This window comes from Allobosea sp. MMO-172 (genome assembly GCF_037147855.1).
Classification (GTDB): Bacteria; Pseudomonadota; Alphaproteobacteria; order Rhizobiales; family Beijerinckiaceae; genus Allobosea.
The window spans coordinates 277292-333820 of the sequence record NZ_JBBCUM010000005.1 but is presented as its reverse complement, the minus strand read 5'-3'; the positions used below and the strand labels follow the sequence as shown (position 1 = coordinate 333820).

Sequence of the window (56529 nt, the reverse complement as noted above, 5' to 3'; positions counted from 1 at the left end):
GCATGGCCGCCGCGATCAACGATTTCGTCGGCGGCGACTCGGCCGAGCCGACCGACCCCTCGACCGTGGTCCTGCAGATTCCGGCCCGTTTCAAGGGCAACATGATCCGCCTGCTCACCGATATCGAGCAGCTGCGCGTCGAGCCCGACCAGCTCGCCCGCATCGTCATCGACGAGCGCTCCGGCATCATCGTCATGGGCAAGGATGTCCGCGTCTCCACGGTCGCCGTGGCGCAGGGCAACCTCACCGTCACGATCAGCGAGCAGCCGCAGGTCTCCCAGCCCGAGCCCTTCGGGCGCGGCCAGACCGTCGTGACGCCCCGGACCAACGTCAAGGTCGATACAGGCGGCGGCAACAAGCTCGCGCTCGTCAAGGAGAGCGTGACGCTGGCCGAGCTCGTCGACGGGCTCAATGCGCTCGGCATCGGCCCGCGTGACCTGATCTCCATTCTCCAGGCCATCAAGTCGGCAGGCGCCCTGCAGGCCGAAATCGAGGTGATGTGATGACTGCTGCCCTCGCGCTTCCCGCCGCGAACCTCGCGCTCGGCGTCGCCGGCAAGGTCGCCAGCGGCATCGCCAATGCGCTCGACCCGGCCAAGGCCAAGGCGAAGAAGCAGGCCGACGAGTTCGAGACCATGTTCCTCGAGCAGATGACCGAGAAGCTCTTCGCCGGCGAAACCGGCGAGGGCCCTCTCGGCGAGAACGGCACCGGCGGCGGCATCTGGCGCTCGCAGCTGACCCAGCAATACGCCCAGCAGATCCAGAAGGCCGGCGGCATCGGCCTGTCCAACCAGATCATGCGCGACCTGATCAACCTGCAGGAGCAGGCCGCGGGCGGAGTCCAGAATGCTGGCCGTTAAGCCGATCCTCGACGAGCGCCCGCGCATCGCCGATGCGCTCAGCGCCCGCGCTCTGGTCGAGGCCGTGCTGGAGGCGCTCGGCGCCCTCTCCCATCTCGTCGGCGAGGAAACCGAGCTCGTTCGTGCCGGCCGCCTGCCGGAGGCGATGACCCGCGAGCCGCGCAAGACCGAGCTGGCCGGCATCTACATGCGCGGCGTCGAGCAGGTGAAACTGAACGCCGTGGCGCTCGCCCGCTTCGTGCCGGATCAGGTCAAGCGGCTCAAGGACGCCCATCTCGCCTTCCAGAGCCTGATCGAGACCAACCAGATCGTGCTGGCGACGGCCCGCGCCGTCTCGGAATCGATCGTGCGGGACCTTGCGGCCGATGCCAACAAGCCGATGCGCGCCAATGGCTACGGCCCGGCCGCGACGGTCGGTGCCGGCGTCTTCGCCCGTCCGAATTCCGGGCCGCTGGTGGTGTCGCGCCGGCTGTGAGGCTTGCGGCAGGCCGCTCCCGCGCCAAGGCAGGAGCGCCAGCCCCTTGGTTTAAAAAGGGTTTACGCCGCCGCTGCGCCAGAAACCCTAAAGATTTACCTAATTTCTTGACGCCGGATTCAATCTTTTCTGCCAATCTGCGCAGTGTCGGGTAGCCACGTCCTGCTCCCGGCACCGGACGATGGCGCCGCGACGGCGCCGTGAACGACTCCAGAAGGAGTGGTCATGGATTTTGGCAACGCCCCCAAGCTCGCGGCCGTGATCGGCCCGCCACCTGTCAGCCGTTCTGACGTGACGGCCCATGCCGGCAGCGTCGCGGTCGATCTCCCCCCCGAAAAGACCGTGCAATCGGCATCGGCCGGCGCCGCCGTCAATGTCGAGGTCCGCGCCGACGCGCGCGACGCCCAGAGCCGCGCCGATGGCGAGCGCCGCGCCCGCGACAACGCCCAGAACAACCGCGAGGCAACGCGCACGACCGACGAGACGGTCGAGCGCAAGCTGATCATCGATCCGCAGACCCGCGCGATCGTGCTGCAGAAGAAGGACCCGCATACCGGCGAGACGATCTCGCAGCTGCCGGACGAGACGCTGCTCAAGCTGCGTGCCTATTCGCGCGAACTCAGCGAACGCGCCCGCGAAGCCAGCGAGACCCAGCAACATCAGGTTGAGCGGACAGCCTGAGCGCCTCCTCCCCTATCCATCGCATTGTATGCCGCCCGCCTCCGCGCGGGCGGTTTTCGTTTGGGGCCTGCGGATACCGAAGGCCCTCATGGAGGATGCAAGCCCTCATCATCGGGGGCTGACTGATAACTCCTGGAGCCCTCATCCTGAGGAGCGATCCAGAGGATCGCGTCTCGAAGGATGCTCTAGGAGGCTCCGGAGACAGCTGGAACATCCTTCGAGATGCGCCTGACGGCGCTCCTCAGGATGAGGGCTACAATTTCTGGGATGAGGGCTGAGAGACGAAGAGACGGAAAGCCGCCCGCCGTTAGTGCCTGCTTAACCATGCCCCGACAAGGCGCCGATCCCGCTCAATTCGCCGGCTGAAATTTACCTGTTGTTACGGGCTGGGGCAGCAGGGTCGCCCCGTCCTGGCCAGAACGGCTTGGACGCCAGAAGGCTCCATACCAGAAGGTAAAAACAAATGGCCGTCTCTATCTCCTCGGGCGTTCGTTCCGCTCTCTCCTCGCTGCAGTCGACCGCCGCCCAGGCCCAAGCTTCCCAGTTCAAGCTCGCGACCGGCAAGAAGGTCAACACCGCGGTCGACAACCCCGTTAACTACTTCACCGCCGCTTCGCTGAACGACCGCTCCAGCCAGCTTTCGGGCCTGCTGGACGGCATCTCGAACGGCATCCAGACCGTCCAGGCTGCTTCCAAGGGCATCGACGGCATCACCAAGCTGGTGAATTCGCTCCAGTCGACGATCAAGCAGGCTCAGTCGGACGCGGCTCAGAACCGCCCGACCAAGGCCGGTACCGCTCTCGCCACCGCGGCGGAGCAGGCCGCGTCCTCGAAGAGCCTGAAGGATATCGCGCTCGACAAGAAGATCGTCGATGACAACGGCACGGACCCGGTGACCGGCGTCAACGGCGCTACCGCGACCTATTCCGGTAACCTTGGCGTCGCCCCGCCGGCCGCCGGCAACGTCCAGACCTATGCTATCTCGGTCGTGTCCGGCTCGAACAGCTTCACCGCGACCGTCGGCCCGAACGCCACTGTCCGCGACGTCGTCAACGCCGTGAACCAGTCGGGTGTTGCAACTGCCTTCGTCGACGAGAAGGGCCAGTTCAACATCAAGGGCATGGGCTCGGAGAAGGTTCAGTTCGGCTTCGGTCTTGGCAGCGGCGCCCAGGCCGGCGCGAACCCGACGCAGGCTGAACTCGACGTCGCCAATGCGGCGGCGGTCACCAATGCCCAGAGCGCGACGCTGAACGCCAACACCACTCTCGGCTTCGCCGTCACCGACAACTCCGCCACGACCTCGATCACCTCGTCCGGCATCACCTCGGCGGTGCGCTCGAACCTGATCGACCAGTACAACGACCTGCGCAGCAAGATCGACGATCTCGCCAAGGACTCGAGCTTCAACGGCGTCAACCTGCTGAAGGGCGACCGTCTCTCGATCCAGTTCAACGAGAAGACCGGCAAGAACCAGACCAAGCTGGACATCCAGGGCTCGGACGTCACCTCCGACAACCTTGGCATCGTCAAGGCTGGCAACACCCAGCTCACCGGCCAGATCAACTTCCAGAACGACGCCGACCTCGACAAGGCCACGCAGGCTCTGACCGGTGCGCTGACCTCGCTGAAGTCGCTGTCCTCGACCTTCGGTGCGAACCTCTCGGTTGCCCAGGCCCGCCAGGACTTCACCAAGGACATGGCCGACGTGCTCAGCTCGGGCGCCTCGAACCTGGTGAACGTCGACGCGAACTCGGAAGCCGCCAACCTGCTCGCGCTGCAGACCCGTCAGCAGCTCTCGCAGACGGCGCTGTCGCTCTCGAACCAGAGCGAGCAGGCGGTCCTGCGTCTGTTCTGATCTTCGGTCCGCAGAAAGCGGATCAGCCCGCAGAACGCGGGGCGAAGTCAAAAGGCGGCGGAGCATCAAGCTCCGCCACTTTTCGTTTTGACGCAGTAACGAGATTGCCGGCGCAATTAACCTTTTATTATCCCTAACAAGTAATGATCCCCCCTGAAATCAGGTTGCATCGCGCCGGAATCGCGCGTTCAGGGGACCGAAGATGGCCAGCACGATCCTTTCCAATGGCGTTCGCAACAACCTGCTGACGCTGCAGCAGACCACCGCCCAGCAGAGCGTCATTCAGAACCGCCTCGCGACCGGCAAGAAGGTCAACTCCGCCATCGACAACCCGGTGAACTACTTCACTGCGCTCTCGCTGAACGACCGCTCCAGCCAGCTCACCGGCCTGCTCGACGGCATCTCGAACGGCATCCAGACCATCCAGGCTGCTTCCAAGGGCATCGACGGCATCACCAAGCTGGTGAACTCGCTCCAGTCGACGATCAAGCAGGCTCAGTCGGACGCGGCCCAGAACCGCCCGACCAAGGCCGGCACGGGCCTCGCCACCGCGGCCGAAGCTGCCCTGACCAGCAAGAGCCTCAAGGACATCGCGCTCGACAAGTCGCTCGTCGATAACAACGCCGGAGCCGCCAACACCGCCACCGCCACGGACTCCGGCAACCTGGGTATCGCTCCGCCCGCCGCCGGCAACGTCCAGACCTACGCCATCTCGGTCGTGTCTGGCTCGAACAGCTTCACCGCGACCGTCGGCCCGAACGCCACCGTCCGCGACGTCGTCAACGCCGTGAACCAGTCGGGTGTTGCAACTGCCTTCGTCGACGAGAAGGGCCAGTTCAACATCAAGGGCATGGGCTCGGAGAAGGTTCAGTTCGGCTTCGGCCTCGGCAGCGGCCCCCAGGCCGGCGCGAACCCGACGCAGGCTGAACTCGATGCCGCCAATAACGCGGCGGTTACCAATGCCCAAAGCGCGACGCTGAACGCCAACACGTCCCTCGGCCTTGCGGTCACCGACAACTCGGCGACGACCTCGATCGTTGGCTCCAACATCACCTCTGCGGTGCGCTCGAACCTGATCGATCAGTTCAACGACCTGCGCAACAAGATCGACGATCTCGCCAAGGACTCGAGCTTCAACGGCATCAACCTGCTCGCCGGCGACCGTCTCTCGATCCAGTTCAACGAGAAGACCGGCAAGAACCAGACCAAGCTCGACATTCAGGGCTCGAACCTGACCTCGGACAATCTCGGCATTCCCCGCGCGGTCAACACGCAGCTGACCGGCTTCATCAACTTCCAGAACGATGCCGACCTCGACAAGGCCACCGCTTCTCTCACCGGCGCTCTGACCTCGCTGAAGTCGCTGGCCTCGACCCTGGGCTCCAACCTCTCGGTCGCCCAGACCCGCCAGGACTTCACCAAGGAACTGGCCAACGTCCTGACAACTGGCGCGGGTAACCTCGTGCTGGCCGATCCGAACGAGGAAGGCGCGAGCCTGCTCGCCCTCAACACCCGCCAGCAGCTCTCGCAGACCGCGCTCTCGCTGGCGAACCAGGCTGACCAGGGCGTGCTCCGGCTCTTCGGCTGACGCGGAAGACGCCGCCCGCCCTCCCCTCCAGCCAGAAGGCAGGACCGACATGGCTCTCAAGGTCGAGCTCAAGCCGCGCGAGCGCATCATCATCGGCCAGGTGGTGATCCGCAACGACGAGCAGCGCACCCGCTTCTTCATCGAGGGCGACGCGCCCATCCTGCGCGAGAAGGACATCCTGACCGCCGCAACCGCCGATACCCCGGCCAAGAAGATCTATCTTGCGATCCAGCTCATGTATCTGGCGCAGGACCCGACGCATGAGCACGAGACCTATTTCCAGCTCGTGCGCGAATTCATCAATGCGGCGCCCAGCGCTCTGCCGCATGTTCACGAGATCAATAACCGCATCTTAAGCGACGACCTCTATAAAGCTCTCAAGGCGGCCAGAAAGCTGATCGTCTATGAAGCGGAACTGATCGAGAATGCAAAACGGGTTTAACGCCTACGCTGCCGCGGCCAAGACTGCCCAATCCGTCGTTTCGCCTCGCGAACTCGAAGCCTCCCTCCTGATCAAGGCCGCCACGCGGCTCCAGGCCGTCGCCGACGACTGGAACCTGCGCGAGCGCGAGCTGGACGAGGCGCTGACCTATAACCGCCGCCTCTGGACCCTGCTGGTCTCCGCCGTCATCGCCGAGGACAATCCGCTCCCGGTCGGCATCAAGACCAACATCGTCAGCCTCGCCAATTTCATATTCAACCAGACCTTCAAGATCTCGGCCGATCCGCAGCCGCAATCCCTGGGCATCCTGGTCAACATCAACCGCGACATCGCCGCCGGCCTGCGCGGGCGCTGAGCCCCCCGCCGAAGCGTCGAGCACCCGACAAACGAAAACGCCGCCCTTCCGGGGCGGCGTTTTCGTTTCAGAGCTACAAAAGATTGGCCCCTCCCAGCCCTCATCCTGAGGAGCAAGCGGAGCTTGCGTCTCGTAGGATGCTTCAGGAGGCTCCCTAACCCTCTGGACCATCCTTCGAGACGCCGCGTTCCGCGGCTCCTCAGGATGAGGGCTCCAGAAGGCTATTCGTCAAAGATAGTTCGTCAGCGACAACTTCGAGAGCATCGAGGTCACCTGATAGCTCGCTTGCAATTGCGTCTGCAGCGAGAGGATCTGCGTCGCGACCTCCTCGGTGGTGACGTTCTCGACCCCGGCCAGAGTCGTGGTCAGGTAGTCCTTGGTGCTCTGGTGGCGCGCCTTGGCGTTCGACAGCGTCGATTGGGCCGAGCCCAACTCGGTGATGATCTCGGCCGGCTTCTGGGTGCTGCCGCCGAAGCCGAGCTTCTCGCTGACCCGCGCCGTCATGGCCTCGTAGCGCGCCTGCGAATTCGTGTCGCCCGCCGGGAAGTTCTCGATCGACATGATCGCGAACTGGGCGAGGCCGACGCGGAAGGCCTCCTCGCTCGCCCGCGCGCCGGTGCCGACAGTCTGGCCCTGGTCGACCTGGACGGTGGACGTATTGCGCGCCGGGTCCGCGCCATCATCGCCGCGATACCAGATCACGGTCGTCGCGGCCGCGCCGGCATTGGTCGGCGGCAGGGTCGCGGTGTCGAAGGGCGGGCCGGGAACCCGCTTGGGCGGATTGTTCAGGCTGCCCGCGAAGAAGTCCTGCGCCGCGACCTGCGAGGAGGCCGCCGAGAGCGTGGTCTTCGCTTCCTTGCCGAGCGCCGCGCCGATCGCGGTGCGCAGATTGGCGGCCGTGGCATTGGCGTCGACGCCGATCTCGAAGCTGTCGCTATCCGAACCCGTGGTGCCGTTGGCGCGCGCCGTCAGCACCACCTCCTCCTGCGTCCCGTCGGGCAGGTTGAGCATGAGCCGCACGGTGTCGCCGGCCGCGGGCTGCGTCGCGACGTTCACGGAAACATCGGCCGGCGGCCCGGGGTTGAAGGTCGTCGCCAGCGCCGCGGAGCTGCCCACGATACCAGCGATCTTGAAACCGTACGGATGGACCGTCGCCTCTTCGGCGACCGTCGCGGTGGTGCCGGCACCGCCCACGGTCAACCGGCCCTGGCCGGAGCCGAGATCGGCCTGCCGGCGCTCGTCGATCAGCTGCTTCAGACCGGCCTTGCCGGCGCCGTCGCCATTGACGATCTCGTTGAAGCCCAGGGTCGGCTGCGTGTCGGAGGTCTTGCCGGAGAACAGGTGACGCCCGTTCACCGCGATGTTCAGCAGGTCGAGCGTCTGCTTGAACTTCTCCTCGGCGAGAACCTGCGGCGAGGAACGGCCGCTTGCGCTCGGCACATAGCTGTTGGAGCGCGTGTCGTTGCGCGTCTCGTTGGTGAGCTTGGTGAAGTTCTCGACCGAGGCTGTCTGGAGCTTGAGGTTCACATTGCTCAATTCGATGCCGCTCAGCCAGGAATCGAGCTGCGCGACCTTGCCGTTGAGATCGAGGCTGATACGCCGGTCGATGCCGAGATCGCCATAGCTGGTGCTGCGTTGCTTGGTGTCGAGCTGGCGCTGCAGGTCGTCGAACTGGGCCCGGGTCGAGACGTACTCGTTCGGCTTAGCGGTACGATAGGCGCCGGTGCCGTAGCTGGTGATGGTCATTCTGGCCTCACACTCTCATCAGCACGTCCATCATCTCCTTCATCGTGGAGATGACGCGGGCGTTGGCGGCATAGGCGGTCTGGAGTTCGATCAGCAGCGACATCTCCTGATCGACATTGACTTGTGCGGTCTGCTGGAAGCGGCTCTGGACCGAGGCGAGCGCGACCTGCTGGCCCTCGTCGAGTCGCTTGGCGGCCTCGACCGCCTGCCCCTGCGAGGAGACCACGCGCTGGACGAAATTCGAGAGCGTCGTGCTCGAGGTCGCGGTGTTGCCGTCGAGCCCGGAGGCGTTGGTGAAGGCGCGCTGGCTCTGCGTCAGCCGCTCCAGCATCAGCTTGGGCCGGGTGGCGTCGCCTTCTGCGGTCGCGGGCGAGGTATTGTAGACCACAAGCAGCTTGCGGTCGTCGATGAGCTTCTGATTGACCGCGATCCGGGCGGCGAAGCCAGTGGTCTGGGAACCGCCGTCATAGGAGCCGGTGAAGGCGTTTCCGGACGAACCGTCGACGAAGAAGGGCAATTCGGCCGCGCCGCCCGCCGAGGCGAGCACCGAGTTCGTCGGCCGCGAGGTCAGTCCGACGACATCACGCGTGCCGGCCGCACCGTCATCGACGATGCGCAGCATGGAGCCCGTGTTCGAAACCGTGAAGCCCGTGCCGACGGCCGCCTGGATCTGTGCCGCCACAGAAGCGGGGCCGCCGGAGAAATCGATGCCGATGACGCGGTTATTGGCATCGCCGCTGGCCGAAGCCGGCAGGGGCAGCGACGCCGCGGAATCGACACGCACGAAGGTGAAGCGCTGGGTCTGCCCGCCGGGCGTGACCTTGTAGTCGAGCGTGACGGAGTTGCCGGACTGCAGGCCGGTGAGATCGACGTCGAAGCCGGTCGCGGCACCGGCTGTCGCCGGCGTGCCGGCGATCTCGCGGTCCGAGAGCGCCTTCGACATCTGCGCGGCGATCTCGTCGAGCTGCGCCTGGGCCTGGACCAGTGTCTTGTCGCGCAATTCGATATTGGCCGCGATCTCGCCGGAGCGGAAGATGCGGTTGGCGATCGCATCCGAGGCATTGCCGGAGGCATCGACGATTTTGATCGTGCCGACGCCGCGCTTGGCCGGGTCGATGTTCCACTGGTCGTCGGGACCTAAGCCCGCATGCTCGTCGAACTTGAAGGTGACGGCTGCCGTTCCGTCGAAGAGCTGCGTCCCCGAGCCGGTCACGATCGAGACCGAACCGCGCGCATCCTCCGTCGTCTTGATGTCGACGTACTGCGACAGCTCGGACAGGATCAGGTCGCGCTGGTCTTTCAGGCCTGCCGTCGCGCTGTCGTTCGGGCTGCCGACGATGCGGGTGTTGACCTTGGCGAGCGCGCCGAGCAGGTCGTTGACCTTGGTGACCGCATTGGCGAGGCCGCTTTCGGCCTGACTGCGCAGCGCCTGCACGCCGTTGGACAGGGTGTTGAGCTGGCGTGCCAGCTGCGTCGCGTTGTCGAGCACCTGCGAGCGCAGGCTGTAGGACGACGGATCGTTCTGGAGCGATTGCAGCGCCCCGGTGAACTTGTTGAAGATCGTGTCCAGCGCAGTGGAGCTGCCCGGCGCACCGTAGAGCTTGTCGAGATTCGACAGCGATTGCGCGCGTGTCGAGGTATAGGCGGCGCCTGAGGCCTCCTGCCAGAGCTGGTGCTGGACGATCTTGTCGAGCAGGCGCTGGACCTGCGTGCTCTGCACGCCGATGGTCAGCCCGCTCAGGCTGTCGGCGGTCGAGACCGTGCGCCGGACATAGCCCGTCGTCCCCGCATTGGCGACGTTCTGCGAGACGACGCCGATGCCGACCTGGGCGGCGTTGAGGCCGCCGATCGCCGTGTTGAGGGAAGTGCTCAGGCCCATCTTCAACTCCTGTTGCGAGAGGCGGCCCTTCTGGGCCGCCGCTTAGGCAGACGCGTCGTTCAGCGGATGATGTTGAACACCGCGCTCAGCATCTCCTGCGCGGTGGTGATGACCTTGGTGTTGGCCGAGTAGGCCTGCTGGGTGACGATCATCTTCGAGAATTCGTCGGCGATGTCGGTATTCGACTGCTCGACGCTGCCGCCCACCATCTGCGAGGTCCCGAGGCCGATGATCGGCGGGCCGGATTCGATCGTTTCCTCGAAGGCGCCGCCATCGAGGCGCTTCAGCGAGTTGTCGGCGTTGAAGCGTGCGACCGAGACCTGGGCGAGCGCGACGACCTGGCCGTTGCTGAAGGTGCCGATCACCTGTCCCTCGGCCGAGACCGTGACGCGGTCGAGCGTGCCGGCGGTGTAGCCGTCCTGGCGGATGCTGCGTGCATCGATCTGGCCGCTGACATCGCCGTTCTGGGTCACGCCGTTGCCGCCGGTCGTGACGTTGATGCCGGTGATGGTGGTGCCATTGATCGTCATAGTCGGCAGCGTGATGTCGCCGGTCGCCGGGCTCACCATCTGGCCGGTGGTGCCGAAGGTGACGTTCTGGGCGGTCTGGACATAGGCGACCTGACCGGCGCCCGTCGCGCTGGTGTCCTGCGCCACGAACAGGCCCCAGGTGCCGGTCGTCGGCGGCACTGCGGCGGGGTTGCCGTTGTCGATCTTGGCCCAGCGCATCTCGACGCTGGTGGCCTTGCCGAGCGCGTCATAGACCGTGACCGAACCGCCGGGGATGGAGCTCGCCAGGAAGCTGCCGATGTTGTTGCCCATCACCGCCGCGTTGCCGGGATAGGGGTTGGAGCCCGCGCCCACCGCCGTGACCGAGGCCGCATTGAGGAACTCGCTGCCGCCTTGCGTCTTCTGCGTCGTCGCCGGCACCGCCGGGATATTGGCGCGGTACTCGATCGAGGTGGTGGCCTTGGCCGGGAACTGCTCCTTGGTGATGCGCAGCACTTCCGGCTGCGTGCCGATCAGCTGGCCGGTCACCTGGTCGATCTTCAGGCCCTTGAGATAGTAGCCGGCGCCGTTGACCAGATAGCCGTTGGCGTCGAAGTCGAAATCGCCGCGGCGGGTGTAGAGGTTCGAATTGGCGAACTGGGTGTTGGCGCCGACGCCGCTCGCGCGCTGGTCGACCACGAAGAAGCCGTCGCCGTTGATCGCGATATTGGTGTCGATGCGGGTCGGGTTGAGATCGCCCTGGATCGAGTTCGTCGCCTGGCTGAAAGCCTGGACCGAACCGGCGACCTGCCGCCGCAGCGCCGCATCCGGCACGAGGTCGGCAAAGGCCGTATCGACGCGCTTGTAGCCGGCCGTCCGCGAATTGGCGATGTTTCCGGAGATGTTCTCAAGCGCATAGGACTGCGCCGTCATTCCCGAAACCGCCGTCGTCAGCGCACTGAAAACACCCATGGAACCCTCACCTCGACCGGCAGCCCCCCAAGGGCGGCCCACAACTCGTGGCAAGGTTCTGCACGGCGCGTGCCATGCCGGGCTTCACGCGATTTCAAGGAGTTGGATCGTTTACGAAAGGTTTAGCGGCAGTCCGAGCCGGGCAGATTCGCCCTTTGCCGGCAGATTCTGCCGGGTTCAGGCCTCGCCATCCCTGCCGCTTCGCCAGCCGCCGAGATCGCCTGCGACATCGGACAATGTCGGCGGCTGCACCTCGACGAAGGGCAGCGGCCGGCAGACGGCGAGCGCGGCAAGGCCGATCCGCGCCGTCAGCATCCCGTTGATCACGCCCTCGCCGAGCTTGGCCGAAAGCCGGGCGGCGAGCCCCTGCCCCACCACCTGCTGGATCACGGCATCGCCGGCCGCAATGCCGCCGGTCAGGACGAGATGGTTCATCACCTGCCGCGCCAGCCGGAGCAGGCCGAGCGTGCCGGGCCGCCCGGCATAGATGCCGGCAATCGAACGCAACAATCGCGCGCAGGCGACCAGCACGAAGACGACATCGACCAGCGCGCGCGGACTGACCGCCGTCACCAGCGAGACGCGCCGCGCCGCCTGCGCGATCTGGGCGGTGGCCAGTGCATCGAGCGGCGCGAGCAGGCTGCGTTCCGCCACCGTCAGCATGTCGCGCGCCGCGAAGAGCTGCGGCAAGGCCTCCTGCAGGGCGGCGCGGCCCTGTGCCGTCTGCGCCCGCCCCTTGTAGAGCGAGACGAGTTCGCCCGCGATCGCCCGGCCTTCATCGGGCGTCCCGCCGACCAGCGCCGCGACGGCACGCTCGCGCAAAGCCTCGACCTTGCGCTCGCGCAGGATGTCGCGCAGCACCCGCGCCAGCATGACCAGCAGCGCCAGCGCCGCGACGGCCGCACAGACCAGCGCGGCATAGCCTAGCGCCGGGTTCTGGCTCATCAGCGAGCGGATGGTGTTCTCGACCCAGACGCCGGCCGCCAGCGCGAGGAAGCCGGACAGCCCCGCCACGAACAGCGAGCCCCACGAGAAACCACGCTTGGGCTTCACCGGCGCGACAGGGGTCTCGGCATCGATCGGCTCGCTCTCCGGCAGGATGGCGAGATCGCCCTGGCGAAGCGGGGCCTCGCCGACCGGTTCGCCCGATGGCTGCCCATCGAGACGGATCGCACGCGGTGCCTTGCTCATCGCGAAACCCCGTTCATGCCAGCTTGTCGCCGATCAGGAATTCCAGCGCACGGTCGAGGCGGATCTGCGGCGGCGGCTTCAGGCGCCCGCCCGCATCCGGCACGACCAGCGGCGGCCGGAAGCGCGGCGCCCTGACCTGCCAATGCGCCTTGGGGTCGAAGATCGCCTCGGGCCGCTCCGGCAGCTCGCCGGGAAAGATGGCGGCTTCCGCGATACCGTCGAAGGCTTGCCCGTCGATCGTCTCGCCCGCCTCCGGTACACCGGCGATGGCCGGCAGTTCCTCGCGGCCTTCCTTGATCCTGACTTCATGCGTTGCCCTGACGGCGGCCAGCGCCATCGACTCGACCCGCGCGCCCGCGCCTTGCGCCCGCGACAGCGCCCGCCCGACCAGATGAGACATCACCGCGGCCAGCCGGTCATGGCTCGCATGGTGGATATGGTCGGCCTTGGTCGCGGCGAAGAGCACGCGCTCGATCCGCGGCGCGAACAGGCTCGTCAGCCAGGAATTGCGCCCGACCGAGAAGGCCGCGAGCGCCTGCCCCAAAGCGGTTTCGAGATCGGCCAAAGCCGGCGCCCCGGCATCGAGCGCCGCCAGCACGTCGACCAGCACGATCTGCCGGTCGAGCCTTGCGAAATGGTCGCGGAAGAACGGCGTCACCACGACGCGCTTATAGGCCTCGAAGCGCTCCGCCATCAGCGCGGCGAGCGTGCCCGGCCGCACGTCCCGGTCATGGCCGAGATCGAGCGGCGCGAAGGTGAGCGCCGGCGAGCCCTCGAGATCGCCCGGCATCAGGAAGCGCCCGGGCGGCGTCACCGCGACGGCCTCGGGATCGGCCCGCAGGCGCGCGAGATAGCCCTTGAACAGGTCGCTCGCCGCCTCCGCAGCAAGTTCGTCCGACGCGCCATCGGGGTCACGCCCCGGCAAGTCCGCAAGCCACTCCGCCGCGGCCTCGCGCCGATGCGCCTTGCGAGCATCGGCGACGGCCTGCGCCGACCACGCCTTGTAGTCCTGCCCGATCAAGGCGAGGTCGAGCAGCCATTCGCCGGGATAGTCGACGATGTCGAGCGTCAGCGTCGCCGGCCCCTTGAACCAGCCCGCCGCGCGCTCGTAGTCGATCTCGATCCTGAGCTCGGAGATGCGCCGGGTCGATTCCGGCCAGCGCCGCCCCTCGCCATTCATCGCGGCGCGATGCGCCTCATAGGGAAAGCGCGGCACGTCCGGATCAGGCTGCGGCACCAGTCGCACGCGGGCGATCCGCCCCTCGGACGAAGCCTTCAGCACCGGCAGCTTCGCGCCTTCGATCAGGTTCTGGATCAGGGCGGTGGTGAAGACCGTCTTGCCCGAGCGCGACAGCCCGGTGACGCCGATCCGCAGACGTGGCCGGGCGAGCCCGAGCACGCTGTCACCGAAGGCGAGAGCCGCATTGCGGGCGCTATCGAGATAGGAGGTATCGCTCACGGCGCCGCGGCGCTCACTCGTCCGGGCCTTCGCCCAGCGAACCCGGCGTCACAAAGCGGTCGAGCCGGCCTTCGCGCGCCGCGATCGCGTACCAGTGTTCGACAGCGAAATCGATCACCGCGAGCCCGCAGGTCGGATATTTCTGGCTCATCCGCGCCGAGGCATAGCGATCGCCATGGCCGGTCAGGAGATGCGCCAGTTCCTCGAAGCCGGGATTATGTCCGATGAGCAGGAGCGTGCGGACATCGCCCTCGACCTCCTGCACGACATCGAGCAGGCGCTCGACCTTCGCCTCGTAGATGCGCGGCTCGTATTGCGTCGCCGGCTTCTCGGGCAGCATCGGCGCGACCATCTCCCAGGTTTCGACCGTGCGCTTGGCCGGCGAGATCAGCACGAGATCGGGCAGCAGCAATTCGTCGGCAAGATAGCGCCCCATCACCGGGGCGGCCTCGCGCCCGCGTGCCGCGAGCGGTCGGTCGCGGTCGGCCACACCCGTGGGCCAGTGGGACTTGGCGTGGCGCAGTAGCATGAGGCGTCGCATGAACAGAACCTAGCGATGCTGGAGCCGATTTACGAGGGGCAGGCTCAACGGCTCTCGCGCCGGGCCATGAAGGCGAGCTTCTCGAACAGCGAAACGTCCTGCTCGTTCTTGAGCAGCGCGCCGTGCAGCGGCGGGATCAGCTTGCGCGGGTCGCGCTCGCGCAGCACCTCCGGCCCGATATCCTCGGCGACGAGCAGTTTCAGCCAGTCGAGCAGCTCCGAGGTCGATGGCTTCTTCTTGATGCCGGGCACCTCGCGCACCTCGAAGAACAGGCGCAGCGCCTCTTCCATCAGGCGCTTCTTGATGCCGGGAAAATGCACCTCGACGATCGCCTGCATCGTCTCGGCATCGGGGAAGCGGATATAGTGGAAGAAGCAGCGGCGCAGGAACGCGTCCGGCAGCTCCTTCTCGTTGTTCGAGGTGATGATCATCACCGGCCGCTGCGCCGCCTTGATCGTCTCGCCCGTCTCGTAGACATGGAATTCCATGCGGTCGAGCTCGAGCAGCAGGTCGTTGGGGAACTCGATATCGGCCTTGTCGATCTCGTCGATCAACAACACGGGCCGGACGGGCGCGACGAAAGCCTCCCAGAGCTTGCCGCGCTTGATGTAGTTGCCGATCTCGGAGACGCGGGGGTCGCCGAGCTGGCTGTCGCGCAGGCGGCTCACCGCATCATATTCGTAGAGGCCCTGCTGCGCCTTGGTCGTCGACTTGATGTGCCAAGTGATCAGCGGCGCGCCGAGCGCCGCCGCGACCTCCTCGGCCAGCACCGTCTTGCCGGTGCCGGGCTCGCCCTTCACCAGCAGCGGGCGCTCCAGCCGGATCGCGGCATTGACGGCGACGGTGAGATCCTCGGTCGCGACGTAGTTTTCGGTGCCGGCAAAGCGCATGGACGGTCCTTCTGAACGATTGGCCGGACGCTATCCCATCCTTTGCAGGCGCGGAAACCGCTTTTTCACCCGACGTACCTGAGCAGCCCCGCCTAAAGGCTCGCGCCGCAAGGCAAATTTCTGCCCGCCATGACGATTCCAAGGTTGTGCTGCGCCGCCGCAAACCGCAAGAATTGCCGGCGCAGCCCGCAAGCCCTCGAATCGCAAGGTCAGCCCTTTTGGCCGGAACAGTCGACCCCTCCGTCTACAAGGACGCCGTCGTCGTGCTCGCGACAGCCGGCGTGGTCGTGCCGCTGGCCAAGAGCCTGAGGGTCAACTCGATCATCGCCTTCGTCGCCTGCGGTGCCCTGCTCGGCCCGTTCGGCCTCGGCGGCCTCGTGTCCAAGATCCCGCTGCTCAGCACGATCACCGTCTCGAATGCCGAGGCGCTGGCCGGCCCGGCCGAACTCGGCGTCGCCTTCCTGCTCTTCGTCATCGGACTGGAACTCTCCTTCGAGCGCCTGATGACGATGAAGCGCCTCGTCTTCGGCCTCGGCCTCGGCCAGGTCGGGCTCTGCGCCGCGGCGATCGGCCTCTTCGCCTATGCGCTGGGCCAGCCGGCGGCAGCCGCCCTCATCATCGGCTTCGGCCTCGCCCTGTCCTCGACGGCGATGGTCGTCGAATTGCTGGCGGCGAAGAAGCGGATGACAACCTCGGCCGGCCGCTCCAGCTTCGCGATCCTGCTCTGCCAGGATCTCGCGGTCATCCCGCTCCTGTTCCTGATCAGCGTGCTCGATGCCCAGAACGGCTCGGGCTCGCTGCTCGCCGGCCTGGCGGAGGCCTTCATCAAGGCCTTCGTCGCGATTGCGATCATCGTCGTCATCGGCCGGCTGGCGCTACGCCCGCTGTTCCGGCTGGTCGCGTCGACCGACTCGACCGAGAGCTTCATGGCGGCGACGCTGCTGACAGCACTCGGCACCGGCCTGATCGCGGCGGCGGCCGGCCTGTCGATGGGGCTCGGCGCTTTCATCGCCGGGCTGCTGCTGGCCGAGACCGAATTCCGCCGCGCCATCGAGGTCACGATCGACCCGTTCAAGTCGCTCCTGATCGGCGTCTTCTTCCTCACCGTCGGCATGGGCGTGAACCCGGCCGATATCGCGGCCCATCCCTTCGCGATCCTCGGCGGCGCGGCCGGGCTCGTGCTGGTCAAGGGCAGCATCATCTTCGGGCTCGCCCGCCGCTTCCGGCTGGCGACGGCGACGGCGCTCGAAACCGCGATCCTGGTCGCACCGGGCGGCGAATTCGCCTTCGTGCTGCTCAACGCCGCGACCGGCGCCAAGCTCATCGACCCCGGCGCCACCAGCATCGTGCTGGCCGCGGTCTCGCTGACCATGGTCGCCCTGCCGCTGCTGGCCCGCATCGCCCGCAACCTCGCGCAGAAACTGGCGGCGCCCGTGATGCTGCCGGACGAGGCGGCCGTCCTGCCGCCGGACGACCATGCGCCCCGCGCCATCGTCGTCGGCGGCGGCCGTGTCGGGCGCCTCGTCGGCTCGATGCTGGACGAGCACGGCAAGTCTCATATCGTCATCGACGCCGATGCCTCGCTGATCACCGCGCAGCGGCGCGCCGGCCGCCCCGCCTATTACGGTGACGCGACCAAGCCGGAATTCCTGCGCCTCTGCGGCCTGGAGGACGCGACGGCCCTGATCGTCACGATCGACAATCCCCGTGCCGTCGATGCCATCGTCCTTGCCGCCCGCTCGCTCAGGCCCGACATCGTCATCGTCGCCCGCGCCCGCGACGCGACCCATGCCCGGCATCTCTACGAGATCGGCGTCAACGACGCGGTGCCGGAAACCATCGAAGCCAGCCTGCAATTGTCGGAAGCGGCGCTCGTCGGGCTCGGCGTGCCGATGGGCCTCGTCATCGCCTCGGTCCACGAGCGTCGCGACGGCTTCCGCGCCCAGCTCAAGCCGGCAGGCGCTGCGGCAGCCCGCGCCCTTCCCCGCCACGCCCGCTCGCGAAGGCTGTGAGCGTATTGGCGGCCGGAGCTTCCGGCTCGCGCGGGAAATAGCCGGCCTCGCGCGCCACGCGCCGGATATGGCCGTAGAACTGCGCGGCGCTCGCCGCCCAGCTATGGTGCGCCGCCAGCTCCAGGCAGGCCTCGCGCGGTACCCTGAGCGCCTGCATCGCGGCGCTGCGCAGATCCTCGTCCAGCACCGCGGCCGCGCTGCCGGCGAAGACATCGCGCGGTCCCTGCACCGGGAAGGCAGCCACGGGCAAGCCGCTTGCCGCCGCTTCCAGCAGCACGATGCCGAAGGTGTCGGTCAGGCTCGGGAAGACGAAGACATCCGAGGACGCATAGATGCCTGCCAGCTCCTCGCCCTCCTTCAGCCCGAGGAAGCGCGCTTCCGGAAAGGCGCGTTCGAGATCGGCCCGCGCCGGCCCGTCGCCGACCACGACCTTGCTGCCCGGCAGCTTGAGCGACAGGAAGGCCTCGACATTCTTCTCGACCGCGACACGCCCGACATAGAGGAAGATCGGGCGCGGCAGGTCGAGCAGGCTCTGCGGGCGCGGATGGAACAACGAGAGATCGACGCCCCGCCCCCAGCGCACCAGATTCTGGAAGCCGTGCTGGCGCAGCTCCTCCTCCACCGTCGCGGTCGAGACCATCACGGCACGGGCGGGGCCGTGGAAGCGGCGCAGCAGCCGGTAGCTCCAGCTCTCGGGGATCGGCCAGCGCGCCGCGATATATTGCGGGAAGCGCGTGTGATAGCTCGTCGTGAACGGTCGCTTCTGGGCGAGGCAGACCGCGCGCGTCAGCCAGCCGATCGGCCCCTCGGTCGCGATATGGATATGGTCCGGCGCAAACTCGGCGATGCGCGCCGCCAGCGCCCGGCGCGTCGCCAGCGCCAGGCGGATATCCGGGTAGCTCGGCAAACCGACCTGATGGAAGCCTTCCGGCGTCAGCGCCTGCGCCGTGATGCCCAGCGCCGGAGCCGCCTGGATCATCTGCTCCAGCGAGCGCACCACGCCGTTGACCTGAGGCCGCCACGCATCCGTCGCGACGAGAACGCGCATCACGCGGCCTCGATCAGGTCCCGGACCGGAGCCGGCCGCGCGGGCGCCGTCACCGGCACGGCTGGCGTCGTCTTCACCCGGCCCTGCGGCCAGCGGATCAGTTCGAAGCGGCCGTCCTCGTGCTCGACGAAGGCCGTGCAGCTTTCGACCCAGTCGCCGGTATTGATATAGGTTAGCCCCTCGATCTCGCGATGGGCGGCGTGGTGGATATGGCCGCAGATCACGCCGTCCGCCTTGTGGCGGCGCGCCTCGGCGGCGAGGCAGGTCTCGAACTCGCCGATATAGTTCACGGCGTTCTTGACCTTGGCCTTGGCCCAGGCCGAGAGCGACCAGTGCGGCAGCCTGAGCACGCGGCGCACCCGGTTGATCGCCATGTTGAGCGCCAGCGCGACCGTGTAGGCCCAGTCGCCGAGCAGCGCGAGCCATTTGGCGTTGCGCACGACGAGGTCGAACAGGTCGCCGTGGATGACGAGCATGCGCTTGCCGTCGGCGGTCTCATGGACAATCTCGTCGACCAGCGTGATGCCGCCGAACTGCAGGCCGGTGAAGTCACGCAGGAAATCGTCGTGATTGCCGGTAACGTAGATCAGCTTCGAGCCCTTGCGCACCTTGCGCAGCAGCTTCTGGATCACGTCGTTATGCGCCTGCGGGAAATACCAGCCGCTCTTCAGGCGCCAGCCGTCGATGATGTCGCCGACGAGATAGATCTGCGGCGCATCATAGGCGCGCAGGAACTCCAGCACGAGATCGGCCTGGGCGCCGCGGGTGCCCAGATGCAGATCCGAGATGAAGATGCTGCGGACCCGCTTGCTGTTATCCTCGTCGCTCATGCCGGATAGCCCCTGCTGCTGCGATGCGAGGGCCGTGTGTCTGATTTGCGTTGCGCTTTGATGACGGCGCCGCCGATCCATGCTCAGGGTATGGATATCGAACACCTCCCCGCTGATCGGAGACCATCATGGATCTGGGAATTGCCGGCCGCACGGCCATCGTCTGCGCCTCCAGCAAAGGGCTGGGCCGCGGCTGTGCCGAGGCGCTGGCGCAGGCAGGCTGCACCGTCGTGATCAACGGCCGCGACGCCACCACGCTGGAAGCCACCGCCGCCGCCATCCGGGCAGCGACGGGCGCGACCGTGATCGCCGTGGTCGCCGACGTCTCGACCAAGGCCGGTCAGGACGCCTTGCTCGCAGCGGCGCCGAATCCCGACATCCTCGTCAACAACAATGGCGGCCCGCCGCCCAAGCCCTTCCGGCAGGTGACCCGCGACGGCTTGCTCGAAGGCGTCGTCCAGAACATGGCGACCCCGCTGGAGCTGGTGCAGCGCGTCATCGACGGCATGATCGAGCGCAAATTCGGCCGGATCATCAACATCACCTCGGCCAGCGTCGTGACCCCGCTGACCGGACTCGACGTCTCCTCGGCCGCGCGTGCCGGCCTCACCGCCTTCCTCTCGGGTGTCGCCCGCGAGGTGGCCCATGCCAACGTCACCATCAACAACATCCTGCCGGGCGTCTTCGACACCGACCGGATCAAGACCGCCACCAACAAGGTCGCGGAGATGCAGGGCATCAGCATCGAGCAGGCCACGAAGAACCGGCTCGCCGCGGTTCCCGCCGGCCGCCTCGGCACGCCCGACGAATTCGGCAAGCTCTGCGGCTTCATCGCCAGCGCCCATGCCGGCTATATCACCGGCCAGAACTTCCTGATCGACGGCGGCGCCTTCCGCGGCACGTTCTGAGGCTGCTCCCACACCAATGACCTAGCCGGGTTGCAGAGTTCACGCTTCGCTTCCCGGCCTGGACATGGTCTAAACAGCGACGGTTTCGCTCGAAACCGTCCCCCTGTTTCGGCCGCGCGCTTTGTCCCCTCTTCTCGGCATCACCCTCAAGCTGGTCTCGGCACTGGCCTTCACGCTGATGTCGGCGGCGATCAAATCGATCTCGACGCGCTACCCGACCGGCGAGATCGTCTTCATCCGCTCCTTCTTCGCGATGATTCCGCTGCTCATCTGGCTGGCATGGCGCTCGGAGCTTCCGGCAGCGCTGAAGACCAGCAACCTGCGCGGCCATCTCAAGCGCGGCATCATGGGCTCGACCGGCATGTTCTGCGGCTTCGCGGCCCTGCAGTTCCTGCCGCTCTCGGAAGCCGTCGCCATCGGCTATGCCGCGCCGCTCGCCGTGGTGGTGCTCGCGGCACTCGTGCTCAAGGAGAAGGTGCGCATCTACCGCTGGAGCGCGGTGACGATCGGCTTCGTCGGCGTGCTCATCATGCTCTCGCCGCATCTCGGCGCGGGCGCCCATCCGGTCGGCGGCAATGCCGCGCTCGGAGCCATGCTGGGGCTGGCCGGCGCCTTCTGCTCCGCCTTCGCCTCGGTCGAGGTGCGGCTCCTGACCGCGACCGAACGCACCGGCGCGATCGTCTTCTACTTCATGCTGCTGACCAGCCTGCTCGGCCTCTCGACCATCCTGCTCGGCTGGAACATGCCTGATCTCACCGACGCGGCGATGATGGTCCTGATCGGCATCCTCGGCGGGCTCGGGCAGATCCTGATCGTGCAGGCCTATCGCTATGGCGACGCCTCGCTGATCGCGCCCTTCGAGTACTCGACCATGCTCTGGGCCGTCGCCATCGGCTGGTTCTGGTTCGGCGAATGGCCGGCGCTCGCGATCCTGATCGGCGCGACCATCGTCATCGTGTCGGGCATCTACGTCATCCTGCGCGAGCGCCAGCTCGGCCTCGCCCGCCGCGAGCAGCGCGAGGTCGGCCCCAGCCGCATGACCTGAGGATCAGCGAACCGCCGGCCCCGCGTCCGGCACAGTTCGCTTGTTCAAACGATCGTCCGCCGTTACAAACGACATCACACGCGAACAGGGGCCGGACGGATGGGAATCGAGACCAAGGAGCGCGGCGGGCGGGAGCTTGAATCCGGGGCTCAGGTCATCTCCGGCCAGCTCGGCAAGACCATCCAGCGCCTGCGCAAGGCCTATAATTTCTCGCTCTCCGACCTCGCCGAGCAGTCCGGCGTCGCCAAGTCGATCATCAGCCAGATCGAGCGCAACGAGACCAATCCGACGCTGGCCACGATCTGGCGGCTGTCGCAGGCGCTCGACATCTCGATCGAGCGCGTGCTCTCCAGCGGCGAGGAAGAGCCCTTCATCGAGAAGACCACCCGCGCCGACACGCCGATCCTCGTCTCCGAGGACGGCAAGCTGCGCCTCGCCATTGTCGGCTGGATCAAGACGGTCGAATGGCTGCAATGGTACGAGGTCAGCGCCGAACCCGGCGGCGAGCTCGATTCCGAGGGCCACCAGCGCGGCTCGATCGAATCGCTCTCGGTCACCTCGGGTGAATTCGAGGTCGAGGTCGGCGACATCGTCCAGCGCGCCAAGGCCGGCGAGACGCTGCGCTATCGCTGCGACCGCCGCCATGTCGTACGCTGCGTCGGCAGCGAGCCCGGAACCGCCCTGATGGTCTGCATTCTCAAAGCGGCGGTGATGGAATAGCCGGGCGCTCCGGTCCCTCCCGAAAGCCTCCCGGTTATCCCCATCTCCGGTCGCCGGTCTGGCATCGGCACAAGCTGGAGTTAACTTCTCTCGGTTAGATCGCCTTTGGGTTGGGCGTGTTGGGAGCAGTTGACCATGCCTGAAGCCGAACGCCGGCACTGCTGACGGCGATACCGATGGATCTGGCGACCCTCTGGTATCTCACGACAGGAACAGCGGTTCTCGCCGCGATCATGACCTTCTGGGAGCGGAAGGGTCACGGCCAGCGCTCGCGTGAACTCGGCCTCTGGGCTTCTGCCTATGGCGTCTTCACGCTCGGCTGCATTCTCGCAATCCACCGCTGGGAGCTGCCCGGCATTTCGGGCCTCGCCATCTCGAATGTCGTGATGATGCTCGGCTACCTTCTGGTGTTGCAGGGTGCCCTGGCGCTGGACCGGCGCCGCCTGCATCCGGCCCTGATCTGCGGTCTTCTCGCCGCGATCGGAAGCATCTGGTTCGCCGCCGGTCCCGGCGCGGCCGGCCTGCTCTGGAACCATGTCAGCGCTTTCCCGATCGCCGTCGTTTCCGGCCTGACCGCTCTGGTCCTGCTGCGCAGCCGGACGGCGCGGCCCCTGCGCTCCCGTCCGGTCGCGGTCGCCGTCTTCGCCTGCCACGCTCTATTCTATGCCGCGCGCAGCTTCCTCGTCCCGGTCGTCGCGTCGATCCATGGCGAGGAGGTGCTCGCGCTCGTGGCCGAGATTACGATGTACGAGGCGGTGCTGTTCACCGTCGCGATGCCGATGTCACTGCTCGCCCTCGTGCGCGAGGAGGATCGAGCCAGCCTGCTGGCCAGCGCCCGCACCGATTTCCTCACCGGCCTCTACAACCGGCAGGGCTTCTTCGAACTCGTCCCGCGGCGTCTCGGCGATGCCGGCGCGGATGCGCCGCATGCGTTGCTCGCCTTCGACCTCGATCACTTCAAGGCCATCAACGACCGCCACGGCCACGATGCCGGCGACCGTATCCTCCGGCTCTTCGCCGATATCGCCCGCGAGGCCGCAGGCCCCGGCAGCATGAGCGCCCGGCTCGGCGGCGAGGAATTCGCGATCCTGCTGTCCGATGTCACGGGAGCCGATGCCCATGCGATCGGGCAGGATATCGCCCGGCGCTTCACCGAAGCGGCGGTACGGCATGACGGACCGGGCATCCCCGCGACGGTCAGCATCGGCCTCGCCGAGGCCAATGGCCGGGAGGCCGATCTGACGACGCTCCTTGCCGCAGCCGACCGCGCGCTCTACCGGGCCAAGATGCTCGGCCGCAACCGCATCGAGATCGCGCCACCGGAGCCGATCGCGAAGGCGGCTTAACCGCCCGGTCTCACGTCGGATTTCTCTGATTTGGCGGCTTCCTCCATCAGGCTCGCCAGCGACCGGGTTCCGTCCCACAGGGCCGCGCTCCACCCTTCCAGACGCGCGGCCTCCACGTTCGCCTGCTTGTCGTCGATGAAGAAGATCTCTGCAGGCGAGAAGCCGGAGCGTTCGGAGACAGAACGGAAGAACCGCGCTTCCGGCTTCGCGAAACCGAGTTCCGCGGCATAGTGGATGCCGTCGAAATGCTGTTTCAGCGAGAGTTCGTCCCAGATGTAGCTGGCGCACTCATGCTCCTGCACGGTGGCGAGGAAAAGCTTCACGCCACCCGCCCGGATCGGCGCAAGCTGCGCCAGCAGACCATGATCGAGATGGGCATCCTTCTCGAACCAGTAGCGGATCAGCCTGCCGGCATCGAGCTCCGGCGCCATCTCGGCCAGCACCGGCGCGAGACGTTCCCGCAGGCCGGCGCGCCCCAGGATGATGTCCGGCCAATGCGGCGCGAAGAATGCAGACTGCAGCAGCGACGGCGACAGGCCGAGATCGCGTTCGAGATGGGTCGACCAGCCGCCCGGCTCGGGGTGCACGATCACGACGCCATCGACGTCAACCATCAGGGCCTTGAAACGCATCCCCCGACGATAGGGCCAACCGGGGGTTTTGCCGAGGGGTGTCAGTCCTGCCCAACCTTCAGGCCACCCCGCGCATAGCGGCGCGGCGGCTGCCCGACATGGCGGCTGAAGGCCGTGCTGAAGGTGCTGGCCGAGCCATAGCCGACCTGCCGCGCGACCTCGTCCAGCGCAAGCTCGCCGCCGGCGAGCAGGGTCTTCGCCAGCGCCATCCGCCAGGCCAGCAGATATTCCATCGGTCGCAGTCCGACCTTGCGCATGAAGCGCTCGAAGAAGGCCGTGCGCGACATGCCGGCGCTGCGTGCCAGCTCCACAACGGTCCAGGGCCGCTCCGGCCGGCCATGGATCTGCCTCAGTGCATCGGCCACGCGCTGATCGGCGAGCCCGAGCAGCAGGCCGGGTGGCGCTTCCTGGCTGCGCGCCGCCCGCAAAGCCTCGATCAGCAGGATCTCGACGAGCCGCGCCAGCACAAGGTCGCGCCCGGCGCTGTCCGCCTCCGCCTCCTCCGCCACCAGGCGAACCAGCGTCGTGAGGCGCGGCACGCCACGGATATGGATCATCCGCGGCAGCAGCGAGAGCAGCAGCGCGGCATCGGGCGTATCGAACAGGAAATAGCCGCCGAGCAGACGGGCATCGGCGGGGCCATCCTGCGTGCCATGGCGCACTTCCTCGGTGAGGGTGGCGGCGACCTTAGGATCGATCGCCCGGGGCGTCACCGGCTCGAAGCCCGAGAGCGTGAAGGCCGGCGTCGCCGGCAGCAGCACGAAATCGCCGGCCTCCAGCGCGACCGGCGCCTCGCCGTCGACGGCAAGCCGGCAGCTGCCTTCCAGCACGACACAGAAGCTCGGCTGACCGAAGGCGGCATAGCGCACGCCCCAGCGCCCGGCGCCGCTGATGCCCTTGGCGAACACCGCCTGGGGACGCAGCAAGGCGATCACCTGGGATAGCGGATCGATCATTCCGAACTCTTGCAAATGAAATTTGGACTTATCATCGCTGATAGTTCAATCCAGCACAGCTATCTCTCTGGCGTCAACCCCAAGCGCAAGAGAGACCCCGCCATGAAGACTGTGCTGATCACCGGCTGTTCCTCCGGCTATGGCCTGGAGATCGCCCGCCATTTCCACGCCAAGGGCTGGAACGTCATCGCCACGATGCGCAAGCCCCGCGCCGATCTGCTGCCGGTGTCCGAGCGGATGCGCATCCTTGCGCTCGACGTCACCGATCCCGACAGCATCGCCGCAGTCCTGGCCGAGAGCGGCCCGATCGACGCGCTCGTCAACAATGCCGGCGTCGGTGTCGTCGGCGCCTTCGAGGCGACGTCGATGGCCCATATCCGCAAGGTCTTCGAGACCAACACCTTCGGCGTGATGGCGATGACGCAGGCGGTGATCCCGCAATTCCGCGAGCGCCGGGCCGGCGTCATCGTCAACGTCACCTCCAGCGTGACGCTGGCCGCCATGCCGCTCGCCGCGGCCTATACCGCCAGCAAGACCGCGATCACCGGCTTCACCGGCTCGCTCGCCCATGAGCTTGGCGCCTTCGGCATTCGCGCCAAGCTGGTCGAGCCCGGCTATGCCCCGACGACGCGCTTCGCCCACAATACCGAAGTCCGCGTCCAGGACCTGATCCCGCCGGCCTATGCGGGTTTCGCCGAGCCGATCTTCGCCGGCTTCGCCAACCCGCCTCTCGTCACCCGCGAAAGCGATGTCGCGGAGACGGTCTGGCAGGCCGTGAACGATACCTCCGGCCAGCTCCGCTTCCCGGCCGGAGCGGATGCCGTCGCGCTGGCGAAGGCGAGCTGAGGCCTGCTCAGGGCGCCTTGGCCTGCGGCCGCGCCGGCCCTTCGATGGCCGGCAGCGACTTCAGATATTCCGCCATCGCCATCCGGTCGGCATCGGGCAATTGCGCGATGTTGCGTACGACCGAGGCCATCGAGCCGCCGACGCTGTCGAAGCCCGGCGTGAAGCCGGTCTTCAGGAGTTCGGCGATCTCCTCCTTCGACCACTTGGCCAGCCCCTTCTCGGATTGGGTGATGTTCGGCACCCAGCCCTTGCCCTCGGGGTCCGGCCCGCCGGCAAAGCGCGTCGCCGAGATGATGGCGCCGAGCGCATTGCGGGCCGAGTGGCACTCGGCGCAATGGCCGGGGCCGTTGACGAGATAGGCGCCGCGGTTCCAGGCCTCGCTCTTCGTCGGATCGGGCCGGAACGGCGCGCCTTCGAAGAACAGCAACTTCCAGCCACCGACCATACGCCGGATGTTGAACGGGAACGGCAGGTCATGCGGCGCGGCCTTGCCCTCGACCGGCGCCAGCGTGCGGATATAGGCGAAGAGATCGGCGAGCGCCTTCGGCGGCATCAGCCGGTAGGAGGTGTAGGGGAAGGACGGGTAGAGATGCTGGCCGCGCGGCGAGACGCCCGCCGCCATCGCATCGACGAAATCCTGAACGCCCCAGTTGCCGATGCCGTCCCGCGTATGCGGCGAGATGTTCGGCGCGTGGAACGTGCCGAAAGGCGATGCGAGCGCCAGCCCGCCGCCGAGCCTGAGCTTGTCGTCCTGCCCGGGCGTGGCATGGCAGGAGGCGCATCCGCCCGCGTTGAACAGCAGCTTGCCGTTCTCGACATCCGCCGCCGGCAGCGCGCCGATCTCAGGCGAAGGCGAGACCACGCGCGGATCGGTCAGCACGTAGAAGCCCGCGAAGCCCACGACCGCCAGCAGCACGAGGGTCACGAAAAGGCGGCGCAGCAACAGCATCGAGGTCTCCCGTCGGCAGGTCGACAGATTGGACGGGCCGGCCGCGCATCGGCAACCCTGAAAACACAGCAATTCCAAACTGGCTCGTTTTCAACGCCCGCGGGCAGCGAAGGCTCCCGCCGCGATAAAAAAGCGGGCGGCCATCGCTGGCGCCCGCTTCCCGAACCAGCCGTGAAACCGGTCACTTCTTGATGCGGAAGACCTCGTGGCAGGTGCCGCAGTTCTTCGTCGCGGCGCCGAAAGCGGTGCGGAAGGCATCGAGATTCGCGACGCTCGCGCCGGCGGCCGCATCGGCCTCAAACTTGACGAAGGCGGCCTTGAACCCGGCCTGATCCTCCCAGATCTTCGGAGCCGCGGTGGTCTCACCACCGGTCTTGGAGGAATCCGGGAACAGGGTCGGCATCTTCTTGGCCGCGTCGGCATAGGTCTTGAAGATCGCCTGCGCCTTGGCGGCATCGAAGGCAACTTCGCCCTTCGCAATCGCGGCGCCATCGCGCGTCGCGGCGCCGACCGCCTTCATCGCGTCCTTGCGTTCCGCGATCGGGTTCGACTGCGCCATCACGGCAGTGAGGCCGAGCCCGAGGCCGGCAAGAACGAGAGCGGTGCGGATCATTCAGTTCCCCTCTAAGACCAGTTCACGCCGAATGGCGCTTTTTTGAACTTGTCTAGATCAAACGATGATCGCGCAACCGCCAAGTCGCTTTTGCGTGAGCAGGCTTGCACAACCGCAAGTCTGCCCTTGCGTCAAAGCCGATACCCGGCCTCCTTCAGCGCCGTGAAGACCTTGAGCGGCGTCGCCGGCATGTCCATGGCCTTGATGCCGGCCGCCCGGTCGAGCGCATCGACCATCGCGTTCATCACCGCCGGGCAGGCACCGATGGCGCCCGCCTCGCCTGCGCCTTTCACGCCGATGGCATTGGTCAGGCAGCGGACATTGCGCGTCTCGAAATGGAAGTTCGGGATATCGACGGCGCGCGGCAGGGCGTAATCCATGAAGGTCGCGGTCAGCATCTGCCCGTCCGGATCGAAGCGGATCTCCTCCATCAGCGCCTGGCCGATGCCTTGGGCCGAGCCGCCATGAACTTGCCCCTGCAGCATCAGCGGGTTCAGCGTCACGCCGAAATCGTCGACGACGACATAGTTCAGGATTTCCGTGCCGCCGGTGCCGGGGTCGATTTCCAGCTCGCAGACATGGGTGCCGTTCGGATAGGTCGCCTCCGGCGGCTGCCAGCTCTGGTGGACCTTGAGCATGGCCGGCGTCGCGCCCGGCAGCGCCGCAATGGCGGCGAGGTCGAGCGCCTTGTCGGTGCCGACGATGCGGACCGCGCCGTCGGTGATCTCGAGATCGCCCACGGCCGCCTCGAGCTTCTCGGAGGCGAGCTGCTTGAGATTGTCGGTCAGGATGCCCGTCGCCTTGTCGAGCGCCGCGCCACCCACAGGGATAGAGCGCGAGCCACCGGTGCCGGAGCCGGTCTCGACCCGGTCGGTATCGCCCTGCACCACCCTGATGCGGTCCATCGGGATGTCGAGATGCTGCGAGACCAGCTGCGAATAGGCGGTCTCATGCCCCTGCCCGTTCGACTGCGTGCCGATCAGCACGGTCACCGTGCCGTCCTTCTCCAGGATCACGGTCGAGCTTTCCGGCCCGCCGCCGCCGCAAGCCTCGATATAGCTGGCGAGGCCGATGCCGCGGATCTTGCCGGCCTTGGCCGAGGCCTTCTGGCGGGCCTTGAAGCCCTTCCAGTCGGCGACATCCATGGCGCGGCGCATATGGCCCTCGAACTCGCCGGAATCATAGACCGGGCCGGTCTGCGTCTTGTGCGGCATCTCCGACGGCTTGACGAAGTTCTGCGCGCGCACCGCGTCCGGCGTCTTGCCGGTTTCGCGCGCGATCGCATCGACCAGCCGCTCGATCAGATAGGCCGCCTCGGGGCGGCCGGCGCCACGATAGGCATCGACCGGCGTCGTGTGGGTCAGCACGCCCCGGAACACGACATGGACGGCCGGGATATTGTAGCAGCCCGGCGTCATCGTGGTGCCGACCCAGGGGATGAAGGGCCCATATTGCGAGAGATAGGCGCCCATCTCGGCCGAGAGATCGACCTTGAGGCCGATGAACTTGCCCTTGGCGTCCAGCGCCATCGTCGCCGTCGCGAGATTGGCGCGGCCATGCGTGTCGGCGAGGAAATGCTCGTTGCGATCGGCGACCCAACGCACCGGCCGCTTCAGCTTCTCCGCCGCGATCATCGCCAGCGGATATTCCCGGTAGAGGAATATCTTGGTGCCGAAGCCGCCGCCGACATCCGGCGTCACCACGCGGATGCGCTTGGGATCGACCTTGAGCACATAGGTCGCGATCAGGTCGCGCATGCCATGGCTGCCCTGGCTGCCCAGCGTCAGCGTCCAGCGCTTGTCGGCCTTGTCGTACTCGGCGATGCAGGCGCGCGTCTCCATGTAATTGGAGGCGAGCCGGTTGTTGACAACGGTGAGCGAGACGGTGCGCGCCGCCTTGGCGAAGGCCTTCTCGGTCCTCTCGCGGTCGCCCTGCTCGGCCTCGAAGGCGACATTGCCCTTGCGGTCGGGCCAGACCTGCGGCGCATCGCCCACCAACGCTTCGGCGATGCCGGTCACGGCCGGCAGCGGGTCCCAGTCGATCGCGATCGCCTCGGCCGCGTCGCGCGCCTGCGCCAGCGTCTCCGCGACGATGAAGGCGACGGCCTCGCCGACATGGCGGACCGTGTCGGTCGGCAGCACCGGAACCGGCAGCGATTTCGACATCTCGCCGGAGGTCGTCTTCACATGCCCCTTGCAGGGCAGATCGCCATATTGGGAAACCTCGGCCCCGGTCAGGATGAGCTTGACGCCCTTCATCTTGCGGGCGGTCTCGACATCAGCGACGGCGAAGCGGGCATGGGCATAAGGCGAGCGCAGCACGAAGGCGTGCAGGGCGCCGTCAGCGGCTATGTCGTCCGTGTAGCGGCCGGTGCCGGTGGTCAGGCGCTGATCCTCGACCCGCCGCACCGGCTGGCCGAAACCGAATTTCATGGGACGCATGAGGCATATCCTCAGTTAGGTCTGAAAGCCGATCCGAAAACTGCCGAGCCCTCATCCTGAGGAGCAAGCCGGGGGCTTGCGTCTCGAAGGATGCTCCAGATGGTTCCGGAGCCTACTGGACCATCCTTCGAGACGCCGCTGACGCGGCTCCTCAGGATGAGGGCTTCTTTTCCAAACAGTCCAATGAAAGACTGGAGCATAAAACGCGCCACGTCAGCCCCGGCGCATCACGCGCCGGGAATGCGCCGCACGCATCGATCTCAGCGCGACATGCGGATGGCCGTCTCCGAGAGCGAGACCATGGTGTTGTAGTTGTTGACGATCCAGTTGGCGTCGTTGGCCGCGCCGCGCCGGACATCGCCCTTGCTCTTGGCGAGCTTCTCGCTGAAATCGCGCAGCTTGCCGAGCCAGGAGCTGGCCTGGCTCTCGATGAAGGGCACGCCCTTGGGCTCCTTGTCCTTGAACGCATCCATCTCCCGGATCGCGGCGGCGTAATCGGCGACCGCGGCATTGAACGTCTTGAGATCGACGATCGGGCTCTCGTTGCTCGGCATCAGGTCCATGACGGCGCGCGCATTGATCATGATGTTGCGCACCTGCCAGCGGGCCGACTTGCCTTCGCGCTGCTCGACCGAGGCCAGTTCGCGCTGGTCGAGACCGCGCTTGTAGACCCGCATCAGCGCGTCGAGCTTGGAGCGCTCCTCCAGGAAGGTCTTGGCCGCCGGCACCATCGCCGCATGCAACTTCTGCCCCTCGGCAAGGTTGTCGTCGCGATAGTCCTTGCGGTCGTAATAGCGCTCGGCCTTGGTGATCAGCGGCGCCAGCTCCTGATAGGCCTTGATGTAGCGGCCCATGGTCTCGTCGATCGCCGGCAGCTTCGGCTCGCTGGCCATCGCCTCCTCGGCCTTCTTGATCTCGCTGTTGACGTCATAGAGGCTGTAGAGCCCGTAGGTGATGTAGCGCTCCTTGCCGGTCGGGCCCTTCTTCATATCGACCCAGCTGCCATAGCGCTCCCAGGACTGGATCGCGCGCAGCGTGCGGTTCATCAGCCCGGTATAGGCGTTCGACTTGGTGATCGCGGCCTGCAGGTCCTGATCGGCCGCCTTGCCGGCATTGCCGGCGGGCATCGTCGCGGCACCTTGCGCCCAGCCGGCTCCGGGAGCGGCGAGAAGCAGCGCGGCGGCGCAGGCAGCGCCCAGAAAGAAAGCTCGGGTCAGCATGGTCTTGTATCCTTCGTCGGCAGGCGGCGTGGGCGCGGATCGGGCTTGAGGCCCTCAATCCTGCGCCACCGGCTCGCCATGCATCAGCCAGTCCTTGAAGCCGCCGGCATAGTGGCTGTCGATGTCGAGCCCGGCCGACTGTGCGAATTCGAGCGCGCGGCGCGAGCGCACGCCCGCCGCGCAGGAGAGCACGATGCGCTTGCCCGGCTCGTTCGGCAGATCGGCGGGATCGAATTGCGACAGGGGCCGCGATACCGAGCCCGGAATATGGCCGGCGGCGAATTCATAGGGCTCGCGCACATCGACCAGCAGAATGGAGCCATCGCCCAGGCCCGCCTTCACGGCGTCGATATCGAGGTCGTTCACGATCATGGGCAGGCCACTCCAGCTCGGTCGGGCGAGCCGCTGAGATAGGGCGGCATCCCGGGAAGCGCCACCGTTCGGCCGCGTTCCCGGGATGCCAAAACGAGAAGCAGCCGCGAGCACGAGGCGCGCGGCTGCCTTGTCACGGAAAGACCTCAGGCCTTCGGCGGAATCCGCAGGACCCAGCCCGGCTGGATCAGGTCGGGATTCTTGACCGGCGGCGTGTTGGCCTTGACGATCTCGGTGTACTTGGCGCCCTGGCCCTTGCCGTAGTGCTCTTCGGCGATCTTCCAGAGCGTGTCGCCCTTCTTGACCGTGTAGAACACCGCAGCCGCGGCCTCCTTGGTCACGGCGAGGTCGGACTCGACCTGGGCCACGCCGGTTGTGTTGCCCAGCGCGAGAATGATCTTCTCGGCTTCTTCCGTCGAAACGGCCTTGCCGGACACCTTCACCTTGTCGCCGTCGATCTGAATATTGACGTCGGAAGGCAGGCCGTGCCCCGCAAGTTCCTTCTGCAGATCGTCGGCGGTCGCCGCCTTGGCCGAGCCGCCGAAGATCTTGGCGCCGGCATCCTTGATGAAACTGAACAGACCCATGAATGAACCTCCGCGTGTCGCGGCGCTATCAAGCCCTGTCGGGCCGCCCTATGCAAGTCGGCAGGGAAAAGGTGTTTTGCTTGCCGGCTAGCGCCGATTGCGCAAAAGCAGGCTGGAACGGCCTTTTCCGCGCGGCCTGCGGCTGGCAAGAACGTCGCAGACGAAAGCGGAGTTTCCCCATGCTGACCCTCGCCCAGGCCCAGACCATCCTCCAGACCGCGCTCGGCCATGCCGAATCGAACGGCTTCAAGCCGCTCGCCATCGCCGTGCTCGACGCGCGCGGCGCGCAGAAGGCCTTCGCCGCGCAGGACGGCACCAGCCTGAAGCGTGGCGAGATCGCGCTCGGCAAGGCGCATGGCGCCGTCGCGCTCGGCGTCGGCTCGCGCGCGATCCACAAGATGGCGCTGGACCGGCCCTATTTCGTCGAGGCCGCGACCCATGCCGTCGGCGGCTCGCTGGTGCCGGTGCCCGGCGGCGTGCTGATCCGCTCGCCCGAGGGCGCGCTGCTCGGCGCGGTCGGCATCTCCGGCGACACCTCCGACAATGACGAGGCCGCGGCCTGCGCCGGCATCGCCGCAGCCGGCCTCAAGGCCGATACGGGAGCCTGATTCCACTCCGGCGACCGGGAAAAAGAGAAGGGTCTTTCCCCTCCCCGGTCGCCACACCGATTTCGCACTTTGCACTTGCCAACCGGCCTTCGAAGCCTCATGTCCTCCGCGCGGGTTCGTTAAATCGGACAGTTTGGACCGGCTCGAAGGTAGAAACATGAGCGAAGCGGCTGCCGCCAACGAAAACGAAGTCATCACGACCGACGTTGTCATCGTCGGCGCCGGCCCTTGCGGGCTCTTCGCCGTCTTCGAGCTCGGCCTGCTCGATATCCGCGCGCATCTCGTCGACATCCTGCCGAAGGTCGGCGGGCAATGCGCCGAGCTCTATCCCGAGAAGCCGATCTACGACATCCCGGGCTTCCCGATGGTGACCGGCCAGGCGCTGGTCGACAACCTGCTGGAGCAGATCAAGCCGTTCGGGCCGACTTTCCATCTCAACCAGATGATCGAGGCCGTCGAGCCGACCGGCACTGCCGAGGCCCCGCGCTTCCGCGTCACCACCGATGCCGGCACCGTCTTCGACACCAAGACCGTGATCATCGCGGCCGGCGGCGGTTCGTTCCAGCCGAAAAAGCCGCCGATCCCGGGCATCGAAGCCTATGAGGCCGGCTCGGTCTTCTATGCCGTGCGCAAGATGGAGGCCTTCCGCGGCCGCAACATCCTGATCGTCGGCGGCGGCGATTCCGCACTCGACTGGACGCTGAACCTCCAGCCCATCGCCAACCGCGTCACGCTCATGCACCGCCGCGACGATTTCCGCGCCGCGCCGCATTCGGTCGAGCAGATGCGCAGCCTCGTCGCCAAGGGCAAGATGGACATGAAGCTCGGCCAGGTCACCGGCCTCAAGGGCGAGGACGGCAAGCTCGAGGCAGTCGTCTGCCGCGGCACCGACAACGAGCCCTTCGAGATCGCCTGCGACACGCTTCTGCCGTTCTTCGGCCTGACCATGAAGCTCGGCCCGATCGCCGACTGGGGCCTGAACCTCAACGAGAACCTCGTCCCGGTCGATACCGAGAAGTTCGAGACCAGCGTGCCCGGCATCTTCGCCGTCGGCGACATCAACACCTATCCGGGCAAGCTCAAGCTCATCCTCTCGGGCTTCCACGAGGCTGCCCTCTGCGCCCAGAAGGTCCACCGCTACGTCTATCCGGAGAAGCGGCTGACCTTCCAGTACACGACCTCCTCGACGAGCCTGCAGAAGAAGCTCGGCGTCGCCTGAGCGAGCGTTTCTAGGGGGAAGCGTGTCATCCCGTGCGCGCCGCAGCGTGAAACGCTGCTGCGCAGACACGGGACCGCGTGACGCGTAGGGCTCCCTTCGTCACGGCCTCCGCAAAGGTGCCTTTTCCTGACAACTGTCCGGTGTCTGCGCAGCGGCACTGCGCGCCGTAGCGCGCACGGGAAGACACCGCTGTTTCAAGAATATGAAAGCCGCGGCGCCTGCCGCGGCTTTTTCAATGGGCGACGGCGTCGCCGGGGATATGCGCTGCGGCTGTGCCGTTGCGCGCCGCCGGCCCCTGGGCCGTGCCCAGACCGAGCGAATTACGCACGCTCTCGGACGGGCCGGCCAGCTTCGGCATCTCGCCCGGCGCGGCCACGATCTGCGGCTCGGCATGGCGCGGCGCCGGCGGCAGCATGTCTTCCGGCTCCTGCGGCTCGATGCGCGCCCGGAGCTCGGCGATCGCCCCCCAGAGCGGCTGGAAGCTGAAGCGCACCTTATGCGTACCGGCCGGCACCTGCACGGCGCGGAACAGCACATTGGCCCGCAGGATCTCGGCCTCGACACCGTCGACCTCGGCCTTCCACCAGGGATGCCAGATGTCGTTGAGCACGACGAAGCCGGCGACCGGGGTCGTGACCTCGATCTCGACCTGGGCATTGCGATAACGCGTCAGCTTGACCTCGGCCTGGGTGGCGACCGGCCCTTCCGGCGTCGCGACCGGCGGCTCGGTATCGAGCAGAACGGCCTGTGTCGGATCGGTCTCCGGCCAGCGCCCGGAGAGCTTCATGCTCTCGAAATCGGCGAACTGCCAGCCGCCGACAAACTGCACGCGCGGCAGCGCCCGCGGGTTCTCGTAGACATAGCCCTGCTTGGTCCGGGCGATCAGCGTGAGGTCGCTCTCGCCCAGGCTGTGATCGACCTGCTCGATGGGCACCGGCGAGGCGATGTAGCGCAGGCCGAGCAGGTTCGCGAGCCGGCAGCGATAGGACGGGAAGAGCGGCGTGAACTTGCGGTCGGCCGGCCTGGCGATGCCATCGCCGGTACCGACCGCCTCGGAGAAGTCCTCCAGCCGCAGCGGGTTGTAGCCCAGCGTATGGTCGAAGCCATGGACCATGCCGGCATTCGGCCATTCGAAGCCCATGCCGAGCAGTTCGACGCGGTCGCGCCGCGGTGAGCCGTCAGGCTGCGAGGTCAGCTGTTTCAGCAGCGCGATGGTGTCGTTCTTCGTGCGGGAATCCAGCACGTCATACATCTGCGGCGAGAGAGCCGTCGATTCGTTCGGGCCGTTATTGACGCCGAGATCGGCAGCGACGACGCCGGTGACCAGAACCGCCGCAGCCGCCGTGCCGAGCGCGCCGCGCCAGCGCTGCAGGATGAAGAAGGCCCCGCCCGCAAGCGCGAACCAGCCGAGCGCCATCGCCACCGGCTTCCACGCATCGGCGAGATGGCCCCAGCCGCGCGAGACAGCGAGCGCGAGCACGATCGTGCCGAGAACCAGCGCCGCCCCGATCAGCATGTCGCGGCGGAACGAGGTCCCCGCCTCGGCCGTCAGGATGCGATGCAGCACATAGCCCGAGAGGATCGCCGCGATGCCGCCGATCAGGAAGGTCGCATCGGCCGGGCGGCGGAACTGCTTCACGCCGGGCAGGTATTCGTAGGTCAGATGGAACAGCGGCGTGTAGCGGCCGAGCGCGAACAGCAACATGAAGACGAGCATCACCGTCAGCGGGCGCACCGACTTGTCCCAGAGCCAGCCGCGCGTGACGCCCGGCGCTAGCAGCAGCAGCAGCGGCAGCGCGCCGAAATAGACCTGCGCCATGTTCTGCGAGAGATGCAGCACCTGCGGGTTGCTATAGGGCCCCCAGAACTCGACGGCCGGATCCTTGGCGCCGAAGAGGTCTCCGACGAAGGCGGAGAGCAGCGACATCGGATGCAGCGAGCCGCGCGCCGCGATGCCGAAATCGATCTCCGGCCGAGTCGTCGCCTCGGCGAAGAGCCAGGTCCAGATCAACGGCATGGCGATGACTGCGAGGCCGACGACGCTTGCGGCCGTGATCGGCAGCAGGCTTGCCTTGAAAGCCGGCCAGCCGCCGGAAATCCAGTGCGCCACGACCATCGCGACCAGCACATAGCCGGCGAGCAGCGCGACCTGATCCGGCTCCAGCACCATCATGCCGGCCGCGAGGCCGGCTAAGACGCCCGAGAGGATCGAAGAGCGCTGCAGCATCCGCGCCGTCAGCCAGAAGGCGATGGCGAAGAAGGCATAGCTCGCGATCTGGCCGACATGCTGGACGCGCCAGGCCGCCGAGGCGCCGAAGGCGAAGACCAGCGCCGCCATCAGGCCGCCGGCCGGGTGCCAGCCGCGGTCGCGGAAGAACATCAGGAGCGCGAGCCCGCCGGCGAGCAGATGCGCCAGCACATAGGCATCGACCTCGCGGAAGCTCGGCTCCGGCGAAATCAGCGCGAGCAGGATCGCGGGCGAGAAGATCAGCGATTGCGGATCGGCGATCTGCGGCGAGCCGGCGAAGACGTTGTGGTTCCAGAAGGGAGACTGGCCGGTATGGATCGCATTGGCGAGGAACTGCACCTGCGCCTGGAAATGCGCCTTGGCGTCGAACGGAATCGTCACCGCCCCCGAAAGCCAGGGCCAGCACAGGATGCCCCATGCCACGACGAAACCGATGGCCGCCAGCAGGTAGCCGGCGCCCCTTGCATCAACGCGTCTCAACTGGACCCCCACGGTCCTCGGCACGAACGGTCCCGTTCTGGGATCCTGTCTCCAGCCCTGTCAGTGGGCCGGACCATGGCGCTGCGTACCTGAACCGAATCTGAACGTGATCACGCCTCCGTGAACGAGGCTGATGACAGTCTGAAGAATGCGGAAATCGGATGCGCGAAGGACGGGGTTACAGCGTGTATCGATGCTCACCGCACAGTTACGAAGGACCCAGGTCATCGCGGACGCAGCGAAGCGGAGATCCGGGATCCATGCCTGAACCTTCTTCGGAAGCGCTCCGGAATGGATCCCGGGTCAAGCCCGGGATGACCCCGCGTTTCCCAGCAGATCGAACGACGGCCGGTTGGATTTATCGCGCCGCCGCCGCGAGCCAGCCCGCCAGTGCCTTCCGCTCGGCCGGCGTCATGCCGGAGAGGTTGTTCGGCGGCATCGCATGGGTCATCACCGCCTGCGTGCGGATGGCGCGGGCGTGCATGGCGATCTGCTCGGGTTCGTGCAGCATCACGCCCTTCGGCGCGATCTGGATGCCGGGCCAGGACGGCTCCGGCGCATGGCACATGGCGCAGCGCCCGGTCACGATGTTCGAGACCTCCGTCGGCGGGAGGCTCATGCCCGCCAGCAGCACGGGCTTGCCCGCATCGCGGGGCTTGAGGCCGAGCTGCTCGCGCCCGCCCGGCGAGGACGACATCGCCACCCAGAAGGCGAGCCACAGCGCCAGGATCGCTACCGCCCAGCACCACCAGGGCGACTTCGCGTGGTTGCCGTGCCGGATATTGAAGAAATGCCGGATCAGCGCCCCGGCCACGATCACCAGCGCCACCAGCAGCGGGATCACGCTCGAATTGGCATAGGTCACCGGATAGTGGTTCGACAGCATCAGGAACAGCACCGGCAGGGTGATGTAGTTGTTATGCGTCGAGCGCTGCTTGGCGGCCTTGCCGTATTTCGGATCGGGCTTCTCGCCGGCGGTGAGCGCGGCGATCACCTTCCGCTGACCCGGCATGATGTTGAAGAAGACGTTGGCGGTCATGATCGTCGCCATCAGCGCGCCAGTATGGATCAGCGCACCACGCCCGGAGAACACGTTGGCGAAGGCCCAGCTCGCCGCGACGACATAGCCGAAGCCGACGAGGCCGAGCAGGACATCGTGCTTGCCGAGCGGCGACTTGCACATCAGGTCGTAGATCAGCCAGCCGATCACCAGCGCCGCGATGCCGATCGCGCCCGCGGCGAAAGGCGAGAGCTGCATCACCGCCGGATCGATCAGGTAGAGCTCGGACTGGGCGTAATAGACCCAGACCAGCAGGAAGAAGCCGGAGATCCAGGTCCAGTAGCTCTGCCATTTATGCCAGGTCAGCTCGGCCGGCATCACCGCCGGGGCGACCATGTATTTCCGCATCTCGTAGAAGCCGCCGCCATGGACCTGCCAGGCGCGCCCACCGGTGCCGGGCGGGATGTCCTCGGCCGGCTTCAGCGAGGCGTCGAGATGGATGAAGAAGAACGAGGCTCCGATCCAGGCGATCGCCGTGATGACATGGAGCCAGCGCAGCATCATGCCGCCCCATTCCATCAGATAGGCTTCGAGCATCGCGCTGCGCTCCGGGAGAGCTGGAGGGAAACCGGGCCGGAGGCTCCGACCCGATCAAAATAACCTGCTTTCGCCGCCGCCGAAATCACCGGAACGGCCTTGCGGATTGACATCCGGGAACATGATCTTATCGCAAAAGCCAATATTCACCGCCCCGACCGGCGCCGTACACTCCCCGGAACCCGGCCAGGCCTGATGCCGGAGCCTTCAGGAGACCGCATGGGACATCTCTCGACGCATGTGCTCGACACGGTGAACGGCCGCCCCGGCGCCGGCATCGCGGTGACGCTCGACCGGCTCGGCCCCGACGGCTCGCGCCAGCGGCTGGCGGAGGCGGTGACCAACAGCGACGGTCGCACCGATTCGGCCCTGCTTTCGGGAACGCTCGTCCCCGGCACCTATGAACTGACCTTCGCCATCGGCGCCTATTTCCGCGGCCTCGGCACCGCCCTGCCCGAGCCCGCCTTCCTCGATCTCGTCCCCGTGCGCTTCGGCATCGCCGAGCCCGAGGGGCGCTATCATGTCCCGCTCCTGGCCTCGCCCTGGAGCTACTCCACCTATCGCGGCAGCTGAACGACCATGACCAAGCCGACCTATCCGCGCGACATGAAGGGCTATGGCCGCGCTGCTCCGCACCCGCATTGGCCGGGCGAGGCGCGCATCGCCGTCCAGTTCGTCGTCAATTACGAGGAAGGCGGCGAGAACTGCATCCTCCATGGCGATGCGGCCTCGGAAGCCTTTCTCTCCGAGATCGTCGGCGCCGCGCCCTGGCCGGGCCAGCGCCACATGAACATGGAGTCGATCTACGAATACGGCTCCCGCGCCGGCTACTGGCGGCTCTGGCGGATGTTCACCGAGCGGAACATGCCGGTCACGGTCTTCGCCGTCGCCAGCGCGCTGGCGCGCTATCCCGAGATCGTCGGCTCGATGCAGGAGGCCGGCTGGGAGATCGCGACCCACGGCCTGAAATGGATCGACTATCGCGACACGCCGAAGGAGCGCGAGCGCGCCGACATTCTGGAGGCCATCCGCATCCAGACCGAGCTTGCCGGCGAGAGACCGCTCGGCTGCTACCAGGGCCGCACCTCCGAGAACACCATTCCGCTAACGATGGAGGAAGGCGGCTTCCTCTACACGGCCGACGTCTATGCCGACGAACTGCCTTATTGGCTGAACGGACCGAAGGGTCCGCAGCTCGCCGTGCCCTACACGCTCGACGCCAACGACATGCGCTTCGCCACGCCGCAGGGCTTCAACACCGGCGAGCAGTTCTTCACCTATCTCAAGGACTCGTTCGACACGCTCTATGCGGAGGGCGAGAGCGCGCCGAAGATGATGTCGATCGGCCTGCATTGCCGCCTTGTCGGCCGGCCCGGCCGCGCCGCCGCGCTCGCCCGCTTCCTCGACTATGTGCAGAGCCACGACCGGGTCTGGGTTGCGACAAGGCTCGACATCGCCCGGCACTGGGTCAGGACGCAACCGCCCCAGGGCGGCTATGTGCCCTCGAAGCTGCCGAAGGCGCTCTTCACTGAAATCTTCGGCCGCGTCTGGGAGCATTCGCCCTGGATCGCCGAGGCCGCCCACTATGCCGGCATCGGCGCGGACCATGACACGGCGGAAAGCCTGCACACCGCGATGGTCGCCGCCATGCGCAAGGGTACGCCGGAGCAGCAGAAATCCCTGCTCACTGCCCATCCCGACCTTGCCGGCAAGCTCGCGGCGGCAGGCGAGCTGACACCGGAATCGACGCAGGAACAGGCCGGCGCCGGGCTCGACCGCCTCACCAGCGACGAGCGTGTTCGCTTCACGGCGCTGAACGAGGCCTACAAGGCCCGCTTCGGCATCCCCTTCATCATGGCGGTGAAGGGCGCGACCAAGGCGCATATCCTCGCCGCCTTCGACGCGCGCTTGAAGAACACGCCCGAGCAGGAATCCGCGACGGCGCTGGCCGAGGTCGAGAAGATCGCCCTGTTCCGGCTGAAGGAATTGCTGCCGGCGGACTGAAACCCGCCGGATCGCGTGGCGCTACTGCGCCTTGAGCCAGTCGATGACCTGGCGCACGGCGACGCGCGGCGTGTCCTGATGGCCGGCCGAGACCTCGATGCGCGTCCCCCGTGAATAGGGCGCGCGGTCGTTCATCGCGGCCCGGTCACCCGTCCCGATCACCCAGAGCACCGGCCCGCCCACGCCGCTTCCCTGCGCGGCGCTGGCGGCAGGACCGGACGGGTCGAAGAAGCTGACATAGGCCGCAGCCGTGGTCGTCACCGGAAAGGTCCGGCCCTGGTTGAAGTCGAGGAACTGCGCCTTCTCCTGCCCCCGACCGGCCGCGACCATCGCCTTGGCCTGGGCAACGCTGTCCTGCGTCTGCGACGCGATGAAATCCGGCCGATGCCCCGGCGCCAGCGCAACCACGGCCGCGACGCCGCCGACCCGCGCGGCATAACCCATCGATATATTGGCGCCGAGGCTGTGCCCCATCAGCACGACCCGCGCGGCGCCGCCCGCCCGCGCGCGCTGCACGGCGGCCCGCACCTCACCCAAGGTCTGCTCATAAGTGCGATAGCCCGACACCCAGGACATGCGCGGCAGCACCACGCTCGCCCCCTCCGCCTTGAGCGCGGCCGCAAGCGGCTGCAACGGCCCCTGCCCGCCGGCCTTGCCATGGATGAGAATGACGGTGGTGCCCTTGATCTCCATCGCCGATGCAGCACCCGCCAGCGAACTGAAGCCGAGAAAAGCAGCAATAACGGAAGCGATGATCTTCATCCTGATCCCCAGATCGCTTTCTTCCCCTAGGTCATAATCTCGGAATGAGACCCTTTTACAAGAGAGAACTGCTGTGCGGCCGCTGTTTTCAACCCCGAAGGAGGCGGCGGAACCCTGCCGGGGCAGCGACGTTGATGACGGGCTACAAGGAGAGACCTCGTGTTCCGGCTGTTTCTGATCATCATCGTGCTTGTCGTCGGCTATGACGCCATCGTCCATCAGGGCGCCTATACGCGCGATGCCTGGAACAGCATCGTCCGGCTGACCGGCTCGTCGGTCGAGGGCGCCAAGGAACTGGGCGAGCGCGCCCGCAACTGAGCGTTACGCCGCGGCGCGCCCCTCGACGATCCCGGCGATCGCCTCCAGCATCCGCGTATCGTCGCCGGCGAGCCCTTCCATCGCCGCCATGCGCTGGATCACCGTGCCGGCGATCGCCTCCTCCACCGTTTCCTCGGCATAAGCGTAGAAGATCGTCGCGTGCTGGCCGTCGCGATGGCAGCGGCCTTCGATCTGCTGTAGCTGGATCGCGCTGTGGCGCATGTCGTGGATCACGAGCGCCCGTTCGCGCTCGCCGCCCGGCATCTCGCCACGGTGCAGGGAGATCGACTCGGTGACGGTGAAGATCACCGCGTCGAGCTGTCCGGTCTGGAAGGCGATGCGCGTTTCCTCGTTCTGCAGGCCCGAGCGCTCGCCATTGATCTCGGCAGTGCGCCAGCCGCGCCCGCGCAGCGTCTCGGCGAGCATCGCGCTGGTTTCGAGGAAGGCGACGGAGATCGCGATCTGCTCGTCATTGCCCAGCAAATCCTCGCAGAAATCCGCCGTGCCGGGGATGCGCAGCAAACTGGCTTTCTGGCGGAAGCGCAAATCGGCAGCCCAGCCCTGCGGCTTGCGGGTCGAGCCGCCAGCAAGCCCAAGCTCCCTCCGGAACTCGCGCCAGGTCGCGTCGTAGAGCTTGCGCGCGGCCGTATCGAGCGCGACTGGCGCGAGCTCGCGCTGCACCTCCGGCCAACCCGCGATCTCCTCCGGCCGGCGGCGCAGGCCTATCGCGTTGGCACCGCGATAGAGCAGGTCGGCCATCACCTTGCGGTCGGCCTCGTTCGGCTCCCAGCTCCAGTTCTTCCAGCGCCCCTTGGCCCTGCCGATCTTCAGCCGCTTCATCAGCACCCGGAAGCCGTCGAGATCGGCCGAGGGCATGCCTGCCGCCTTGGCCAGCAGCCCCGCGAGATAGGACAGTTCATGCGGTGACTGGCCGGCCGTCGCGCTCATATAGATCGTGAAATCGGCGGCCTCGGCCATCTGCCGGCAGACCAGCCCCTGCTGCGAGTTGGGATTGCGGATACGATGCGCCTCGTCGATCACGACGAGCGGCCAGACGCGTTTCGGCCGGCCATGCTTGGCGATCTCGTTGTTCTTCGCCCGCGTCGAGCGCTTCTTGCTGTCGGCGACAGGCGCGAGCAGCGATTTGGTCTTCTCGAAATTCATCAGTGTCACGCGCTTCGCCGGCAAGCCGGACAAGGCCATGGTGCGCCGCCATTGCGGGATCGCCCCTTTCGGGCAGATCACCAGCACCTCCTCTTCCGGCATCGCGGATAGGGCGAGCCAGGCCGACAACGTCTTGCCGAGGCCGGTCAGGTCCCCCAGCAGGAAGCCGGCCGCACCCTTCCCCCGCGCCGCCAGGATGGCATCGCGCGCAACGAGCTGATGCGGATGCGGGATCATCGTCATGCGGTTGGACATGCCTTGTCGGTCTGCGCGGCGGCCCGCCCTGCCCGGCAGGCATGGCGCGTCCGGCTCTCTTGGCACTGGCGCATCTCCACGTCCACCGGCACTGTGCCGGCCACCGAATGGGGAGACCACAAGACCATGACCCGCGCGCAGGCGATCGCGAAAGCCCAGGATTATTTCGACTCAGGCCGGATGAAGGACGATCTCGGCCGGCTCGTCGCGATCCCCACCGAAAGCCAGAATCCCGACCGTGCCCCCGTGCTCGGCGAGTATCTCGATAAGGAGATGCAGCCGCTGCTCGAATCGCTCGGCTTCACCTGCCGCATCCTGACCCATGCCAAGGCGCGCGGCCCCTTTCTTTATGCCGAGCGCATCGAGGACCCCGCCCTGCCGACCATCATCGGCTACGGCCATGGCGACGTGATCCGCGGCCTCGATGCGCAATGGAGCGAGGGCCTCTCGCCCTGGAAGCTCGTCGAGCGGGACGGCCGCTGGTATGGCCGCGGCGTCGTCGACAACAAGGGCCAGCACCTCATCAACATCAACGGCCTGCGCGCCGTGCTGGAGACGCGCGGCAAGCTCGGCTTCAACGCCAAGTACCTGATCGAGATGGGCGAGGAATCCGGCTCGCCGGGCCTGCGCGAGCTCTGCGAGGACGAGGCCGAACTGCTCAAGGCCGATATCCTGATCGCCTCGGACGGCCCGCGCCTCAATGCCGAGCGCCCCACCGTCTTTTTGGGCGCGCGCGGCGTCATCACCTTCGACCTGCAGATCACGGCACGCGACGGCGGCCATCATTCCGGCAACTGGGGCGGCATCCTCTCCGATCCGGCGATCCAGCTTGCCCATGCCATCGCCTCGATCACCTCGCCCACCGGCCAGATCCGCATCCATGAATGGGTGCCGAAGGAATTGCCCGACGGCGTGCGCCGCGCGCTCGCCGATTGCGAGATCGACGGCGGCCCGGACGGCCCGACCATCGATCCGAACTGGGGCGAGCCCGGCCTTTCCCCGGCCGAGCAGGTTTTCGGCTGGTGCTCTTTCGACGTTCTCGCGATGAAGTCCGGCGTGCCCGAGACGCCCGTCAACGCCGTGCCGCCCAGCGCCTGGGCGCGCGTGGCGCTGCGTTTCGTCGTCGGCATCGATCCGCGCGATGTCGCCCCGGCGCTGCGCCGTCATCTCGACCGCCACGGCTTCGACATGGTCGAGATCGTCATGCCCGGCACCGAGCGCTTCGGCGCGACGCGGCTCGACCCCGACGATGCCTGGGTCCGCTTCACCATCGATTCGATCGCTGAGAGCACCGGCAAGAAGCCGGCACTGCTGCCCAATCTCGGCGGCTCGCTGCCGAACGACATCTTCGCGGAGATTCTGAAGCTGCGCACGATCTGGGTACCGCATTCCTATCCGGGCTGCTCGCAGCACGCGCCGGACGAGCACCTGCCGGCGGCCATCGCCCGCGAGGGCCTTGTCGCCATGGCCGGGCTCTATTGGGATATCGGCGCCGGCAACGCGCCCAAGGTCTGATCCGGGCTATTCCTGCGGCTGGCGCGGATCGCGTCCCGGCGGCAGGTCGATCGGCGTCGCCGGGGGAGCCTCCGGCGGCGCGTTCGGCGGCAGTTCCGGCGGCGGCTCGGTCGGAATGCCCTGAGGCTCGGCATCCGGCGGTGATTCGACCGGTGGGGCCGGCGGAACCTCGCCCGGCGTCAGCGGCGGCGCCTCGGGCGGCGGATTAGGAATAGCCGGCGTGTTGCCGGGAGCGGCCACAAGGCCTTGATCCAATTGCATCATGCGAAACCTGTCCTTTCGGACAGGAACGCCCGAGCCATAGAAAGGCTCCCTCTCCACTTAGGGAAGCACCGCTGCTCAGTCCGGCGGTCGGGACGAGCCTTCGTCGCCCGGCAGCGGATGGCGGCGCTGCAACCAGCCTTCCAGCGAATGATCGAGAAATAGCAGGACAAGCGCCAGAACCGTGGCCGCCAGCGTCACCGGCCATTTGCCCAGGCCCGCCGAACAACCCAGCGCAGCCGTCACCCAGATCGCCGCCGCCGTCGTCAGGCCATGGGGCACGAGGTCGCCATCACGGCGGATGATCAGGCCCGCACCCAAAAAGCCGACACCGGTCAATACACCCTGCACGACGCGGCTCGCCGCATCGGGATGCAGGGTCTCGCTGAACAGGCTCGCGGCGGCAGCCGTGCCGAGCCCGACCAGCCCGAAGGTCCTGAGGCCGGCGCTCTTGCGCTGGAGCGTCCGCTGCCAGCCGACGGCCACGCCAGCCACGAGGCCAGCCAGAAGCCGGAGCACCAGTTCGAGTTCGTCCACGATGCCGCTCGCTCCAACGCCGTTCCAGGCGGACGATAGCACGCCTCAAGCCGGCAACGGCATTAAGCCGCCGCTTCCGCGAAAGACCTGTTCAGCGATGTCAGGAATGTGAGGTCGTGGTGGGTGATGTAGGGCTCGAACCTACGACCCGCTGATTAAGAGTCAGCTGCTCTACCAACTGAGCTAATCACCCATACGCCACGAAGCGTCGCCGGTCAGCGGCGTCGGCCGCGTCAGGCAGGGGGCGTGTAGCAAAGGCCCCGCCCCCTGTCCACCCATCTGTGACAGTTTTTTCAAACGCGGCGAAAAAGGCTTCGCCGCGCTGTGGATTATCAGGCCGTACGGCGGTTCAGCAGGTGATAGAGCACGATCGCGCCGAAGGTCGCGGTACCGATTCCGCCGAGCTCATAGCCGAAGATCGGCAGCTTCAGGTCACCGGCGCCGAGAATCAGCGCGGTCGCCACCGTGATCAGATTCTTCGGCTCGGAGAAGTCGACCTTGTTCTCGACCCAGATCCGGCCGGCGGTCGCGGCGATCAGGCCGAAAACCACGACCGCGAGGCCGCCGAGCACCGCGACGGGGATCGTGCCGATCACCGCGCCGAACTTCGGCGAGAAGCCGAGCAGCAGCGCGATGATGCCGGCCGCGACGAAGACCAGCGTCGAATAGACCCGCGTCACCGCCATCACGCCCATGTTCTCGGCGTAGGTGGTGACGCCCGTGCCGCCGCCGGAGCCGGCGATCATGGTGCCGAGACCGTCGGCGAAGAAGCCGCGGCCGATCAGATGGTCGAAATTGCGCCCGGTCATCACCGAGATGCCTTTGATATGGCCGAGATTCTCCGCGACGAGGATGATCGCGACCGGCACGATCAGCGTGATCGCCTTCATGTCGAAGACCGGCGCCACGAATTGCGGCAGGCCGAACCAGGCAGCGGCGCCGATCTTGCCGAAATCGATCGTCGGCGCACCGAAGCTCGACGCCGTCAGCGCATAGAGGACATAGGCGGCAAGCCCGCCGATCAGCACCGGCAGGCGCTGCGGCAGGCCGCGCCCATAGACCGCGACGAGCGCGACCGAGACAACCGTGAACAGCGCGATCCACTTGGTGTAGGGGCTGGCCGAGATCATGCTGATCGCGACGGAGGTCAGGTTGAGGCCGATCGCGGCGACGACGGCACCCGTGACGACCGGAGGCAGCAGCTTCTCGATCCAGGCCGTGCCGACGCCCTGCACGATCAGGCCGATCACGGCATAGACCGCGCCGCAGGCGATGATGCCGCCGAGCGCCACGCCGATATTCGGGTTGGGGCCGGAGCCGGCATAGCCGGTCGCGGCGATGACGACGCCGATGAAAGCGAAGGAGGAGCCGAGATAGCTCGGCAATTGCCCGCGCGTGATCACGAAGAACAGCAGCGTCGCGATACCCGAAAAGAAGATCGCGACATTCGGGTCGAAGCCCATCAGCACCGGCGCCAGCACGGTCGAGCCGAACATGGCGACGACATGCTGCAGGCCGGCGATCACGGTCTGCCCGGTCGGCAGCCGCTCATCCGGCAGCACGGCGCCGGAGGTTTTCAGTGTCCAGTTCGGAAAATAGCCCATCGGCATCGCGCTCCCCAGGGTCGCCGGGGGAGCGACCGCACCGGAAGCGCAGATGAAAGCAAAAAGCGAGCCGGCGCCAGATCGCCGCGGCGTCATCCACCGGAATCGCAGTAGCGGTCAGCGTGTGGGAGAGCGCTGTCATCCCGTGCGCGCTGCGGCATGGAATGCCGCTGCGCAGACACGGGACCGTTCTCAGGAAGAGGCGCCCTTGCGGAGCCGTGAGGAAGCGCGCCCTAGTTGTCACGCGGTCCCGTGGCTGCGCCGCAGCGTTTCACGCTGCAGCGCGCACGGGATGACACCCTTGTTCCAAGGTGCTTCCGCGATGGTGCTGCCCTCGCCTACTCCGCCGCCTGCGCGTGCAGGCGGCCGCCCCGCGCGATCAGCTTGTTCAGCGCGGCGAGATAGGCCTTGGTCGAGGCGACCAGCGTGTCCGGATCGGCGCCGCGGCCGGTCACCGACGAGCCGTCGCGCGAGAGCCGCACCGTCACCTCGGCCTGCGCATCCGTGCCCTCGGTCACGGCATGGACGTCGTAGAGCTCCAGCGTCACCTCATGCGGCACGATGGCCTTGATCGCGTTGAAGATCGCGTCGATCGGCCCGTTGCCCTCGACCTCCTCGGTGACATGCTTGCCGTCGACATCGAGCTTCATGGTGGCGCGCTGCGGGCCGCGCGTGCCGGCGATCACCGTCAGCGATTCCAGCTTGATGCGGTCATGGGCGGTCGCGATGTTCTCGTCGACCAGCGCCTCGATATCCTCGTCGTAGACATGCTTCTTGCGGTCGGCCAGCGCCTTGAAGCGGGTGAAGGCGTCCTCCAGCTGGTTGTCGCCCAGCTCGTAGCCCATCTCCTTCAGCTTCGAGCGGAAGGCGGCGCGGCCGGAATGCTTGCCCATCACCAGCGAGGTCTTGGTCACGCCGACCGATTCCGGCGTCATGATCTCGTAGGTGGTGTTGTTCTTCAGCATGCCGTCCTGGTGGATGCCGCTCTCATGCGCGAAGGCGTTCCGGCCGACGATCGCCTTGTTGTACTGCACCGGGAAGGAGCAGGCGGTCGAGACGGCCTTGGAGATGCGCATCAACTGCGTCGCGTCGATGCCGGTATCGTAGGGCAACACGTCGCCACGCACGCGCAGCGCCATCACGATCTCTTCCAGCGCGGCATTGCCGGCGCGCTCGCCGATGCCGTTGACCGTGCACTCGACCTGCCGGACGCCGCCCTCGATCGCTGCCAGCGAATTGGCGACGGCCAGGCCCAGGTCGTTATGGCAATGTGCCGAGAAGATCGCCTTGTCGGCGTTCGGCACGCGCTCGCGCACCGCCTTGAACATGGCGCGGTACTCATCCGGCGTGGCGTAACCGACGGTATCGGGCAGGTTGATCGTGGTCGCACCGGCCCGGATCGCCGCCTCGACCGTGCGGCAGAGATAGTCGATCGGGGTGCGGGTCGCGTCCATCGCCGACCACTCGACATCCTCGACCAGATTGCGCGCCTGCGTCACGGTCGCGGTGATGATGTCCAGCACCTGCTCCTGCGTCTTGCGCATCTGGTGCTCCAGATGGATCGGCGAGGTCGAGACGAAGGTGTGGATGCGCGGCTTCACCGCATGGCGCACGGCCTCGCCGGCGCGGGCGATATCGGCGCTGGTGGCGCGGGCCAGCCCCGCGACGGTCGCGCGCTTCAGGCGGCGGGCGATCTCGGATACCGCCTCGAAATCGCCATCCGAGGCGATCGGAAAACCGGCTTCGATGATGTCGACGCCCATCGCATCGAGCGCATCGGCGATCTCCAGCTTCTCCTCGAAGGTCATGGTAGCGCCGGGGCACTGCTCGCCGTCGCGCAAGGTGGTGTCGAAGATCAGGACGCGGTCTTTTGCGGAGCCGGTCTGGGTCGGGTTGGTCATGGTTCTGCTTCCGGGTGTCGGCGCGCCGCGGAATTCTGGAAAAGGCGGGCGCTGGGTTTTCTGTCGGCGGTTCTCGTCAGTCCCCTGAGCGCCCAGGCAGCATGCCCGGCCGGCCCTCAGGGGCGGCTAAGGAGAAGAAGGCCAAGAAGCGAGAACGGAGCGCAGGCGCGCATGCCGACGACCTGCGCAGCGGCGCAGTCCTTCGTCAGGTCATGGCGGGCGGTCGAAACCACGGGCGTTCCTCAAATCGACGGGACAGGATGTAACCGAAGCCGGGGGCGAAGCGCAAGCATATGTCGCATGCCGATTTGAATTAAGAACAGACGACCCCTGTGAATTAGGATGGTGCAGCGCGATTCGGCCGGCGGTCGCGCGCCATCGGGGGCTGGCCAGAATGTCGGAGCGCCACGCCATGATGCGCTATGACCGGCCTGTCATCGGGCTCGCCTTCTGCCTGTCGGGCCTCGCGGGTTTCGTCGACGCACTCGGCTTCCTCAGCCTCGGCGGCTTCTTCGTCTCCTTCATGAGCGGGAACACCACCCGCTTCGCCATCGAGCTGGCCGGCCGGCATGCCGGCGGCATCCTGCTTGCCGCCATGATCCTCGGGCTCTTCGTGCTCGGCGTCGTCGGCGGCTCGCTTGCCGGCCATTTCGCCGGGCGCCAGCGCAAGGCGGCCGTGCTCGCCTTCGTCACCCTCGCCCTGCTGCTCTCGGCCGGTCTCGACTCGATCGGCCTCGGCATCGCCGGAGCCGGCCTGCTGGCCGTGGCGATGGGCGCCGAGAACAGCGTCTTCCAGCGCGACGGCGAGGTCACGATCGGCCTGACCTATATGACCGGCACGCTGGTGAAGATGGGCCAGCGCATCGCCGGCGCCCTGCTCGGCGGGCCGAAGCTCGCCTTCCTGCGCCATTTCGTGCTCTGGCTCGGCCTGCTCAGCGGCGCGATCGCAGGCGCCGTCGCGCATGGCCGCATCGGGCTCGATGCGATCTGGCTGGCCGCTGGCGCTGCCGCCCTCTTCACCTTCGTGGCGCTCTTCATGCCGGAGCGCGACTGACGGACCGCTTTGCCGCGTCGGAGGAATCGGTCATGCTCCCGCGCAAACCAGCCGGAGCCTTCCCGATGCGCGCCTCAACCATCCTTGTCCCGGCCTTCGCCGCGCTCCTGCTCTCCGCCTGCCAGACGCCCTCCGGCGGCCCGCCTCCGGCCCCGCCACCATCGCAGGCCGCGCCGGGCGTCACGCCGAACACCTTCCGCATGCCCTCGGGTTCGGGCTGCTCCGGCGAAGTCGAGCGCTTCCAGGCCGTGATCGACAACGACCTCGCGACCGGCCACACCACCAAGGGCGTGCATGACCGGGTCAGCGGCGAGATTTCGCGTGCCCGCTCGGCCTGCGCCGCCGGCAATGATGCCGGCGCGACCGGCCAGATCCGCGCGACCAAGGCCAAGTTCGGTTATCCGGGCTGAGCCCACTCCGTCGTCATGCTCGCCCTTGTGGCGAGCATCCACGTCTTGAACACAGCCCTGCACCAACGAAGACGTGGATGGTCGGGACAAGCCCGACCATGACGCAGTCTGACGATTACGCCGCCAGCCCCCGCTTCTCCAGCAAGGCATCCGGCGTGGGCAACCGCCCGCGGAACAGCGTATACGCCTCGGCCGCATCGCGCGTGTCGCCGGCCGCATAGATGTAGCGCTTCAATTTTTCCGCGACGGCCGGCGAAAACACATCGCCCGTCTCGGTGAAGGCGTTGAAGGCGTCGGCGTCCATCACTTCCGACCAGAGATAGCTGTAATAGCCGGCCGAATAGCCGTCGCCCGAGAAGACATGGGTGAAATGCGGCGTGCGGTGCCGCATCGTGATCTCGGCGGGCATGCCGAGACGGGCCAATTCCGCCGCCTCGAAGGCGAGCGGATCGACCTCTGCCGGCGCCTCCAGCGAATGGAAGGCCAGATCGACCAGCGCCGAAGAGGTGTATTCCACCGTGGCGAAGCCCTGGTTGAAGGTCTGGGCCTTCTCGATCTTCTCGATCAGTGCCTCGGGGATCGGCTCGCCGATCTCGGCATGGCGGCAGTATTCGCGCATCACCTCCCGGGTCAGGAACCAGTGCTCGTAGAGCTGCGAGGGCAGTTCGACGAAATCGCGCGCCACCGACGTGCCGGCGAGCGAGCCATAGGTCACGTCCGAGAGAAGCCCGTGCAGCGCATGGCCGAACTCGTGGAACAGCGTGCGCGCATCGTCGAGCGAGAGCAGCGCCGGCTTGCCCTCGGCCGGCTTCGCGAAATTGCAGACGTTGACGATGATAGGCCGGGTCTCGCCATCGAGCTTGCGCTGCCCGCGGAAGGCGCTCATCCAGGCGCCGGAACGCTTCGAGGCACGGGCGAAATAATCGCCGACGAACAGGCCGATATGGCGCCCGCTCGCGGTCTCCGTCACCTCGAAGATGCGCACGTCCGGGTGATAGCCGGGAAGTTCCGGCCGCTCCGCGAAGGACAGCCCGAACAGCTTGCCGGCGACGTCGAAGGCCGCCTGCCGGACGCGGTCGAGTTGCAGATACTGCTTCAGCACGGCCTCATCGAGCGCATAGGTCTTCTGCCGGACCTTCTCGGCGTAGTGGCGCCAGTCCCAGGGGCGGATCGGGCCGTTCTCGCCTTCGCTCTGAGCCAGCGCGGCGAGATCGGCGGCCTCGCGCGCCGCGCGTGCCTTGGCCGGCTTCCAGACCAGTTCCAATAGCCCGCGCACATGCTCCGGCGTCTTCGCCATGGCGTCGTCGAGCTTGAAATGCGCGAAGGTCGGATAGCCCAGGAGCTTTGCCTTCTCGGCACGCAGCTTCACCATCTCGGCGACGATGGCGCGATTGTCGCTCTCGCCGCCATTCTCGCCGCGCTTGCTCCAGGCGATGAAGGCCTCCTCGCGCAGGTCGCGACGGGTCGAGAAGGTCAGGAAAGGCTCGATGATCGAGCGTGACAGCGTCACCGCATGCTGGCCAGGCTTCCCGCGGTCGGCGGCAGCGCGCGCCATCGCCGCCTTCACGAATTCCGGCAGGCCGGCCAAACCCGCTTCGTCCTCGATGAACAGCGCATAGGAGGATTCGTCCTTCAGCACGTTCTGACTGAACTGCGTGCCGAGCCCCGCCAGCCGCTCGTTGATCGCGGCGAGGCGCTTCTTGTCCTCTGCGTTCAGCTTCGCGCCCGAGCGGATGAAGCCCTTGTAGCTGCGCTCCAGCAGGCGCGCCTGCTCCGGGTTCAGGCCGAGCGCATCCCGCTTGGCATTGACGGCGTCGACGCGGGCGAAAAGCCCCTCGTCCATCATGATCGCCGACCAGTGCCGCGAGGTGATCGGCGACAATTCGCGCTCGATCGCCTGCAAGGCCTCGTTCGTATCGGCGCCGGTCAGATTATAGAACACCCCGCCGACGCGGCTGAGCGCGCGCCCGGCTCGCTCCAGCGCCTCGATCGTGTTGGCGAAATCGGGCGCGGCCTTATCGGCCACGATCGCTGCGATCTCGGCCTTGTGCTTGGCCAGTGCCGCATCGAAAGCCAGCCGGATATGCTCCGGCTTGATCGCCGCGAAAGGCGGCAGGCGGAACGGCGTCTCCCAGCGCGTCGCGAAGGGGTTTTCGGCCGGCAGCGGCAGGGCTTCGGGATAGGCGGTCATGATTATCGGCCTTTCAGCACTGCGGCGTCAGTCAAAACAAGCACGTGTCATCCCGGGCGCGGCGAAGCGAAGACCCGGGATCCATTCCGGAACGGTTCAGGAATGGATCCCGGATCGGCGCCGCTGACGCGGCTTGTCCGGGATGACCGCGAGGGTCAGGATCGGTCCGCCTCGAAGATATGTGCGAGATAGCGGCGCATGAAGGGCGGCATGTCGTGCTTTTCGGTCTCGGCCAGGTCGCGCACGATGACGATGTCGGAGAGTTCCTCCTCTTCGAGGTCCTTCATCCGCTCCAGCATCAGCGCGCGCGCCTCCTCAGCCGGCAGGTCGATCCTGACCTCGCGCATGAAAGCGATGCGGCCCTGCTCGATCAGCGCCGTCCAGCCCCCCCCCACCTGAAGCTCCTCGACGCGCAAACCGGTCTCCTCACCGAGCTCGCGCGTGACGCTGCCGGCGAGGTCGAGCGTGCCATCGGGGCGGGCATCGTCGCGGTCGGGCGTGCCGGCGGCGAAATAGACCTTGCCGGCATTGGCGGTGTGGTCGCCCATCTTGCCGCAGAGAAAGGCGCCGTCATTGGCCCTCAGCGCTGCCATGGCGAAGCCGTTGCGGATGATCGGGCCGGGATGGCCGACATCGCGCCAGGTCATGAAGGCGGCGTAGTCGGTCTCGAAATAGCCGGCCTCGAACACGCCGTCGCGGATGGCGGCGCGATGCTGCAGCATGACGCGGCCATTGAACATCGCCGGCTTGTCGGCGCTGATCTCCGCCCAATGCGCCGCGATCAGCGCGGCGTTCTCGCGTGCGAAAGCCCAATCGTAAGGCTCGACCCTGGCATCGACCCGCGACAGCCGGATGATGGTGCTGTTCTCCACGCCATCGCTCACAGCAGCACGCCCTCGCTCACGACAACAGCCGAACCGCCGATCCGAGCGGAAACCAATGCGCCGCCGCGCACGCTCAATTCCAGCGCGATCTGCGACGGCCGGCCCATCTCGTAGCCCTGCTCGATGACGAGGCGGTGGTCGCCATCCGCCGGCTTGTCATAGGCCATGATCGCGCCGGCGAAGGCAGCGACCGCCGAGCCCGTCGCCGGGTCCTCGACGATCCCCGATCCCGGCCAGAACATGCGGGCGTGATAGTGGTGCCCGACCTCGGCCGTCTCGCGGCAATAGACGAAGGCGTTGCCGTTCGGCGTCGCGGCCATCACCCGCTCGAAGGCACCGGCGACCTTCGCCCTGGCGACCGCTTCGCGGCTGGCGACAGGCACGGTCGTATAGGCGACGCCGGCCGAGAACACGCTCGGTCGATGCGCATCGAAGCCGAGATCGGCCTGATCGAGCCCGAGCGCCTCCGCCAGCTGCGCATCCGCAACCGGCTGCGCGAGCTGCTCCGGCAGGCGCGGCAAGGTAAAGGTCGCTTGCCCCGCATGGCTGCCCTTGATCGAGACGGCGCAGGAGACCGGCCCGACCTTCTCCTCCAGCACCAGCATATCGGCGGGCTTGCCCTCGGCCTCGTCGGTCAGCGCAAGCCAGACCGCCGTGCCGACCGTCGGATGGCCGGCGAAAGGCAGCTCGCCGCCGGGCGTGAAGATGCGAATCGCGGCGCGATGCTCCGGCTTCTCCGGCGGCGCGACGAAGACCGTCTCGGACAGATTGAACTCCCGGGCGATCGCCTGCATCGCCTCGGTGTCGAGACCCTCCGACTGGAGCACCACCGCCAGCGGATTGCCGGCATGGCGGCGCGTAGTGAAGACGTCGAGCGTAACGAAGCGGCGTTTCATCTGATCAGCCTTCGGGAATGTCGAGATCGATAGTGAGCGGGCAATGGTCGGAGGCCTTGGGCCGGTCCCAGCCGGCGCGCGGATAGCGGTTCGCGCAGGTCGCGAGCGTCGCCATCGAGCGGTCCGGCTCGCGCGGGTCGAGCGGCACGCGATAAGGCAGGCCGCGCCGGATCATCTGCATGGCCGGCCGCGGATTCGCCGCCGCCAGCGCCGGCGAGAGCAGGATATGGTCGAGCGGCATATGGCTGTCGACCAGCCTCTCCTGACTCTCGGACCAGTAGCGCCGGAAATGCGTCCAGCGCTCATGCACCGGCAGCGTGTCCATCGGATCGACGGCGAAACCGTCGAGCAGCGGCTCGATCCCGCTGGCGCCCTCGTCGACTACTTCCGCGCGCGGCCCGAGCCCGTAGCGATAGCCGTTGAGATCGCCGAGCACGATCCAGTTGGTCTCGCGCCAGCCGCCGCCGAAGCGCTGCTGGACCAGCCAGCGCACGGCGCGCGCCTCGGCCCGGCGCACCGGCAGCGTCGCGGTGCGCCCATCCTCGCGGCCATTGTTCATCGACTTGAGATGGCAGCCGAACAGGCTGAGGCGGCGCCCCTGAAAGCTCAGCTCCACCTCCAGACAATCGCGCGCGAAGACCTTGGCCTGCGGCCCGATGCCAAGCATGGCGAGCTCGCGGTCATGCACGCCGGCTTCGGCGAAGGTCAGGTCCTTGTGCGAACGCACGGTGACCTGCCCTTGCCCGAACAGGTCCTTCCGCGCCGCGAAGCCGATATCGATGTTGCGCCGGTCATTGCCGTCGATCAGCGTGAAATGGCCGTAGCGGTGGTCGGCGATGCGGTGAACGTAATTGGCGAAGAAGGCCTGCAGGCTGGCGAGCGAATCGACCTCCTGCAGCATCCAGAGATCGGCCTGCGCCTCGGCGATGGCGAGCGCCGTCATCTGGCGCTTGTCGTCTTCCAGCGCGACCGCGAGAGAACGCTCCACGGCGTCGCGCTCGTCGGCGCGCGGGAAATGGAACAGCGACATCGCCGCCGCCGTTTCGGTGCGCCCGCCCGGCTCGAAACGATGCCGCGTCAGCAGGTTTTCGACATTGAAGGTGCCGACGCGCAGCTTCATCGTTGAGTGCTCAGATCGCTTCCGGCTCGAAGACCTGCGAGGGCGTGACGAACTCGTCCTGCGCCGCCACCGTCAGGATCTCGCGCGAGCCCGCCTCCTTCGTCCGCTTCAGCAGGCCGTAGATCGAGGACGCCGCCTTCGACAGCGCAGCCGCCGCCGATTCCTCGCGCAGGTAGTGGGTGAAAAACAGGGCCGCGATCGCATCGCCCGCGCCGTTGACGCTGACATCGAGCTTGGGCGTGCGCACCCGCCAGCTGCCCTTGGCGTCCGCAGCCATCAAATCGATCGAGTCGCCGGGAGTCTCCTCGGTGACGAGCGAGGTCACCATCACGACCTTGGGGCCGGCGTCGCGCAGGGCCTCCACGGCGCGATGCGCATCGGCGATGGTCTTGATCTCGACATCGGTCAGCAGCTCCAGCTCGAACTGGTTGGGCGTCACGATATCGGCGGCCGGCACCGCCTGCTCGCGCATGAATTCCGGGATGCCCGGCCGCACGAAGACGCCGCGGCCAACATCGCCGATGACGGGATCGCAGCAGTAGATCGCCTTCGGATTGGCGGCGCGCACCCGCTCCACCGCCGAGAGGATGGCATGGCCGATATCGGCCGAGCCCATATAGCCGGAGATCACGCCATCGCAGTTGGCCAGCACGCCGCGCTCGGCGATCCCGTCCATCACCTCGTCGATCATCCCGCCGTCGAAGACGCGGCCCTTCCAGCTGCCATAGCCCGTATGGTTCGAGAACTGCACCGTATGGATCGGCCAGACATCGACACCGAGCCGCTGCATCGGAAAGGTCGCGGAGGCGTTGCCCACATGGCCATAGGCGACATGGGACTGGATCGAGAGAATGTTCATGGTCCGAAGCGATACCCCGTTCGCGGTGGGACCGCGAACCTAGCGGCTCTCACGCGGGGCGCAAATCGAAAGCGGTGAAGCGATCCATCGCTCGCGCAGAGCCGCTATTCCCGCGGCGCGATATTGGCCATCGTGGTGGTCAGGACATAGCGCAGGCCCTCGGGCCGATAGTCCAGCGCGACCTCGCCCTGGAATTTCTGCGCCATGACGCGCTCCACCAGGCGCGAGCCGAAGCCCTGCCGCCGCGGCTTGACCACCGGCGGCCCGCCGCTCTCGATCCACTCGAAGCGGAAGACGTCCTCGGTCTGCGGCCGCCCGACGCTCCAGCGCACCGAAACCTCGCCGGCCTCGACCGAGAGCGCGCCGTATTTCACCGCATTGGTCGCCAGCTCGTTGGCAGCCAGCGCCAGCGTCATCGCCTGGTCGGCGGCGAGCTGCAGCGGCGGCCCCTCGACGCGGATCGTGCCGATATCCGAGCGATGCGGCGCCAGCGCCCCGTCGATCACGGCCCGGATCGGCGCGCTGCTCCAGCTTGACCGGGTCAGGATGCTGTGGGCCTCGCCGAGCGTCGCGATGCGGTCGCTGAGGATCGACTGCGCCTCTTCCAGCGTCTCGGCCGAGCGGAAGGTCTGGCTGGCGATCGCCGCGATCATCGCCAGCGTGTTCTTCATGCGGTGGGCGAGCTCGGCATTGAGC

53 protein-coding genes and 1 tRNA gene (2 of these 54 only partly in view) are annotated in these 56529 nt (G+C 67.0%); 22 read left to right on the top strand and 32 right to left on the bottom strand.

Annotation, left to right across the window (positions count from 1 at the left end; translation table 11 throughout):
* From WFK61_RS10685 to flaF, 8 genes are all read left to right on the top strand, one after another.
* Nucleotides 1–503, top strand: the 3' end of a protein-coding gene (locus WFK61_RS10685) for a flagellar basal body P-ring protein FlgI (RefSeq protein ID WP_442896286.1). 631 nt of this gene lie to the left of the window's left edge; the window shows 503 of its 1134 coding nt (coding positions 632–1134); its start codon lies off the left edge, out of view; its stop codon occupies nt 501–503.
* Entirely contained in the window at nt 503–859 is a 357-nt protein-coding gene (locus WFK61_RS10680) for a rod-binding protein (protein ID WP_336811505.1), read from the top strand. The genes WFK61_RS10685 and WFK61_RS10680 overlap by 1 nt, the downstream gene beginning before the upstream one ends.
* The gene (locus tag WFK61_RS10675; RefSeq protein WP_336811504.1) at nt 846–1334 is read left to right on the top strand and encodes a hypothetical protein; all 489 of its coding nucleotides are present in this window, start codon (nt 846–848) and stop codon (nt 1332–1334) included. Before WFK61_RS10680 ends, WFK61_RS10675 begins: the two co-directional genes overlap by 14 nt.
* A 225-nt stretch (nt 1335–1559) precedes the next feature.
* A complete protein-coding gene (locus WFK61_RS10670; protein ID WP_336811503.1) occupies nt 1560–2015 on the top strand; it encodes a hypothetical protein in 456 nt (151 codons plus the stop codon).
* A 463-nt stretch (nt 2016–2478) separates the two neighbouring features.
* Entirely contained in the window at nt 2479–3870 is a 1392-nt protein-coding gene (locus WFK61_RS10665; RefSeq protein WP_336811502.1) for a flagellin N-terminal helical domain-containing protein, read from the top strand.
* A 202-nt stretch (nt 3871–4072) separates the two neighbouring features.
* Nucleotides 4073–5458 carry a flagellin N-terminal helical domain-containing protein gene (locus WFK61_RS10660; protein WP_336811501.1) on the top strand — a complete coding sequence of 462 codons (1386 nt, stop codon included), beginning with the start codon at nt 4073–4075 and terminating at the stop codon, nt 5456–5458.
* 49 nt (nt 5459–5507) lie between these two features.
* Nucleotides 5508–5900: a flagellar biosynthesis repressor FlbT gene (gene flbT / locus WFK61_RS10655; RefSeq protein ID WP_336811500.1), complete on the top strand. Its 393-nt coding sequence runs from the start codon at nt 5508–5510 to the stop codon at nt 5898–5900.
* Complete coding sequence (gene flaF, locus WFK61_RS10650; protein ID WP_336811499.1) at nt 5884–6255, top strand: flagellar biosynthesis regulator FlaF; 372 nt, start codon at nt 5884–5886, stop codon at nt 6253–6255. Before flbT ends, flaF begins: the two co-directional genes overlap by 17 nt.
* A 228-nt stretch (nt 6256–6483) precedes the next feature.
* On the opposite strand, the gene WFK61_RS10645 is transcribed toward flaF, so the two are convergent.
* The 7 genes from WFK61_RS10645 to WFK61_RS10615 form a co-directional block, all read right to left on the bottom strand.
* On the bottom strand, nt 6484–8001 hold the full coding sequence (locus WFK61_RS10645) for a flagellin (protein WP_336811498.1): 1518 nt from the start codon (nt 7999–8001) through the stop codon (nt 6484–6486).
* A gap of 7 nt (nt 8002–8008) precedes the next feature.
* Entirely contained in the window at nt 8009–9880 is a 1872-nt protein-coding gene (gene flgK, locus WFK61_RS10640; RefSeq protein WP_336811497.1) for a flagellar hook-associated protein FlgK, read from the bottom strand.
* Nucleotides 9881–9939: 59 nt separating this feature from the next.
* Nucleotides 9940–11340 (bottom strand): flagellar hook protein FlgE, encoded by a 1401-nt coding sequence (locus tag WFK61_RS10635; RefSeq protein ID WP_336811496.1) that lies wholly within the window; start codon nt 11338–11340, stop codon nt 9940–9942.
* A gap of 177 nt (nt 11341–11517) precedes the next feature.
* Complete coding sequence (locus WFK61_RS10630) at nt 11518–12531, bottom strand: YcjF family protein (RefSeq protein WP_336811495.1); 1014 nt, start codon at nt 12529–12531, stop codon at nt 11518–11520.
* Nucleotides 12532–12544: 13 nt separating this feature from the next.
* A complete protein-coding gene (locus WFK61_RS10625; protein ID WP_442896285.1) occupies nt 12545–13990 on the bottom strand; it encodes a YcjX family GTP-binding protein in 1446 nt (481 codons plus the stop codon).
* 13 nt (nt 13991–14003) lie between these two features.
* Nucleotides 14004–14531: a SixA phosphatase family protein gene (locus tag WFK61_RS10620; RefSeq protein WP_336811494.1), complete on the bottom strand. Its 528-nt coding sequence runs from the start codon at nt 14529–14531 to the stop codon at nt 14004–14006.
* Between the two features lie 44 nt (nt 14532–14575).
* Entirely contained in the window at nt 14576–15421 is an 846-nt protein-coding gene (locus WFK61_RS10615; protein ID WP_306224731.1) for an AAA family ATPase, read from the bottom strand.
* A 218-nt stretch (nt 15422–15639) separates the two neighbouring features.
* On the opposite strand from WFK61_RS10615, the gene WFK61_RS10610 reads away from it, so the two are divergent.
* Complete coding sequence (locus WFK61_RS10610; RefSeq protein WP_336811493.1) at nt 15640–17433, top strand: cation:proton antiporter domain-containing protein; 1794 nt, start codon at nt 15640–15642, stop codon at nt 17431–17433.
* On the opposite strand, the gene WFK61_RS10605 is transcribed toward WFK61_RS10610, so the two are convergent.
* Nucleotides 17369–18481: a glycosyltransferase family 4 protein gene (locus WFK61_RS10605; protein ID WP_336811492.1), complete on the bottom strand. Its 1113-nt coding sequence runs from the start codon at nt 18479–18481 to the stop codon at nt 17369–17371. The genes WFK61_RS10610 and WFK61_RS10605 overlap by 65 nt on opposite strands.
* Nucleotides 18481–19311, bottom strand: coding sequence for a UDP-2,3-diacylglucosamine diphosphatase (locus WFK61_RS10600; RefSeq protein ID WP_336811491.1), 831 nt, complete (start codon nt 19309–19311; stop codon nt 18481–18483). Before WFK61_RS10600 ends, WFK61_RS10605 begins: the two co-directional genes overlap by 1 nt.
* Before the next feature lie 128 nt (nt 19312–19439).
* Here WFK61_RS10600 and WFK61_RS10595 point away from each other — a divergent pair, with 128 nt between their 5' ends.
* From WFK61_RS10595 to WFK61_RS10580, 4 genes are all read left to right on the top strand, one after another.
* Nucleotides 19440–20219 (top strand): SDR family oxidoreductase, encoded by a 780-nt coding sequence (locus tag WFK61_RS10595; RefSeq protein ID WP_336811490.1) that lies wholly within the window; start codon nt 19440–19442, stop codon nt 20217–20219.
* Between the two features lie 121 nt (nt 20220–20340).
* Nucleotides 20341–21264, top strand: coding sequence for a DMT family transporter (locus tag WFK61_RS10590; RefSeq protein ID WP_336811489.1), 924 nt, complete (start codon nt 20341–20343; stop codon nt 21262–21264).
* A gap of 99 nt (nt 21265–21363) precedes the next feature.
* Complete coding sequence (locus WFK61_RS10585) at nt 21364–21984, top strand: helix-turn-helix domain-containing protein (protein ID WP_336811488.1); 621 nt, start codon at nt 21364–21366, stop codon at nt 21982–21984.
* A 176-nt stretch (nt 21985–22160) separates the two neighbouring features.
* Nucleotides 22161–23330 (top strand): GGDEF domain-containing protein, encoded by a 1170-nt coding sequence (locus WFK61_RS10580; RefSeq protein ID WP_336811487.1) that lies wholly within the window; start codon nt 22161–22163, stop codon nt 23328–23330.
* On the opposite strand, the gene WFK61_RS10575 is transcribed toward WFK61_RS10580, so the two are convergent.
* Nucleotides 23327–23944: an HAD-IA family hydrolase gene (locus tag WFK61_RS10575; protein ID WP_336811486.1), complete on the bottom strand. Its 618-nt coding sequence runs from the start codon at nt 23942–23944 to the stop codon at nt 23327–23329. The genes WFK61_RS10580 and WFK61_RS10575 overlap by 4 nt on opposite strands.
* A gap of 59 nt (nt 23945–24003) precedes the next feature.
* Nucleotides 24004–24918 carry an AraC family transcriptional regulator gene (locus WFK61_RS10570; protein WP_336811485.1) on the bottom strand — a complete coding sequence of 305 codons (915 nt, stop codon included), beginning with the start codon at nt 24916–24918 and terminating at the stop codon, nt 24004–24006.
* Nucleotides 24919–25020: 102 nt separating this feature from the next.
* On the opposite strand from WFK61_RS10570, the gene WFK61_RS10565 reads away from it, so the two are divergent.
* Nucleotides 25021–25764, top strand: coding sequence for an SDR family oxidoreductase (locus WFK61_RS10565; RefSeq protein WP_336811484.1), 744 nt, complete (start codon nt 25021–25023; stop codon nt 25762–25764).
* A 7-nt stretch (nt 25765–25771) separates the two neighbouring features.
* Here the strand turns inward: WFK61_RS10565 and WFK61_RS10560 are convergent, their stop codons facing one another.
* The 6 genes from WFK61_RS10560 to lysM form a co-directional block, all read right to left on the bottom strand.
* The gene (locus WFK61_RS10560; RefSeq protein ID WP_336811483.1) at nt 25772–26713 is read right to left on the bottom strand and encodes a c-type cytochrome; all 942 of its coding nucleotides are present in this window, start codon (nt 26711–26713) and stop codon (nt 25772–25774) included.
* 181 nt (nt 26714–26894) lie between these two features.
* A complete protein-coding gene (locus WFK61_RS10555; RefSeq protein ID WP_336811482.1) occupies nt 26895–27326 on the bottom strand; it encodes a c-type cytochrome in 432 nt (143 codons plus the stop codon).
* Nucleotides 27327–27457: 131 nt separating this feature from the next.
* Complete coding sequence (locus WFK61_RS10550) at nt 27458–29767, bottom strand: xanthine dehydrogenase family protein molybdopterin-binding subunit (RefSeq protein ID WP_336811481.1); 2310 nt, start codon at nt 29765–29767, stop codon at nt 27458–27460.
* Between the two features lie 260 nt (nt 29768–30027).
* Nucleotides 30028–30987, bottom strand: coding sequence for a DUF3829 domain-containing protein (locus WFK61_RS10545; protein WP_336811480.1), 960 nt, complete (start codon nt 30985–30987; stop codon nt 30028–30030).
* 54 nt (nt 30988–31041) lie between these two features.
* Complete coding sequence (locus WFK61_RS10540) at nt 31042–31359, bottom strand: rhodanese-like domain-containing protein (RefSeq protein ID WP_336811479.1); 318 nt, start codon at nt 31357–31359, stop codon at nt 31042–31044.
* 146 nt (nt 31360–31505) lie between these two features.
* The gene (lysM, locus tag WFK61_RS10535; RefSeq protein WP_257732329.1) at nt 31506–31946 is read right to left on the bottom strand and encodes a peptidoglycan-binding protein LysM; all 441 of its coding nucleotides are present in this window, start codon (nt 31944–31946) and stop codon (nt 31506–31508) included.
* A 179-nt stretch (nt 31947–32125) separates the two neighbouring features.
* Between lysM and WFK61_RS10530 the strand changes: the two genes are divergently transcribed.
* Nucleotides 32126–32554 carry a GlcG/HbpS family heme-binding protein gene (locus WFK61_RS10530; protein ID WP_293798297.1) on the top strand — a complete coding sequence of 143 codons (429 nt, stop codon included), beginning with the start codon at nt 32126–32128 and terminating at the stop codon, nt 32552–32554.
* 157 nt (nt 32555–32711) lie between these two features.
* A complete protein-coding gene (locus tag WFK61_RS10525; protein ID WP_336811478.1) occupies nt 32712–33773 on the top strand; it encodes an NAD(P)/FAD-dependent oxidoreductase in 1062 nt (353 codons plus the stop codon).
* Nucleotides 33774–34005: 232 nt separating this feature from the next.
* Here the strand turns inward: WFK61_RS10525 and WFK61_RS10520 are convergent, their stop codons facing one another.
* A complete protein-coding gene (locus WFK61_RS10520; protein ID WP_336811477.1) occupies nt 34006–36501 on the bottom strand; it encodes a hypothetical protein in 2496 nt (831 codons plus the stop codon).
* Nucleotides 36502–36859: 358 nt separating this feature from the next.
* Nucleotides 36860–38098 (bottom strand): urate hydroxylase PuuD, encoded by a 1239-nt coding sequence (locus WFK61_RS10515; RefSeq protein ID WP_336811476.1) that lies wholly within the window; start codon nt 38096–38098, stop codon nt 36860–36862.
* Between the two features lie 219 nt (nt 38099–38317).
* Here WFK61_RS10515 and uraH point away from each other — a divergent pair, with 219 nt between their 5' ends.
* A complete protein-coding gene (gene uraH, locus WFK61_RS10510) occupies nt 38318–38671 on the top strand; it encodes a hydroxyisourate hydrolase (protein WP_336811475.1) in 354 nt (117 codons plus the stop codon).
* A gap of 6 nt (nt 38672–38677) precedes the next feature.
* Nucleotides 38678–40102, top strand: a complete 1425-nt coding sequence (gene puuE, locus WFK61_RS10505; protein WP_336811474.1) for an allantoinase PuuE — start codon at nt 38678–38680, stop codon at nt 40100–40102.
* 21 nt (nt 40103–40123) lie between these two features.
* Here the strand turns inward: puuE and WFK61_RS10500 are convergent, their stop codons facing one another.
* Complete coding sequence (locus WFK61_RS10500) at nt 40124–40864, bottom strand: alpha/beta fold hydrolase (RefSeq protein ID WP_336811473.1); 741 nt, start codon at nt 40862–40864, stop codon at nt 40124–40126.
* A gap of 159 nt (nt 40865–41023) precedes the next feature.
* On the opposite strand from WFK61_RS10500, the gene WFK61_RS10495 reads away from it, so the two are divergent.
* Nucleotides 41024–41182, top strand: coding sequence for a hypothetical protein (locus WFK61_RS10495; protein WP_336811472.1), 159 nt, complete (start codon nt 41024–41026; stop codon nt 41180–41182).
* Nucleotides 41183–41185: 3 nt separating this feature from the next.
* On the opposite strand, the gene WFK61_RS10490 is transcribed toward WFK61_RS10495, so the two are convergent.
* Entirely contained in the window at nt 41186–42601 is a 1416-nt protein-coding gene (locus tag WFK61_RS10490) for an SNF2-related protein (protein WP_336811470.1), read from the bottom strand.
* A gap of 126 nt (nt 42602–42727) precedes the next feature.
* Between WFK61_RS10490 and WFK61_RS10485 the strand changes: the two genes are divergently transcribed.
* Nucleotides 42728–44116 (top strand): M20 family metallopeptidase, encoded by a 1389-nt coding sequence (locus tag WFK61_RS10485; RefSeq protein WP_336811469.1) that lies wholly within the window; start codon nt 42728–42730, stop codon nt 44114–44116.
* Between the two features lie 6 nt (nt 44117–44122).
* On the opposite strand, the gene WFK61_RS10480 is transcribed toward WFK61_RS10485, so the two are convergent.
* The 5 genes from WFK61_RS10480 to WFK61_RS10460 form a co-directional block, all read right to left on the bottom strand.
* On the bottom strand, nt 44123–44380 hold the full coding sequence (locus tag WFK61_RS10480) for a hypothetical protein (RefSeq protein ID WP_336811467.1): 258 nt from the start codon (nt 44378–44380) through the stop codon (nt 44123–44125).
* Nucleotides 44381–44455: 75 nt separating this feature from the next.
* Nucleotides 44456–44914: an MgtC/SapB family protein gene (locus tag WFK61_RS10475; RefSeq protein ID WP_336811466.1), complete on the bottom strand. Its 459-nt coding sequence runs from the start codon at nt 44912–44914 to the stop codon at nt 44456–44458.
* Nucleotides 44915–45031: 117 nt separating this feature from the next.
* Nucleotides 45032–45107, bottom strand: a tRNA-Lys gene (locus tag WFK61_RS10470).
* A gap of 139 nt (nt 45108–45246) precedes the next feature.
* On the bottom strand, nt 45247–46524 hold the full coding sequence (locus WFK61_RS10465; RefSeq protein WP_442896282.1) for a solute carrier family 23 protein: 1278 nt from the start codon (nt 46522–46524) through the stop codon (nt 45247–45249).
* A gap of 332 nt (nt 46525–46856) precedes the next feature.
* Nucleotides 46857–48419 carry a 2-isopropylmalate synthase gene (locus WFK61_RS10460; RefSeq protein ID WP_336811463.1) on the bottom strand — a complete coding sequence of 521 codons (1563 nt, stop codon included), beginning with the start codon at nt 48417–48419 and terminating at the stop codon, nt 46857–46859.
* A gap of 412 nt (nt 48420–48831) precedes the next feature.
* On the opposite strand from WFK61_RS10460, the gene WFK61_RS10455 reads away from it, so the two are divergent.
* Together WFK61_RS10455 and WFK61_RS10450 are read left to right on the top strand one after the other, a co-directional pair.
* Nucleotides 48832–49473 (top strand): YoaK family protein, encoded by a 642-nt coding sequence (locus WFK61_RS10455; RefSeq protein ID WP_336811462.1) that lies wholly within the window; start codon nt 48832–48834, stop codon nt 49471–49473.
* 65 nt (nt 49474–49538) lie between these two features.
* Complete coding sequence (locus WFK61_RS10450; protein WP_336811461.1) at nt 49539–49883, top strand: hypothetical protein; 345 nt, start codon at nt 49539–49541, stop codon at nt 49881–49883.
* A gap of 115 nt (nt 49884–49998) precedes the next feature.
* Here the strand turns inward: WFK61_RS10450 and WFK61_RS10445 are convergent, their stop codons facing one another.
* The 6 genes from WFK61_RS10445 to WFK61_RS10420 form a co-directional block, all read right to left on the bottom strand.
* Entirely contained in the window at nt 49999–52074 is a 2076-nt protein-coding gene (locus WFK61_RS10445) for a M3 family metallopeptidase (protein WP_336811460.1), read from the bottom strand.
* Nucleotides 52075–52229: 155 nt separating this feature from the next.
* On the bottom strand, nt 52230–52946 hold the full coding sequence (locus tag WFK61_RS10440; protein WP_336811459.1) for an NUDIX hydrolase: 717 nt from the start codon (nt 52944–52946) through the stop codon (nt 52230–52232).
* Between the two features lie 8 nt (nt 52947–52954).
* Nucleotides 52955–53854, bottom strand: coding sequence for a PhzF family phenazine biosynthesis protein (locus WFK61_RS10435; protein WP_336811458.1), 900 nt, complete (start codon nt 53852–53854; stop codon nt 52955–52957).
* Nucleotides 53855–53858: 4 nt separating this feature from the next.
* Nucleotides 53859–54974 (bottom strand): endonuclease/exonuclease/phosphatase family protein, encoded by a 1116-nt coding sequence (locus WFK61_RS10430; protein ID WP_336811456.1) that lies wholly within the window; start codon nt 54972–54974, stop codon nt 53859–53861.
* 10 nt (nt 54975–54984) lie between these two features.
* The gene (pdxY, locus tag WFK61_RS10425) at nt 54985–55833 is read right to left on the bottom strand and encodes a pyridoxal kinase PdxY (protein WP_336811455.1); all 849 of its coding nucleotides are present in this window, start codon (nt 55831–55833) and stop codon (nt 54985–54987) included.
* A 104-nt stretch (nt 55834–55937) separates the two neighbouring features.
* Nucleotides 55938–56529 carry the 3' portion of a sensor histidine kinase gene (locus WFK61_RS10420; protein WP_336811454.1) on the bottom strand. The gene runs 488 nt beyond the window's last position, so the window shows 592 of its 1080 coding nt (coding positions 489–1080); its start codon lies off the right edge, out of view; its stop codon occupies nt 55938–55940.

Bases quoted from the DNA above. Each gene is read 5' to 3' on its own strand.
- WFK61_RS10485 (WP_336811469.1), top strand. From the start codon at position 42,728: ATGACCCGCGCGCAGGCGATCGCGAAAGCCCAGGATTATTTCGACTCA.
- puuE (WP_336811474.1), top strand. From the start codon at position 38,678: ATGACCAAGCCGACCTATCCGCGCGACATGAAGGGCTATGGCCGCGCT.
- flaF (WP_336811499.1), top strand. From the start codon at position 5,884: ATGCAAAACGGGTTTAACGCCTACGCTGCCGCGGCCAAGACTGCCCAA.
- WFK61_RS10515 (WP_336811476.1), bottom strand. From the start codon at position 38,098: ATGCTCGAAGCCTATCTGATGGAATGGGGCGGCATGATGCTGCGCTGG.
- WFK61_RS10450 (WP_336811461.1), top strand. From the start codon at position 49,539: ATGCGCGCCTCAACCATCCTTGTCCCGGCCTTCGCCGCGCTCCTGCTC.
- uraH (WP_336811475.1), top strand. From the start codon at position 38,318: ATGGGACATCTCTCGACGCATGTGCTCGACACGGTGAACGGCCGCCCC.
- WFK61_RS10665 (WP_336811502.1), top strand. From the start codon at position 2,479: ATGGCCGTCTCTATCTCCTCGGGCGTTCGTTCCGCTCTCTCCTCGCTG.
- WFK61_RS10430 (WP_336811456.1), bottom strand. From the start codon at position 54,974: ATGAAGCTGCGCGTCGGCACCTTCAATGTCGAAAACCTGCTGACGCGG.
- WFK61_RS10480 (WP_336811467.1), bottom strand. From the start codon at position 44,380: ATGATGCAATTGGATCAAGGCCTTGTGGCCGCTCCCGGCAACACGCCG.
- WFK61_RS10455 (WP_336811462.1), top strand. From the start codon at position 48,832: ATGATGCGCTATGACCGGCCTGTCATCGGGCTCGCCTTCTGCCTGTCG.
- WFK61_RS10565 (WP_336811484.1), top strand. From the start codon at position 25,021: ATGAAGACTGTGCTGATCACCGGCTGTTCCTCCGGCTATGGCCTGGAG.
- WFK61_RS10500 (WP_336811473.1), bottom strand. From the start codon at position 40,864: ATGAAGATCATCGCTTCCGTTATTGCTGCTTTTCTCGGCTTCAGTTCG.
- WFK61_RS10555 (WP_336811482.1), bottom strand. From the start codon at position 27,326: ATGATCCGCACCGCTCTCGTTCTTGCCGGCCTCGGGCTCGGCCTCACT.
- WFK61_RS10550 (WP_336811481.1), bottom strand. From the start codon at position 29,767: ATGCGTCCCATGAAATTCGGTTTCGGCCAGCCGGTGCGGCGGGTCGAG.
- WFK61_RS10645 (WP_336811498.1), bottom strand. From the start codon at position 8,001: ATGACCATCACCAGCTACGGCACCGGCGCCTATCGTACCGCTAAGCCG.
- WFK61_RS10490 (WP_336811470.1), bottom strand. From the start codon at position 42,601: ATGTCCAACCGCATGACGATGATCCCGCATCCGCATCAGCTCGTTGCG.
- WFK61_RS10635 (WP_336811496.1), bottom strand. From the start codon at position 11,340: ATGGGTGTTTTCAGTGCGCTGACGACGGCGGTTTCGGGAATGACGGCG.
- WFK61_RS10600 (WP_336811491.1), bottom strand. From the start codon at position 19,311: ATGAGCGACGAGGATAACAGCAAGCGGGTCCGCAGCATCTTCATCTCG.
- WFK61_RS10525 (WP_336811478.1), top strand. From the start codon at position 32,712: ATGAGCGAAGCGGCTGCCGCCAACGAAAACGAAGTCATCACGACCGAC.
- WFK61_RS10530 (WP_293798297.1), top strand. From the start codon at position 32,126: ATGCTGACCCTCGCCCAGGCCCAGACCATCCTCCAGACCGCGCTCGGC.
- WFK61_RS10670 (WP_336811503.1), top strand. From the start codon at position 1,560: ATGGATTTTGGCAACGCCCCCAAGCTCGCGGCCGTGATCGGCCCGCCA.
- lysM (WP_257732329.1), bottom strand. From the start codon at position 31,946: ATGGGTCTGTTCAGTTTCATCAAGGATGCCGGCGCCAAGATCTTCGGC.
- WFK61_RS10580 (WP_336811487.1), top strand. From the start codon at position 22,161: ATGGATCTGGCGACCCTCTGGTATCTCACGACAGGAACAGCGGTTCTC.
- flbT (WP_336811500.1), top strand. From the start codon at position 5,508: ATGGCTCTCAAGGTCGAGCTCAAGCCGCGCGAGCGCATCATCATCGGC.
- WFK61_RS10570 (WP_336811485.1), bottom strand. From the start codon at position 24,918: ATGATCGATCCGCTATCCCAGGTGATCGCCTTGCTGCGTCCCCAGGCG.
- WFK61_RS10540 (WP_336811479.1), bottom strand. From the start codon at position 31,359: ATGATCGTGAACGACCTCGATATCGACGCCGTGAAGGCGGGCCTGGGC.
- pdxY (WP_336811455.1), bottom strand. From the start codon at position 55,833: ATGAACATTCTCTCGATCCAGTCCCATGTCGCCTATGGCCATGTGGGC.
- WFK61_RS10630 (WP_336811495.1), bottom strand. From the start codon at position 12,531: ATGAGCAAGGCACCGCGTGCGATCCGTCTCGATGGGCAGCCATCGGGC.
- WFK61_RS10465 (WP_442896282.1), bottom strand. From the start codon at position 46,524: ATGCCGATGGGCTATTTTCCGAACTGGACACTGAAAACCTCCGGCGCC.
- WFK61_RS10435 (WP_336811458.1), bottom strand. From the start codon at position 53,854: ATGAAACGCCGCTTCGTTACGCTCGACGTCTTCACTACGCGCCGCCAT.
- WFK61_RS10620 (WP_336811494.1), bottom strand. From the start codon at position 14,531: ATGCGACGCCTCATGCTACTGCGCCACGCCAAGTCCCACTGGCCCACG.
- WFK61_RS10585 (WP_336811488.1), top strand. From the start codon at position 21,364: ATGGGAATCGAGACCAAGGAGCGCGGCGGGCGGGAGCTTGAATCCGGG.
- WFK61_RS10460 (WP_336811463.1), bottom strand. From the start codon at position 48,419: ATGACCAACCCGACCCAGACCGGCTCCGCAAAAGACCGCGTCCTGATC.
- WFK61_RS10605 (WP_336811492.1), bottom strand. From the start codon at position 18,481: ATGCGCGTTCTCGTCGCGACGGATGCGTGGCGGCCTCAGGTCAACGGC.
- WFK61_RS10615 (WP_306224731.1), bottom strand. From the start codon at position 15,421: ATGCGCTTTGCCGGCACCGAAAACTACGTCGCGACCGAGGATCTCACC.
- WFK61_RS10545 (WP_336811480.1), bottom strand. From the start codon at position 30,987: ATGCTGACCCGAGCTTTCTTTCTGGGCGCTGCCTGCGCCGCCGCGCTG.
- WFK61_RS10595 (WP_336811490.1), top strand. From the start codon at position 19,440: ATGGATCTGGGAATTGCCGGCCGCACGGCCATCGTCTGCGCCTCCAGC.
- WFK61_RS10575 (WP_336811486.1), bottom strand. From the start codon at position 23,944: ATGGTTGACGTCGATGGCGTCGTGATCGTGCACCCCGAGCCGGGCGGC.
- WFK61_RS10680 (WP_336811505.1), top strand. From the start codon at position 503: ATGACTGCTGCCCTCGCGCTTCCCGCCGCGAACCTCGCGCTCGGCGTC.
- WFK61_RS10445 (WP_336811460.1), bottom strand. From the start codon at position 52,074: ATGACCGCCTATCCCGAAGCCCTGCCGCTGCCGGCCGAAAACCCCTTC.
- WFK61_RS10560 (WP_336811483.1), bottom strand. From the start codon at position 26,713: ATGCTGTTGCTGCGCCGCCTTTTCGTGACCCTCGTGCTGCTGGCGGTC.
- WFK61_RS10660 (WP_336811501.1), top strand. From the start codon at position 4,073: ATGGCCAGCACGATCCTTTCCAATGGCGTTCGCAACAACCTGCTGACG.
- flgK (WP_336811497.1), bottom strand. From the start codon at position 9,880: ATGGGCCTGAGCACTTCCCTCAACACGGCGATCGGCGGCCTCAACGCC.
- WFK61_RS10675 (WP_336811504.1), top strand. From the start codon at position 846: ATGCTGGCCGTTAAGCCGATCCTCGACGAGCGCCCGCGCATCGCCGAT.